This window comes from Sphaerisporangium melleum, assembly GCF_014646695.1.
GTDB classification, from domain to species: Bacteria; Actinomycetota; Actinomycetes; order Streptosporangiales; family Streptosporangiaceae; genus Sphaerisporangium; species Sphaerisporangium melleum.
The window spans coordinates 91,500-141,427 of sequence record NZ_BMNT01000020.1 but is presented as its reverse complement, the minus strand read 5'-3'; the positions used below and the strand labels follow the sequence as shown (position 1 = coordinate 141,427).

The 49,928-nt window shown below is 71.8% G+C and carries 45 protein-coding genes, 3 tRNA genes, 2 pseudogenes and 1 riboswitch; of the genes and pseudogenes, 22 read left to right on the top strand and 28 right to left on the bottom strand.

Annotated features, from left to right (window positions below; all coding sequences use genetic code 11):
• From IEY93_RS38290 to IEY93_RS19065, 6 genes are all read right to left on the bottom strand, one after another.
• On the bottom strand, positions 1-602 hold a 602-nt coding region (locus tag IEY93_RS38290), incomplete at its 3' end, for a serine/threonine-protein kinase (protein WP_229691262.1).
• Positions 599-2,053: a peptidoglycan D,D-transpeptidase FtsI family protein gene (locus IEY93_RS19085; protein ID WP_189164435.1), complete on the bottom strand. Its 1,455-nt coding sequence runs from the start codon at positions 2,051-2,053 to the stop codon at positions 599-601. The genes IEY93_RS19085 and IEY93_RS38290, both read right to left, overlap by 4 nt.
• Entirely contained in the window at positions 2,050-3,396 is a 1,347-nt protein-coding gene (locus tag IEY93_RS19080) for an FtsW/RodA/SpoVE family cell cycle protein (RefSeq protein WP_189164471.1), read from the bottom strand. The genes IEY93_RS19085 and IEY93_RS19080 overlap by 4 nt, the downstream gene beginning before the upstream one ends.
• A gap of 33 nt (positions 3,397-3,429) precedes the next feature.
• Positions 3,430-4,731, bottom strand: coding sequence for a Stp1/IreP family PP2C-type Ser/Thr phosphatase (locus IEY93_RS19075; protein ID WP_189164434.1), 1,302 nt, complete (start codon positions 4,729-4,731; stop codon positions 3,430-3,432).
• Positions 4,728-5,195, bottom strand: coding sequence for an FHA domain-containing protein FhaB/FipA (locus IEY93_RS19070; RefSeq protein WP_189164433.1), 468 nt, complete (start codon positions 5,193-5,195; stop codon positions 4,728-4,730). Before IEY93_RS19070 ends, IEY93_RS19075 begins: the two co-directional genes overlap by 4 nt.
• 17 nt (positions 5,196-5,212) lie before the next feature.
• Complete coding sequence (locus IEY93_RS19065; protein WP_189164432.1) at positions 5,213-5,953, bottom strand: FHA domain-containing protein; 741 nt, start codon at positions 5,951-5,953, stop codon at positions 5,213-5,215.
• Between the two features lie 92 nt (positions 5,954-6,045).
• Between IEY93_RS19065 and IEY93_RS19060 the strand changes: the two genes are divergently transcribed.
• Positions 6,046-6,128 (top strand) — tRNA-Leu (locus IEY93_RS19060).
• Positions 6,129-6,747: 619 nt separating this feature from the next.
• Here the strand turns inward: IEY93_RS19060 and IEY93_RS19055 are convergent.
• Together IEY93_RS19055 and IEY93_RS19050 are read right to left on the bottom strand one after the other, a co-directional pair.
• Positions 6,748-7,818, bottom strand: coding sequence for a hemolysin family protein (locus tag IEY93_RS19055; protein WP_189164431.1), 1,071 nt, complete (start codon positions 7,816-7,818; stop codon positions 6,748-6,750).
• Complete coding sequence (locus tag IEY93_RS19050; protein WP_307837599.1) at positions 7,815-9,182, bottom strand: hemolysin family protein; 1,368 nt, start codon at positions 9,180-9,182, stop codon at positions 7,815-7,817. Before IEY93_RS19050 ends, IEY93_RS19055 begins: the two co-directional genes overlap by 4 nt.
• Positions 9,183-9,703: 521 nt before the next feature.
• On the opposite strand from IEY93_RS19050, the gene IEY93_RS19045 reads away from it, so the two are divergent.
• From IEY93_RS19045 to IEY93_RS19030, 4 genes are all read left to right on the top strand, one after another.
• Entirely contained in the window at positions 9,704-10,870 is a 1,167-nt protein-coding gene (locus IEY93_RS19045) for an LCP family protein (RefSeq protein WP_229691261.1), read from the top strand.
• Positions 10,871-10,939: 69 nt separating this feature from the next.
• Positions 10,940-11,818, top strand: a complete 879-nt coding sequence (locus IEY93_RS19040; RefSeq protein WP_189164429.1) for an Fpg/Nei family DNA glycosylase — start codon at positions 10,940-10,942, stop codon at positions 11,816-11,818.
• A 48-nt stretch (positions 11,819-11,866) separates the two neighbouring features.
• Positions 11,867-12,199 (top strand): rhodanese-like domain-containing protein, encoded by a 333-nt coding sequence (locus IEY93_RS19035; RefSeq protein ID WP_189164428.1) that lies wholly within the window; start codon positions 11,867-11,869, stop codon positions 12,197-12,199.
• A 221-nt stretch (positions 12,200-12,420) separates the two neighbouring features.
• Positions 12,421-12,531: riboswitch (TPP riboswitch) on the top strand.
• Positions 12,522-13,874 (top strand): purine-cytosine permease family protein, encoded by a 1,353-nt coding sequence (locus IEY93_RS19030; RefSeq protein ID WP_189164427.1) that lies wholly within the window; start codon positions 12,522-12,524, stop codon positions 13,872-13,874. (Overlaps the previous riboswitch by 10 nt.)
• Here the strand turns inward: IEY93_RS19030 and IEY93_RS19025 are convergent.
• Positions 13,871-14,452: a methylated-DNA--[protein]-cysteine S-methyltransferase gene (locus IEY93_RS19025; protein WP_189164426.1), complete on the bottom strand. Its 582-nt coding sequence runs from the start codon at positions 14,450-14,452 to the stop codon at positions 13,871-13,873. The genes IEY93_RS19030 and IEY93_RS19025 overlap by 4 nt on opposite strands.
• Before the next feature lie 159 nt (positions 14,453-14,611).
• Here IEY93_RS19025 and IEY93_RS19020 point away from each other — a divergent pair, with 159 nt between their 5' ends.
• Together IEY93_RS19020 and IEY93_RS19015 are read left to right on the top strand one after the other, a co-directional pair.
• Positions 14,612-16,498, top strand: a complete 1,887-nt coding sequence (locus tag IEY93_RS19020) for a PAS domain-containing sensor histidine kinase (RefSeq protein ID WP_189164425.1) — start codon at positions 14,612-14,614, stop codon at positions 16,496-16,498.
• A gap of 14 nt (positions 16,499-16,512) precedes the next feature.
• Positions 16,513-17,085, top strand: coding sequence for an ATP-binding protein (locus tag IEY93_RS19015; RefSeq protein WP_229691260.1), 573 nt, complete (start codon positions 16,513-16,515; stop codon positions 17,083-17,085).
• On the opposite strand, the gene IEY93_RS19010 is transcribed toward IEY93_RS19015, so the two are convergent.
• Together IEY93_RS19010 and IEY93_RS19005 are read right to left on the bottom strand one after the other, a co-directional pair.
• Complete coding sequence (locus IEY93_RS19010) at positions 17,068-18,267, bottom strand: arginine deiminase (protein WP_189164424.1); 1,200 nt, start codon at positions 18,265-18,267, stop codon at positions 17,068-17,070. The two genes, IEY93_RS19015 and IEY93_RS19010, sit on opposite strands and share 18 nt — an antisense overlap.
• 265 nt (positions 18,268-18,532) lie before the next feature.
• Entirely contained in the window at positions 18,533-18,700 is a 168-nt protein-coding gene (locus tag IEY93_RS19005; protein ID WP_189164423.1) for a hypothetical protein, read from the bottom strand.
• A gap of 295 nt (positions 18,701-18,995) precedes the next feature.
• Here IEY93_RS19005 and IEY93_RS19000 point away from each other — a divergent pair, with 295 nt between their 5' ends.
• Both IEY93_RS19000 and IEY93_RS18995 read left to right on the top strand, forming a co-directional pair.
• Complete coding sequence (locus IEY93_RS19000) at positions 18,996-19,724, top strand: response regulator transcription factor (protein ID WP_189164422.1); 729 nt, start codon at positions 18,996-18,998, stop codon at positions 19,722-19,724.
• A 25-nt stretch (positions 19,725-19,749) separates the two neighbouring features.
• Complete coding sequence (locus IEY93_RS18995) at positions 19,750-20,871, top strand: sensor histidine kinase (protein WP_189164421.1); 1,122 nt, start codon at positions 19,750-19,752, stop codon at positions 20,869-20,871.
• On the opposite strand, the gene IEY93_RS38285 is transcribed toward IEY93_RS18995, so the two are convergent.
• Positions 20,846-21,658: a hypothetical protein gene (locus tag IEY93_RS38285; RefSeq protein ID WP_229691259.1), complete on the bottom strand. Its 813-nt coding sequence runs from the start codon at positions 21,656-21,658 to the stop codon at positions 20,846-20,848. The two genes, IEY93_RS18995 and IEY93_RS38285, sit on opposite strands and share 26 nt — an antisense overlap.
• Positions 21,659-21,888: 230 nt before the next feature.
• On the opposite strand from IEY93_RS38285, the gene IEY93_RS18985 reads away from it, so the two are divergent.
• The 3 genes and pseudogenes from IEY93_RS18985 to mptB form a co-directional block, all read left to right on the top strand.
• The gene (locus tag IEY93_RS18985) at positions 21,889-22,239 is read left to right on the top strand and encodes an STAS domain-containing protein (RefSeq protein ID WP_189164420.1); all 351 of its coding nucleotides are present in this window, start codon (positions 21,889-21,891) and stop codon (positions 22,237-22,239) included.
• Positions 22,240-22,472: 233 nt separating this feature from the next.
• Positions 22,473-23,216, top strand: a complete 744-nt coding sequence (locus IEY93_RS18980; RefSeq protein WP_189164419.1) for a glycosyltransferase family 2 protein — start codon at positions 22,473-22,475, stop codon at positions 23,214-23,216.
• Positions 23,216-24,388: pseudogene (gene mptB / locus IEY93_RS38280) on the top strand (polyprenol phosphomannose-dependent alpha 1,6 mannosyltransferase MptB); the annotation flags it as partial. The gene IEY93_RS18980 and the pseudogene mptB, both read left to right, overlap by 1 nt.
• Positions 24,389-24,596: 208 nt before the next feature.
• On the opposite strand, the gene IEY93_RS38275 reads toward mptB, so the two are convergent.
• Positions 24,597-27,014, bottom strand: coding sequence for a hypothetical protein (locus IEY93_RS38275; protein ID WP_229691258.1), 2,418 nt, complete (start codon positions 27,012-27,014; stop codon positions 24,597-24,599).
• Between the two features lie 420 nt (positions 27,015-27,434).
• Here IEY93_RS38275 and IEY93_RS18965 point away from each other — a divergent pair, with 420 nt between their 5' ends.
• The 4 genes from IEY93_RS18965 to serS are packed head-to-tail and all read left to right on the top strand — an operon-like array spanning position 27,435 to position 31,519.
• Positions 27,435-28,763: a glycosyltransferase 87 family protein gene (locus tag IEY93_RS18965; protein WP_189164417.1), complete on the top strand. Its 1,329-nt coding sequence runs from the start codon at positions 27,435-27,437 to the stop codon at positions 28,761-28,763.
• Between the two features lie 22 nt (positions 28,764-28,785).
• Entirely contained in the window at positions 28,786-29,229 is a 444-nt protein-coding gene (locus tag IEY93_RS18960) for a DUF4446 family protein (RefSeq protein ID WP_189164416.1), read from the top strand.
• 55 nt (positions 29,230-29,284) lie between these two features.
• The gene (gene pheA, locus IEY93_RS18955; protein WP_189164415.1) at positions 29,285-30,205 is read left to right on the top strand and encodes a prephenate dehydratase; all 921 of its coding nucleotides are present in this window, start codon (positions 29,285-29,287) and stop codon (positions 30,203-30,205) included.
• Positions 30,206-30,259: 54 nt separating this feature from the next.
• Positions 30,260-31,519: a serine--tRNA ligase gene (gene serS, locus IEY93_RS18950; protein ID WP_189164414.1), complete on the top strand. Its 1,260-nt coding sequence runs from the start codon at positions 30,260-30,262 to the stop codon at positions 31,517-31,519.
• A gap of 172 nt (positions 31,520-31,691) precedes the next feature.
• On the opposite strand, the gene IEY93_RS18945 is transcribed toward serS, so the two are convergent.
• Positions 31,692-31,895, bottom strand: coding sequence for a cold-shock protein (locus IEY93_RS18945; protein WP_189164413.1), 204 nt, complete (start codon positions 31,893-31,895; stop codon positions 31,692-31,694).
• Positions 31,896-32,132: 237 nt separating this feature from the next.
• Here IEY93_RS18945 and IEY93_RS18940 point away from each other — a divergent pair, with 237 nt between their 5' ends.
• Positions 32,133-32,930 carry an HAD family hydrolase gene (locus tag IEY93_RS18940; RefSeq protein ID WP_189164412.1) on the top strand — a complete coding sequence of 266 codons (798 nt, stop codon included), beginning with the start codon at positions 32,133-32,135 and terminating at the stop codon, positions 32,928-32,930.
• A 99-nt stretch (positions 32,931-33,029) separates the two neighbouring features.
• On the opposite strand, the gene IEY93_RS18935 is transcribed toward IEY93_RS18940, so the two are convergent.
• Both IEY93_RS18935 and IEY93_RS18930 read right to left on the bottom strand, forming a co-directional pair.
• Positions 33,030-33,554, bottom strand: a complete 525-nt coding sequence (locus tag IEY93_RS18935) for a bacterial proteasome activator family protein (RefSeq protein WP_189164411.1) — start codon at positions 33,552-33,554, stop codon at positions 33,030-33,032.
• Positions 33,555-33,569: 15 nt separating this feature from the next.
• Positions 33,570-34,526, bottom strand: a complete 957-nt coding sequence (locus IEY93_RS18930) for an NAD(P)H-quinone oxidoreductase (RefSeq protein ID WP_189164410.1) — start codon at positions 34,524-34,526, stop codon at positions 33,570-33,572.
• Positions 34,527-34,640: 114 nt separating this feature from the next.
• Here IEY93_RS18930 and IEY93_RS18925 point away from each other — a divergent pair, with 114 nt between their 5' ends.
• Positions 34,641-37,118 (top strand): nucleotide-binding protein, encoded by a 2,478-nt coding sequence (locus IEY93_RS18925; RefSeq protein ID WP_229691257.1) that lies wholly within the window; start codon positions 34,641-34,643, stop codon positions 37,116-37,118.
• 30 nt (positions 37,119-37,148) lie between these two features.
• On the opposite strand, the gene IEY93_RS18920 is transcribed toward IEY93_RS18925, so the two are convergent.
• From IEY93_RS18920 to IEY93_RS18900, 5 genes are all read right to left on the bottom strand, one after another.
• Positions 37,149-37,238: transfer RNA gene (locus tag IEY93_RS18920), tRNA-Ser, on the bottom strand.
• Positions 37,239-37,309: 71 nt separating this feature from the next.
• Positions 37,310-38,062, bottom strand: coding sequence for a TIGR03943 family putative permease subunit (locus IEY93_RS18915; RefSeq protein ID WP_189164409.1), 753 nt, complete (start codon positions 38,060-38,062; stop codon positions 37,310-37,312).
• A gap of 5 nt (positions 38,063-38,067) precedes the next feature.
• Positions 38,068-39,096: a permease gene (locus IEY93_RS18910; protein WP_189164408.1), complete on the bottom strand. Its 1,029-nt coding sequence runs from the start codon at positions 39,094-39,096 to the stop codon at positions 38,068-38,070.
• Between the two features lie 255 nt (positions 39,097-39,351).
• The gene (locus tag IEY93_RS18905; RefSeq protein ID WP_189164407.1) at positions 39,352-40,230 is read right to left on the bottom strand and encodes an NUDIX hydrolase; all 879 of its coding nucleotides are present in this window, start codon (positions 40,228-40,230) and stop codon (positions 39,352-39,354) included.
• A gap of 306 nt (positions 40,231-40,536) precedes the next feature.
• Positions 40,537-41,334 (bottom strand): M15 family metallopeptidase, encoded by a 798-nt coding sequence (locus IEY93_RS18900; RefSeq protein ID WP_189164406.1) that lies wholly within the window; start codon positions 41,332-41,334, stop codon positions 40,537-40,539.
• A gap of 336 nt (positions 41,335-41,670) precedes the next feature.
• Between IEY93_RS18900 and IEY93_RS18895 the strand changes: the two genes are divergently transcribed.
• Positions 41,671-42,852 carry an ATP-binding protein gene (locus IEY93_RS18895; RefSeq protein WP_189164405.1) on the top strand — a complete coding sequence of 394 codons (1,182 nt, stop codon included), beginning with the start codon at positions 41,671-41,673 and terminating at the stop codon, positions 42,850-42,852.
• 184 nt (positions 42,853-43,036) lie between these two features.
• On the opposite strand, the gene IEY93_RS18890 is transcribed toward IEY93_RS18895, so the two are convergent.
• Complete coding sequence (locus IEY93_RS18890; RefSeq protein ID WP_189164404.1) at positions 43,037-44,029, bottom strand: MauE/DoxX family redox-associated membrane protein; 993 nt, start codon at positions 44,027-44,029, stop codon at positions 43,037-43,039.
• 10 nt (positions 44,030-44,039) lie between these two features.
• Positions 44,040-44,981, bottom strand: coding sequence for a hypothetical protein (locus tag IEY93_RS18885; protein WP_189164403.1), 942 nt, complete (start codon positions 44,979-44,981; stop codon positions 44,040-44,042).
• 286 nt (positions 44,982-45,267) lie between these two features.
• Between IEY93_RS18885 and IEY93_RS18880 the strand changes: the two genes are divergently transcribed.
• The gene (locus tag IEY93_RS18880; protein ID WP_189164402.1) at positions 45,268-45,786 is read left to right on the top strand and encodes a SigE family RNA polymerase sigma factor; all 519 of its coding nucleotides are present in this window, start codon (positions 45,268-45,270) and stop codon (positions 45,784-45,786) included.
• Between the two features lie 239 nt (positions 45,787-46,025).
• Here the strand turns inward: IEY93_RS18880 and IEY93_RS18875 are convergent, their stop codons facing one another.
• Positions 46,026-46,520 (bottom strand): MarR family winged helix-turn-helix transcriptional regulator, encoded by a 495-nt coding sequence (locus IEY93_RS18875; RefSeq protein WP_229691256.1) that lies wholly within the window; start codon positions 46,518-46,520, stop codon positions 46,026-46,028.
• Positions 46,521-46,631: 111 nt separating this feature from the next.
• Here IEY93_RS18875 and IEY93_RS18870 point away from each other — a divergent pair, with 111 nt between their 5' ends.
• Together IEY93_RS18870 and IEY93_RS18865 are read left to right on the top strand one after the other, a co-directional pair.
• Positions 46,632-47,195, top strand: a complete 564-nt coding sequence (locus IEY93_RS18870) for a YceI family protein (protein WP_189164401.1) — start codon at positions 46,632-46,634, stop codon at positions 47,193-47,195.
• Between the two features lie 388 nt (positions 47,196-47,583).
• Positions 47,584-47,673 (top strand) — tRNA-Ser (locus IEY93_RS18865).
• 73 nt (positions 47,674-47,746) lie between these two features.
• Here the strand turns inward: IEY93_RS18865 and IEY93_RS39370 are convergent.
• The 4 genes and pseudogenes from IEY93_RS39370 to IEY93_RS18850 all read right to left on the bottom strand — a co-directional run bounded on the left by IEY93_RS39370 (position 47,747) and on the right by IEY93_RS18850 (position 49,784).
• On the bottom strand, positions 47,747-47,893 hold the full coding sequence (locus IEY93_RS39370) for a tyrosine-type recombinase/integrase (RefSeq protein WP_268241569.1): 147 nt from the start codon (positions 47,891-47,893) through the stop codon (positions 47,747-47,749).
• Between the two features lie 16 nt (positions 47,894-47,909).
• Positions 47,910-48,164, bottom strand: a pseudogene (locus tag IEY93_RS39760) (tyrosine-type recombinase/integrase); the annotation flags it as partial.
• Between the two features lie 825 nt (positions 48,165-48,989).
• Positions 48,990-49,412: a hypothetical protein gene (locus IEY93_RS18855; protein ID WP_189164399.1), complete on the bottom strand. Its 423-nt coding sequence runs from the start codon at positions 49,410-49,412 to the stop codon at positions 48,990-48,992.
• A 36-nt stretch (positions 49,413-49,448) separates the two neighbouring features.
• On the bottom strand, positions 49,449-49,784 hold the full coding sequence (locus tag IEY93_RS18850; protein WP_189164398.1) for a carboxymuconolactone decarboxylase family protein: 336 nt from the start codon (positions 49,782-49,784) through the stop codon (positions 49,449-49,451).
• Positions 49,785-49,928 lie beyond the last annotated feature (144 nt).

Genomic DNA, 49,928 nt, shown 5'->3' with positions numbered 1-49,928 from the left:
GCCACCACACCCAGGGAGTACAGGTCGGTGGCGGGCGTGAGCGTGCTGCCGGACGCCTGCTCGGGGCTGACGTACTGCGCGGTGCCGAGCACGGTGCCGGTCATCGTCATGCGGGCGCCCTCCAGGGCGCGGGCGATGCCGAAGTCGGTGACCTTGATCTGACCGGCCTCGGTGACCAGCAGGTTGCCCGGCTTGACGTCCCGGTGGATGATGCCGGCCCGGTGGGCGGTGTGCAGGGCCAGCGCGGTCTGGCCGATCACGTCGAGGGTCACCTCGGCGCTGAGCGTCCCGTTGCGGCCGATGATCGCCGACAGCGGCTCGCCGGTCACCAGCTCCATCACCAGAAAGGCCAGGTCGTCCTGCTCGCCGTAGTCGAAGACCTGGGCGATGCGGGGGTCGGCCAGGGCCGCGGTGAAGCGCGCCTCGTTGCGGAAGCGCTCGCGGAACTCCGGGTCGGCGGCCACGTGCCGGCGCAGCAGCTTGACCGCGACGTCCCGGCCGAGCAGCCGGTCGGTGGCACGCCAGACCTCTCCCATGCCGCCGGCGGCGATGCGCCCGGTCAGCCGGTAGCGGTCGTTGAGCACCCGGTCGGCGAAACTCACTTCCCGAGCACCGCCTGCATCACGTCGTGCGCGATCGGCGCGGCCACGGCGCCGCCGGTGGCGTCGTTGCCCGCGCTGCCCGACTCGACGAACACCGCCACGGCGACCTTGGGATCCTCGGCCGGGGCGAAGGAGATGAACCACGCGTGCGAGGCGGCGCCCTTGGCGGTCTCGGCGGTGCCGGTCTTGCCGGCCACGGTGATGCCCGGGAGCTGGGCCGCCGTGCCGGTGCCGTTCTGCACCACGCTGACCATCATCTGCCGCAACTTGTCGGCGACGTCCGGGGTCACCGCCTCGTCGAGCTCCTCGGGGCGGGCGGTCTCGATCTCGTCGCCGTCCGGGGTGACGATCTTGTTGACGAGGTAGGGCTTCATGACCTTGCCCTCGTTGCCCACCGCGGCGGCCACCATCGCCATCTGCAGCGGGGTCATCTGGTTGCTGCGCTGCCCGATGGCGGTCTGCGTCAGCGCGGCCTTGCCCTCGTCCTTGCCGATGTCGCTCTTGACGACGCCCAGCGGGATGCTGAGCTCCTGGCCGACGCCGAACTTCGCCGCCTGCTCCTGGAGCTTGTCGTAGCCCATCTCCAGGGCCATGGTGCCGAACGCGGTGTTGCACGAGATCGTCAGCGCGTCGATGAGGGTGGCCCGGCCGCCGCAGGACTCGCCGTGATAGTTGCGCAGGACGATCGTGGTGCCCGGCAGCGGCAGGACGTCCGGCGCGTCCACGGTGGTGTTGACGTCGCGCGATCCGTCCTCGCTGAGATAGGCCGCGGAGGTGACCACCTTGAACGTCGAGCCGGGGGCGTAGGTCTTCTGCGTGGCCCGGTTGATCAGCGGCTCGTTGTCGTCGGCGTCCAGCTTGTTGTACGCCCGGGCGGCCTTGGCGCGGTCCGGCACGGCGATCGGGTTGGGGTCGAAGCTCGGCACCGACACCATGGTCAGCACCGCTCCGGTCTTGGGGTCGAGCGCCACCACGGCGCCGCGCTTACCGCTGCGCTGCATGTCCTGGTAGGCGACCTTCTGCGCCTTGGGCACCAGGGTCAGGTCGACCGACGCGCCGCGCAGCGGCTTGCTGGTGACCATGTCCACGGTGCGGCGGACGAACAGATCGGGGTGGGTGCCGTTGAGGTACTGGTTCTCGGTGCCCTCGATGCCGCGCTCGCTCTCGGGGGCGAAGAACCCGATGACCGGCGCGTACACCGGGCCGTCGGTGTACTTGCGCTGGAAGCGGAAGGTCTTCTCCCTGCCGGTGTCGACCGACTTGACCAGCGTCTCGCCGCCCGCGGTGATCAGGCCGCGCTCGCTCTCGTAGCGCGCGAAGAAGCTGCGCTGGTTACGGCTGTCGGTACGCAGCTCGTCCGCCTTGACGGCCTGGACGTAGTTGATGTTGATCATCAACAGGCCGAACATCAGCAGACAGGCGATCGCGGCCTTCTTGAGCGTGCCGTTCATCGTTGGAACACCTGTGTCAGTCCTTCGTCCTGGATCGCCTGCGGCGGCGGCCGGCGCGCCGCGTCCGACATGCGCACCAGCAGTGCGATCAGGATCCAGTTGGCCAGGACGGCCGAGCCGCCCTGGGACATGAACGGCGTGACCAGGCCGGTCAGCGGGATCAGGTTGGTCACGCCCCCGACGATGATGAAGACCTGCCACGCGAGGATGAACGACAGGCCGCCCGCCAGCAGCTTGCTGAACGGGTCGCGGGCCGCGATGGAGGTGCGCAGCCCCCGCTCGACGATCAGCGCGTAGACCATGAGCAGGGCCATCAGCCCGGTCAGGCCCAGCTCCTCGCCGGTCGCGGCGAAGATGAAGTCCGAGAACGACAGCGGGATCTCCCGCGGGTGGCCCTGGCCGAGGCCGGTGCCGAGGATGCCGCCCGAGCCGAACGCGAACAGCCCCTGCAGGAGCTGGAAGCTGCCGCCGATCTTGTCGTACAGCGCCGGATCGCTCGGGTCGAGGAACACCTGGAAGCGGTTCTGCACGTGGTCGAAGACCTGTCCGGCGGCCAGCGCGCCGCCGACGAACAGCAGGATGCCGATCAGCACCCACGAGGTGCGCTGCGTGGCGATGTAGAGCATCGCGATGAACGCGCCGAACAGCAGCAGCGAGGTGCCGAGGTCCTTCTCGAAGACCAGGACACCGACGCTGACCCCCCAGGTGATGAGCACCGGGCCGAGGTCGCGGGCGCGGGGAAGGTCGATGAACAGCAGGCGGCGCCCGGCAAGGGCCAGCACGTCCCGCTTGGCGACCAGGTAGCCGGCGAAGAACACGACCAGGGCCAGCTTGGCGAACTCGCCCGGCTGGATGGAGAAACCGCCGATGCCGACCCAGATGCGCGCACCGTTGATCTCGCGGCCCAGGAAGGGCACCAGAGGCAGGATGAGCAGAGCGAGCCCCACGAACCCCGCGGTGTAGGTCATGCGCTGCAGGGCGCGATGGTCGCGCAGCACGATCAGCGTGGCGGAGAACATGACGACACCGACCGCGGTCCAGAAGAGCTGGTTGCCGGCGGACGCTCCGGGCTGACCGGACAGCTCGATGCGGTAGATCATCACCAGGCCGATGCCGTTGACCAGCGTCACCAGCGGCAGGATCAGCGGGTCGGCCCACGGGGCGAACCTGGCGAGCACGAAGTAGGCCGCCAGCATGAGCCCGCCGAGCCCGAGACCGTAGGCCAGCATGCCCGCCGGGACCTGGCCGTTGATCCCCAGCCCGACGTTGGCGTAGGCGACCATGACGATGGCGACGGCGAAGGCGAGCATGACCAGCTGAGCCCCGCGCCGCTTGGCGGTCATGGGGACGGCCGCGACGTCTACGGCATTACTCACTTACGAGGACTCCGTGGCGCTAGGGGAAGCGGAAGGCTGCGAGGTCGGCTGGTCCTTCTGGTCGCCGCCCGACTTGGCCTTCAAGTCGTTGATCTTCGTCTGTCCGGCCTTGAGGTCGGCCACCGGAATGCCCCGCTTCACCTGGTCGCGCTCCGGTTCGGGGATGGAGGAGACCAGCAGGCCGGTGCTCTGCGCGACGGAATTCAGTTGGATCGGTCCGAGGCTGGTGTCGACCCCACGGAACAAGACTAGCTCGTCGCCCTTGGCGCCGACGTAGTACTGATCCTGAGTCCAGCGGTACCCGAAGTAGCCGCCGCCACCCACGACCACCACCAGAAGCCCGACGACCCCCACGGCCATCGGCCACGCCCGGCGGCGCCTGATACGCCGCGGGGCGGCCGCGGCGCTCGCCGCCGGGCCGCCCGCGGGCTCGTCGTCCAGGTCGTCGTCCACGATCACGGGCTGGGGAGCGGTGATCGTGGACGCGCGTCCCGCCGGCGTGTCGGGAGGCTGGGAACGCAGGCGGTTCGACCCGGCCGCGCCCACGACCGCGGCGTCGCCCGCCACGACCTGGCCCTCTTCGATCTCGACGACGTCGGCGACGATGCAGGTGATGTTGTCGGGGCCACCGCCACGGTTGGCCAGGTCGATGAGCTGCCTGACCACCGCGTCAGGCTCCTCGACCGTGGTCAGGGTGTGGTGCAGGGTCTCGGCGCTGACCACGCTGGACAGGCCGTCGGAACACAGCAGGTAGCGGTCGTTGACCTGCGCCTCGCGCAGCGACAGGTCGGGGTCGACCTCGCCGCTGCCGTCGAGCGCGCGCAGCAGGATCGAACGCTGCGGATGGCTCGCGGCCTCCTCCTGAGTGATCCGCCCGTCGTCGACCAGCGACTGCACGAGAGTGTGATCGTGCGTGATCTGGTAGAGCTCACCGTTGCGGAGCAGATAGGCGCGGGAGTCGCCGACATGGACGAGGGCGACGCGGGTGCCCGACCACAGCATGGCCGTGAGAGTGGTGCCCATGCCTTTGAGGCTGGGATCACGGCCGACCATCTCGTGCAGCTTGCGATTGGCATCGCGCACCGCGGCCTCGATGGCGCTGAGCAGGTCCCCCCCGGAGGCGTCCCTGTCGAGGGACGACATGGCGGTGATGGCGACCGAACTGGCCACCTCACCGTGAGCGTGCCCACCCATGCCGTCTGCGACGGCGAGCAGGCGCGGGCTCGCGTACGCCGAGTCCTCGTTTCCTTCGCGGAGGAGGCCGACGTCCGAGCGGGCGGCGTAGCGGAGTGCGATTGTCATTTGCGCAATTCGATGACGGTTTTACCGATGCGGATCGGCTGGCCGAGATGCACCGGAGTCGGGCGGGTCACTTTGGAGCGGTCGAGATAGGTGCCGTTGGTCGAGCCGAGGTCTTCCACGATCCACTGACCGTCCTGGGGGAACAGCCGGGCGTGCCGGCTGGAAGCGTAATCGTCGCTGAGAACGAGCGTGGCGTCATTCGCCCGGCCGATAGTGATTGGCGTCTCCGTGAGGTTGATGATGGTTCCTTGGAGGGGACCACCCGTAACGACCAGTTGTTTCGGCTCCCCCTTCTTCGGCTTGGCAGGCTGACGTGCGGGTTTGGCAGGCTTGCGTGCGGCCGCCGGGGCGGGAGAGTTCGATCCGAACAAGTCTGTCCGGATCACTCCCACCGCGGCAATCACAAAGAACCACAGCACCGCGAGGAACGCGAGCCGGATCAGCAGCAGAGTGAGCTCGGACATGGACCGTCTGTCTACCCTCAATCGCGCCGGAACACCAGGGTCGTGCGCCCGAGGGTCACCCGGGTGCCGTCCTGGAGCTCGATCCGGCGAACCGGCTGGCCGTTGACGAAAGTGCCGTTGGTGGAGCCGAGGTCGACCAGGGCGACCGTCGGCCCCTCGACCCTGAGCTCGGCGTGGTGCCGCGAGACGCCCGGATCGACGAGGCGGAGATCGCAATCGGTGCCCCGCCCGAGGAGCGTCACCGGGGTCGTCAGCTCGAAGGAGCGCTGACCCTGCGGATCGTCCTGGGTGGACACCAGCAGACGCGGACGACCGGCGAACGCGCTCGGCTTGCTCGGCGGCAGATCGCTGACGGGCTGGCGGATCTCGTCCTGCTCGACCGTCGCGCCCCTGATCACCCCCGAGCGGATGCGGAACAGGCCCACGGCGAGGTCATCGGCGGTCTCGAAGCGCACCCGGACAGGTCCCACGAAGGAGTACCCCTGTTCCTTGGCGTACTCCCTGGCGAGGTTGGCGAGCTCGTGACCGATGCTGTCGGCGTACACCTCGAGCCGCTCGCTGTCGGTCGTGGACAGCTCCACCACGAAGTCGTTCGGCACGAGCGTGCGGCCCTGAGCCACGATCGCGGCGCGCTCGTCCATCTCGCGCTGCACTGCGCTGGCGACCTCGACCGGCTGAAGGTCAGATTTGAACGCCCGCGCAAAGGCCCCCTCAACCAAGCCTTCGAGCCTCCGCTCGAAGCGCTGAAGGACTCCCACCGGGTACCTCCCTTCCTCCATCGTCTAGGAGGATCGTATCCGGGTTCGGTGGCATGCACGGATCCGTGCTAGCCTTTGAGCGCACTCAGCAAGGGCGAGTGGCGGAACGGCAGACGCGCACGGTTCAGGTCCGTGTGTCCGAAAGGATGTGAGGGTTCAAATCCCTCCTCGCCCACTTTGATCCTCTCTGGTCGGAGCGGAGCTCCCTCCCGGGAGATCTTCTTATTAATCCAGGGGGACACCCTCTGGAACTCCCGGGCCTCTCTCGGTCGGAGCAAAGCTCCTTCCGTGGAGGCCTTCTTATCGTTCCAGGAGGACACTCCCTGGAACCCCAGGATCTCCTGTGGCCGGAGCAGGACTCCTTCGCTGGAGATCTTCTTATTGGTCCGGGAAGACGTCCCCCGCACCTCGTACGGCCGGAGCCGGGCTTCTTCCTTGACGGTCTTCGGGTTCCTCCCGAGGGGGGAACCCGGGAATCTCATCGCTCCGGCAGGACACGGTAAAAAATCTTCCCGCCGGATATTCGCGTCGGCACCGCCTGATGCGGTCATATGTGGTCCCTTCGGGCGTCTGTGGTGCTGGGAGCCCGCCCCGGGAACCCCGAAGGTTCGCGGTCTGGTGGTGCCTCCCGAGGGGCGTTACCCCGCAGGAGGCACAAGACACCCGCGCGTCGCGAGGAATCCGATCAACAGGTTCGCCGGCGCCCGGACGGAACGCGAGTCCCGCCGGGCGCCGGCGAACCTGTGTGACGTCCGTTGTGGCCGGCCCACCTGATGTTCTAGCCGCGCAGGCTTTCAGACGGCTTTCTGCGGGCTTGCACGCCGGGTCTGGCCGGTCGCCCCTGCCGCGCGGGTGTTCAGCAGCTCGCCGACGAGATCGCTGAGGCTCACCATGCCGGTGACCCCTCCGTCCCGCTCGGTGACCAGCCCCAGATGGGCGTGAGCCTCCTGGAGCCGCGTCACGGCCTCAGGGATGGTGGTGGACGCCGGGATGCGCGGAGCGGGCGTCATGAGGTCCTCCGGACGCTTCGCCGGGGACAGGACGGCGTCGCGGACGTGCAGGACGCCGAGCACGTTCCCGGCGGAGCCGTCGTTCACCAGCAGGCGCAGGTGCCCGGTCGCCGCCGCGGTGCGGCGCACCGCCTCGTGGGGCGCGCTGGCCGGCACGGCCGTGGCCCGCTCGATCGGCACCATCAGTCGCTCCACCGGCTGCGACTGGACCCGCAGCGCGCTGGTGAGCAGGTCGTGCTCATCCCGGTCGAGCAGGCCCATGCGGGCCGACTCGCCGACCAGCATGGCGAGCTGCATCGGCGTCCGGGCGGTGGCGAGCTCGTCGCGCGGCCGCACGCCGAAGGCGCGCAGCAGGCCGTTGGAAAGCCCGTTCAGTACGGCGAGGACCGGCCGCACGATCCAGGTGAAACCGCGGAACGGCAGGGCCAGGCTCATCGCGGCCCGCTCGGGGTGGGTCAGCGCCCAGGACTTGGGTGCCATCTCGCCCGCCACCATGTGCAGGAACGTGATGACCGCCAGGGCGATGACGTACGAGAGGCCGACGCGGACGGATTCCGGAAGACCGGTGAGTCCGAACACCGGTTCCAGCAGGTGCTCGATCGCGGGCTCGGTGACCATGGCCAGGCCGAGCGAGCACAGCGTGATGCCGAGTTGCGCGCCGGCCAGCATGAGCGACAGCTCGCGGCCGTTGCGCAGCGCGGCGCGACCGGCGGCCCTGGCCAGCCGGCCGCCGCCCACGGCGGCCTCCTCCAGCCGGTGCCGGCCGGCCGAGACCACGGCGAACTCCGCCGCGACGAACAGTCCGTTGCCGAGGAGCAGCACGACACCGAGCAGAAGGGCGGTCAGGGTGCTCATCGGCTCTCACCGCTCATGGCCGGCGCCCCGGCGGTCAGCGGAGCCAGCCGCACCCGGCCGGGGACCCTGCGCTGGACGTCCAGCACGGTGACCAGCACCGCCCGGTCGTCGGGCTCGTCGTCCTCCAGCAGGCCGGGCTCGTCCACCAGGGGCACGCTGACCTGGTCGCCCGGCTCGGCGAGCCGGCCGAGGCGTGCCATGACCAGGCCGGCCACGGTGTCGTAGTCCTCGCTCTCGGGCAGGCGCAGACCCGTCGCGCGCTCCACCTCGTCCAGCCGCAGGGTGCCGGGCACGTCCCAGGCGCCGTCCTCCAGGGCGACCGCGGCGGCCGGCGCGGGGTCGTTCTCGTCGATCAGCTCACCGACCAGCTCTTCCGCGAGGTCCTCCATGGACACGATGCCCGCCAGGCCGCCGTACTCGTCGATGACGCACGCGAGCTCGGCCCCGGACACGCGCATCCGCTCGCGCAGGACGGGCAGCGGAAGCGTGGTCGGCACGAGCAGGGGCGCGATGGTGATGCGCTCGACCGGCACCTCGCTCGCTCCCGCTCCCGCGCGCAGCAGTTCACGCAGGCCGGTCACGCCGACGACGTCACCGTCGTCGGCGCCGAGGACGGGGTAGCGGGAGTGGCCGGAGGAGCGCATGGCCGCCAGCAGGTCGGACGCGGGCCGTCCGGCGCGCAGCGAGACCACGCGCGGCCGGGGCACCATGACGTCCTCCGCCGTGCGGTCGCCGAACTCCAGCGCGCGCTCCAGCAGGTCCGACAGGCTGCCGGACAGCTCGCCCGCGGCCTCGGACTCGGCGATGATGCGCGACAGCTCTTCTGGAGTGGCGCCGTGCTCGATCTCCTCCACCGGTTCGACGCCGGCCAGGCGCAGCAGCCGTGCGGCGGCGGTGTCGAAGAGCCGGATGACGGGGCCCGCCACGGTCATGTACGCGAGTGTGGGGCGGGACAACCACTTCGCCACCGGCTCGGGCCGGGCGATGCCGAAGTTCTTCGGGACCAGCTCGCCGAGGACCATCTGGACGATCGTGGCGAGGATCAGCCCGAGCGTCACCGCGATGCCCGGGACGGCGGCCTGCGGCACGCCCACGGCTGCCAGGCCGGGGCGGATCAGCGGTGTGAGGACGGGCTCGGTGATGAAGCCGACGAGCAGTGTGGTGATGGTGATGCCGAGCTGGGCGCCCGACAACATGAACGAGAGTCTGCCGGTGACCTTCAGGGCCCGCTCGGCGGCGGAGTCGCCGTCGGCGGCCTGCTGGCGGAGCGTCGCGCGGTCGGAGGCGACGAACGCGAACTCCTGGGCGACGAAGAAGCCGGTCGCCAGGGTGAGAAGAAGGATGGCGGCCAGACCTGGAACCATGCTCACTGGTCTGCCGTCTCCGTATGGATCGGGCCCGTGCCGTGGCACGGGCAGGTACTCCACGGGTCCGGAGCGGACACGACTGTCCTTTCGTTAGACGTTCGTCGATAACGCTAACGGTCGGGGCTGCGGCAATGTTTCCCGGGGATCAACATTGGTGACTTACTGTGACTCTGCGTACTTTTACCGGAGAAAACCTTGGTGACGGAGCTTCCGCGTTGCCCTGGACGGCGTAACTTCGAGGCAGAAGGCTCTCGGCACAGGACGGGGACGGACAAGTGGGAGATCGGCCGGGAAACGGGTCGGGGGGATCCGATGAGACCCGGGAGGGACCGACCAGGGCGCTCCGGCGCCCTGCGGCGGCAGGCGCCGAAGGCGGGTACGCCGGGCCGCCGGCCGCGGGAGGCGCCTACGGCGCGCGGGGCGCGGACCCGGCGGGCGGCGCGTACTCCGCGGGTTCGCCCGCGCACCGCTTCCCCGGGGGGCCGCGGGGCGGGAGCGGCGACGGCGGCTCCGGCGGAGTGGACGACGAGGCGACCGTGCTCGGCTCCTTCGGCGCGGCCTCCGCGGCCCCGGCGTCCACCGATGACGCCGGCCGTGGTCGCGGCCGGGTGTACGGCAAGCCGCGCTCGGGGAACGCGCCGGTCCGCCCCCTCTCGGGGGGTGCGGGCTCGGGAGGCTCCGGCGGTTCGCGGGGCTCTGGCGGCGACGGCGGGCCGCAGGCGCCGCGGCGTCCCCGGCGCACCGGACGGCTGATCGCCCGCATTCTGGCCGGGCTGCTGGTGCTGCTGATCGTGCTCGGCGTCGGCGGGTACCTGTGGGTCGACTCCCGCATCAAGACGGTCGAGGCGCTGACCGACTACGACGGCCGCCCGGCGGCCACGCCGGGTGAGGACTGGCTGCTGGTCGGCTCCGACAGCCGCGCCGGCCTGACCCGTGCCCAGCGCAAGAAGCTCGCCACCGGCCGGGCCGTCGGCAAGCGCACCGACACGATGATGCTCCTGCACGTGCCGAGCGGCGACGGCCGGCCGACCCTGGTCAGCCTTCCCCGCGACTCCTACGTGCCCATCGACGGGCACGGCAGCGACAAATTGAACGCCGCCTACGCCTTCGGCGGGCCCAAGCTGCTCGCCAAGACCGTGGAGAAGGTCACCGGCATCCGCCTCGACCACTACATGGAGGTCGGATTCGGCGGTTTCGTCGGCATCGTGGACGCCGTCGGCGGGGTGAACATCTGTGTCAAGCAGAACATCAAGGACCCCAAGGCCGGCATCGACCTGAAGAAGGGCTGCCAGGACATGGACGGCGGCACCGCCCTCGGTTACGTCCGCACCCGCGCGACCGGCGCGCTGCCCGACTTCGACCGCACCCAGCGTCAGCGCCAGTTCTTCTCGGCCGTGGTCAAGAAGGCCGCGAGCCCGGCCGTTCTGCTCAACCCCTTCAGCTCCCTCCCGCTCGCCGCGAGCGCCACCGACGCGGTCGCGGTGGACGACGGGACGGGAGTGTACGACCTGCTGTCGCTCGGGCTGGCGATGGGCGGAGACCCGATCACCACGGCCGTCCCCGTGGGGTCGCTGCCGACGATCAACGGCGCCGCCGTCGTGAAGTGGGACACCCAGAAGGCGCTGCGGCTGTTCACCTCCCTGGCCGAGGACAAGCCGGTCCCCAAGGACGTCCTCACCAAGTAGTTTCCGGTGCTCCGTCGCCGCCGTTCCGGCCATTTGGTTGGCGCGGCGGCGATGGGGCACTGTGAGGGCATGCCCGAGCTTCCCGAGGTGGAGTCGCTCGCCGAGTTCCTGCGCGAGCACGCCGTCGGCCAGGTGGTCGCCGGCGTGGACGTGGTGGCCTTCCAGGCGCTGAAGACCGTGCGGCCGCCGGTCACCGCGCTCGGCGGCCTGTCGGTCACCGGGGTGGCCCGGCACGGCAAGTTCCTGGACCTCGACTGCGACGGGCTGCACTTCGTCACCCACCTGGCGCGCGGTGGCTGGCTGCGCTGGCGGGACGACCTGTCGGGCGCCCGGCCGGTGCGTCCCGGCAAGGGGCCGCTGGCCGTTCGCCTCCGGTTCGCGCCCGGCGACGACGGCCGGGCGCCGGGGTTCGAGCTCACCGAGGCCGGCACCCAGAAGCGCCTGGCGGTCTACGTCGTCGCCGACCCGGCCGAGGTGCCGGGCATCGCGAGCCTGGGGCCCGATCCGCTGTCGGCGGAGTTCACCCCCGAGGTGCTCAGGGGCATCGTGACCGGCAGCCGTACCCAGATCAAGGGCCTGCTGCGCGACCAGAAGGTCATCGCCGGCATCGGCAACGCCTACTCCGACGAGGTGCTGCACGCCGCCAAGATGTCCCCGTTCAAGATCGCCGGCTCGCTGAGCGACGCGGCGGTCGCCGACCTGCACGAGGCGATCGTCACCACCCTGCGCGAGGCCGTCGAGCGGTCACGCGGTCTTGCCGCCAAGGACCTGAAGTCCGAGAAGAAGTCCGGCCTGCGCGTCCACGGACGCACCGGGGAGCAGTGCGAGGTCTGCGGGGACACGATCAGAGAGGTCTCGTTCGCCGACTCCTCGCTGCAGTACTGCCCGACCTGCCAGACCGGCGGCAAGCCGCTCGCCGACCGCCGGCTCTCCCGCCTGCTCAAGTGACCCCTCCGCGCGCACGGACGGCGCGGGAACGGCGCCGGAGCGGCGACAATGGACGGCATGAACGTCCCAGAGATCGATGCCGCCGCCGTGCCCGACGATGTCTACCTGCTCGACGTGCGCGAGCCCGACGAGTGGCAGGCGGGCCACGCCCCGGCGGCCGTCCACATCCCGCTCGGCACGCTGCAGCAGCGGGTGGACGAGCTCCCCGCCGGGGTCCCCGTCTACGTCGTGTGCCGGGTCGGCGGCAGGTCCGCCCAGGCCACCGCGTGGCTCAACCACATCGGCCGCGAGGCGGTCAACGTCGGCGGCGGCATGCAGTCCTGGGCCGCCGCAGGCCGCCCCATGGTCGCCGAGAACGGCGACTCCCCCTACGTCGCCTGACCCCCGACGGCCTAGCAGCTCACGGGACCACCGGCGTCCCCGCAGGACCGTGGTCTCAGCACCGCGACCTGTTCCGCCGCAAAGAGCCACGTGAGCGGCGGTCTACTTCGTCGTCCGGTTCGCCGGGCCGTACACGGTAAGAGAGGTGTGAGACGACCGTCACTGGTTCGCCCTGTGGCCAGAAGCGTTCCGGTGCGGCAAGATGAGGGCGCGAAAATCGCGAAATCTGACGCGGGAGCTCGGGGTACCGGGCTGAGAGGGTAGCTAGGCCGCTGCCGACCGCCTGAACCTGTCCGGGTAATGCCGGCGTAGGGAGCGTGTGATGGCGTCTGTCGTCGATGAAGCCCCGCTGACCCTCGACCAGGCCCCGCCGAAGACCCTTGGGGCCTTCGACCAGGGTGCCTTCTGGGCCAACCTCGGGGTGAGCCTCCTCGGCTTCTCCGGGGCTCTCTACCTCGTCAATCCGCTGGGCGACGCCCCGCTGGGCCTTGGTGCCGCGGTGCTCGCCGCCGTGGTCGGCAGTCTGATCGGCACCGTCATGGTGGGCCTCGCGGCCGTGCCGGGGGCTCGTACGGGCGCGCCGGCCATGGTGCTGCTGCGTGGTCTGTTCGGCGCGCGGCTGTCCTACGTGCCAACCGTGCTGAACATCGTCCAGATGCTCGGCTGGGGGGCGTTCGAGCTGTGGGTGATCGCCAAGGGTGCGGAGGCGATCTTCGGCAAGACGGTGCCGTACGCGGCGTGGGTGATCGGTGCGGGCGCGCTGACGGTGGCGCTGACCATCCGGCCGCTCGGGGCGATCCGCCTGCTGCGCCGGTTCGTGACGGCCGGCGTGGTGGTCGCGATGGTGTGGCTGGCCGTCGCGCTGGTGCGCGAGGCGCCGCCGCTCGGCGGCGGGAGCTGGACCGCCTTCGCGCCGGCCGTGGACTACGTGATCGCGCTGTCGGTCTCGTGGGTGCCGGTGGCGGCCGACTACGCGCGGCACTCCCGGTCGGGCCGGGCGGCCTTCGGCGGGGTCGTCACCGGGTACACGATCGCGCAGGTGGCCTGCCTGTCGCTCGGTGTGGTCGCGCTGGCCCTGGTCGGCAATGATCCCGACAAGGTGTGGAACGCCTTCGTCGCGGTGCCGCTGGGGGCGTTGTTCTTCGGCATCCTGGTGCTGCGCGAGGCCGACCAGTCGTTCGCCAACGTGTACTCCACGGCGATGTCGCTGCAGAACCTGCTGCCCCGGGTGGACCGGCGGGTCTTCTCGGTGGGCGTCGGCGTGCTGACGACCGGCATCGCGCTGGTGGTGGACGTGAACAGCTACGGCGCCTTCCTCGGCGTGATCGGCGCGGTGTTCGTCCCGATGTTCGCCGTGCTCGCCGTCGACTACTTCCTGCTGGGCGGGTCGGCCCGGTGGGACACCTCGCAGGACGCGCCGTCCCGCTGGAGCATGCTCGTGCCCTGGGTGCTCGGGTTCGCGGCGTACTGGCTGGTCAGCACGACGCCCACGATCGAGTGGTGGGACGGGCGCTGGACGGCGCTGCGCGAGGTGATCGGCTTCGAGCGGCAGCCGTGGATGAACGCCGCGCTGGCGGCGTTCATCGTGTCGGCGCTGGTGACGCTGCTGGTCGCCCTGCCGCGCCGCCGCGTCCGCGACCGTGCGGTCACTCCCACGGACGCGCCGGTCGCCTAGACGTTCCGGGGGCGCCCGTACTCGGCCTCTTCCAGGCGGAGCAGGTGCTCTTTCGCGGCGGGCCCGCCGGCGTACCCTCCGGGGCGGCCGGGAGCCTCGACGGCCCGGTGGCACGGGACGATCACGCACACCGGGTTGGCCGTCAGAGCGTTGCCGACGGCGCGCAGCGCCTGCGGCCGGCCGATGCGATCGGCGATCTCCTGGTGCGTGGTGACGCTGCCGTACGGGATCGCCATCGTCATCTGCAGCACGGTGCGCGCGAACGGCGTGGCCAGCCGCAGGTCCACCAGGACGCTGAACGCCCGCAGCCGCCCGGCGAAGTAGGCGTCCAGCTCCCGGCGCACGGGGTCGAGCCGGCGCGGGTCGGGGCCGATGAACGACCCGATCTCGCGCGAGACGCGGGCGAAGACGACGTGCTCGTTCTCGTAGCTGCACGCCGCGACACCGCGCGCGGTGACGGCGAGCGCCAGCGGGCCCACCGGGCTGTCGGTCGTGCCGAAGGCCACGTCGGGTGGGGTCTCGCCCACATAGCCGGGAGCGGTCACCCGCACCAGGGCCTCGAGATCCCCTGTCGTCATGGCCTACCCCTCTCGCCTATCGGCAGCGTACTGGAGGGAGCCCGGCCATCGGCCGTGGTGGCGGCCGTGGCGGGCATGTCCCCGGCGGGTGGGCCGAATGCGACGATTCGCACATCGAAAGTGCCGAGACGCGGTGCCGAAAACAGGCACGATGGGGGCATGAGTGACGACTGGGGAGACAACCCCGATGACGGTCTCGCCCGCGCCGTCATCGCGAGCTCGCCCAATGCCGTCGTGGTCCTCGATCGTGATCTTACCGTACTGGCGTGGAACCCCGCCGCGGAGCGCCTGTTCGGCCATCGGGCGGCCGACATGGTGGGACGCCGGGCGCCGCTGGTCCCCGAGGAGCTCGTGGCCGAGCTCAACGCCGTGCTGGAACGGGTGCGCACCGGCGGGCCGGTCTCCCTGCGGACCCGCCGCCTGCACAGCGACGGTTCGGCGCTGGAGGTCGGCGTGGACATCAGCGCGCTGCGGTCGGAGGCGGGCGCGCTGCTCGGGTACGTGACCGTCCACCACCCCACGCGGGGGGACGTGGCCGCCCGGGAACGGGCCGCCCGCAGGACGATGCTGGTGCGGCGGCTCACCGATGTCGTCGCCGGCATCAACGCCGAGCTGGAGCTGGAGCCGGTCCTCGACCGCATCGCGGCGAGCCTCACCGAGCTGACCGGCGCCGACGCGGGCGGCTTCGTGCTGATCGAGGACGAGCGGCTGCGGCTGGTGAGCACGCACGGTCTGCCCGGCGGGCTCAAGGGGGCGACCGCCGACCTGCGCACCAGCCTGGTCGGCAAGCTGCTGCGCACCGGCAAGACCGTGCTGCTGGAGACCGGCGACCACGCGATGCTGGACGAGCTGATCTGGTCGAAGCTGCCGGGCCTGCACACCATCGCCCTCGGCGTCGCCGCTGTGGGCGGCCGGCCGTACGGGGCGCTGTACGCGCTGTTCGCCGAGCACACGGCCGGGCACGTCGAGCTGGAGCTGCTGGAGCTACTGGCCGGCCACGCGGGCATCGCCCTGGCCAACGCGATGGCCTACCAGGACGTGGTGCGGCAGCGGGCGCACGAGCGCGCCGTCGTGGACGCCAGCGCGGACGGCATCGCGGTGCTGGACCGGGCCGGGCTGGTCACCCAGTGGAACCCGGCGGCCGAGGAGCTCACCGGCGTTCCCGCGGCGCGGGTGATCGGCGGGCGGCCGCCGTTCCCGCTGCCCGCTCCCGGCGAGAAGCTCACCACGCAGCTCCCGTCGGGGCGCTGGCTGGACGTGGTGAGCGCCGAGATCGGCGAGACCGGCGAGGTCGTGGTGGACTTCCGTGACGTCACCCGGGCCAAGGAACTGGAGGAGGCCAAGGACCTGTTCCTCGCCACCACCAGCCACGAGCTGCGTACCCCGATCACGGTGGTGCAGGGATTCGCGGGCACGCTGGACGCGCGCTGGGACAAGCTGACCGACGCCGAGCGGCGCGCCGCCGTGCGCACCATCGCCGAGCGGTCGCGGGCCCTCGGGCAGCTCATGGACCACCTGTTGCTCGGGGCACGGGCCGGCGCGGAGAAGTTCAAGATCCGGCTGGAGAGTTTCGACCTCGGCGAGCGCCTGCGCGCGGCGACGCTGGGGCTGCCCGTGCTGTCCGACCGCCACCAGGTGGAGGTGGACATCCCGGGCGACCTGCCGCCGGTGGACGGTGACGCGCTGGCCACCGACATCCTGCTCGGCCAGCTTCTGGAGAACGCCTTCAAGTACTCGCCGGACGGCGGCCTGATCAGGGTGCACGCGCGACGGGAGGACGGCCGGGTCGTGGTCGCGGTCGAGGACGAGGGGGTGGGCATCGCGCCGGAGGATCGCGAGCGGGTCTTCGAGAGGTTCGTCCAGGCCGACAGCGGTGACCGGCGGCGGTTCGGCGGTGTGGGGCTCGGCCTCTACATCGCCCGCAGCCTGGCCCGCGCCCAGGGGGGCGAGCTCACCGCGCATTCCCGGCCGGGCGGTGGCACCCGCATGCGGTTCGTCCTGGACGCGGCCGGAGCCTATATCGGATCCGACACACCGAAGCGGTAACGAGGCGGTCACGGATGACCGCACCTATTGTCGTTTCTGCACAAGCAATGATCGCCGCACGGTTTCCAGAACCATCGATCGGGGCATTTCGGTCGTACTGGGATGTGTTTTCCTCAGGGGGAAATGCAGGAGAACGGGGAAGTGAGGGCGTCGTGCTGTTGCCGTATGCGCCGACCAGCGTCGCCGTCGCACGCCGGCGTCTCAGCGCCGATCTCACGGCATACGGGGTGTTCGCGAACGCGATCGAGGACGCCGTCCTCGTGGTGAGCGAGCTGCTGAGCAATGCGTTGCGTCACGCGCACCCGCTTCCATCGGGCCAGATCATGGCCGGATGGGAGTGGGCGGAGGACCACCTCGAAGTGACCGTGAGTGACGGAGGAGCCGCAACCGAGCCCCGCGCGGGCCGGCCGGCTCTTTCGTCGCTGGGTGGGCGGGGGCTCGGGATCGTGGAATTCCTCGCCGAGCGCTGGGGCGTGCGCCATGACGGTGAGATGACCACGGTGTGGGCGGTCATCCACGCCCCGGCTGATGTCCTTAATTCGGAAGTTCGCACGCCCGAAATAGGAGCTCTACGCGAGTGCGGCTAGCCGTTCCCTGCGTACCGGGCAGGACATGCAGCGTGGGCCGCCGCGTCCGCTGCCGAGCTCGCTGCCCGCTATTCGGATGACCTTCACCCCGGCGGCCTCCAGCCGGGCGTTGGTCTCCACGTTGCGCTCGTACGCCACCGCCACGCGCGGAGCGAGGGCGAGGGTGTTGTTGCCGTCGTCCCACTGCTCGCGCTCGGCGGTGACCGGATCGAGCCCGGTGTCGATGACCTTCACCCGCTCGACGCCCATCGCCTGGGCCGCGGCCTCCAGGAAGGGGCGGGGCTCGCGGATCCGCAGCTCGCCGTCCTCCTCCGCCGTCACGGTGTACGCCTGCAGCGAGCCGGCCACCGGCGGGTACATGACCACGGTGTCCTGGTCGACCATCGTGCAGATGGTGTCCAGGTGCATGGTGGCCCGCTGCTGGGCGATCGGCACCGCGAGCACGGTGTGCGCCAGGCCCGCCGCGAAGACCCGCCGGCACAGCCGCTCCACGCCCGCCGGAGTGGTGCGCTCGCCGGTGCCGACGGCGATGACCCCCGGAGCCATCAGCAGCACGTCGCCGCCCTCGACGTGCTCCAGCCACGGCTCGTACAGGTGCTCGGTGCCCACGAAGAGCGGGTGATAGGTGTAGATCAGGCGGGTGAGCAGGCTCTCGCGGGTGCGGGCCGGCATGGCGAGGCTGGTCACCGCGACCCGGTCACCGATCCACACGCTGGAATCCCTGGTGAACAGCAGGTTGGGCAGCGGGTCGATGACGAAGTCGTGCCGGTCCATCAGCCCGTAGACCAGGCCGCGGCCGGTCTTGAGCTCCTCCCTGGCCAGGCCGGCGATCAGCCGCTGGGTGAGGTTCTCCGGGTGCAGGTCCTCAAGGTGGGCGCGCACCTGGCCGGCCAGCCGGTCGCCGAGCTGCCGCTCCCGGAGCACGGCTTCGATGATCTCCTGCCGCGCGTCGTCGTATTCCAGGGCGTCGTCCAGCAACTCGGCCATGTAGAGCACCTCGACGCCGTGGTCGCGCAGTGCCTGGGCGAAGGCGTCGTGCTCCTCCTGCGCCCTGCCGACCCAGGGGATGCCGTCGAAGAGCAGTTTGTCGCTGTTGCGGGGGGTGAGCCGCTTCAGCTCGGCCCCTGGCCGGTGCAGCAGCACCGTCTCCAGCCGTCCGACCTCGCTGTCGGCACCGTTCATCGTCGCGACCTCCAAGATCGGCACACCGTCCGGTTCGGGGGGAACCGTTCCGGCATCCCACGTTAACGGCCCGCCTCCGACCGGGCGATGCGCAGGCCGGTCGCCGGCCGCTGCCGCTCCGGCCGGGCCGGACGACGAAGCGCCCGCCCGGCGTGCTGCCGGACGGGCGCGGAAAGGGGGCACACGAGGGTGTCCGGGAGAGGAACCGGAGCCTCGTCGGGCGGCGACCGCGCGGCGGGCGCGGACGAGCCCGGTCAGGCGGGAGTCACCGGGAGAGCTTGCCGATCACGGTGACCGCGGCCACCGCGACCACGCCGATGACGGCGACGATCAGGAAGAGCTTCAGGATGCCGGTGATCAGCGGGATCAGGAGCCCGAACACGACGTACAGTGCGAGGAGGACTCCGAGAATGGTGAGCACGATGCGGGCCATGTCTTGAAAGTACGTCCCCGCGCGCGCCGTCCGCGAGCGATCTTTCGGTCATTTCCTGGATCGTGACCTTCCGGCCGCGTGCCAGGGTCAGGCCGGCCGGATGCTTCTTACGAAGTGGTGACGGGGGTCGTGCGGGCGCCCCGTACGGCTCTACCGTGGAGTTTCCTTGGGGAGGGTCCTGCGCGTCCGGTGCCGGTGGCGCCGGGGTGGTCTTGCCGAGCGCAGCGGATCCAGGGGAGCCGTCCAGGCCGCCCATGGCCGGAGAACGTGACAGATCGTACGAGGTGGGGAGTCCATGACGAGCGCCACTTCCCCTCCCCGCATCCTGGTCGTGGACGACGACCCGATGGTGGCCGAGGTCGTCGTCAAATACCTGGAGCGCGACGGTCACCGCGTCGACAGCGTCGGCAACGGGGCCGAGGCCCTGCGCCGCGCCCTCTCCGACCCGCCCGACCTGGTCGTCCTCGACCTGATGCTCCCCGGCATGGACGGGTTGCAGGTCTGCAAGAAGCTCAGGGAACGCTGGCCGGTCCCGGTCATCATGCTGACCGCCCTCGGCGAGGAGATCGACCGCGTGGTGGGCCTGGAGACCGGCGCCGACGACTACGTCACCAAGCCGTTCAGTCCCCGCGAGCTGGCCCTGCGCGTCCAGTCCGTCCTGCGCCGGGCCCGTGGCGCGCTGGTCACCTCCGGCACGGGCGTGCTGCGTGACGGCGACCTGACCGTCGACGTCGGCGCGCACGAGGTGCACCTCGGCGGACGCGAGATCACCCTCACCGCCCGCGAGTTCGACCTGCTCGCCTACCTCATGCGCAACCCGCGCCAGGCGTTCAGCCGGTCCGCCCTGCTCGACCAGGTGTGGGGCTGGTCGTTCGGCGACACCTCGACCGTCACCGTCCACGTCCGCCGGCTCCGCGAGAAGATCGAGCCCGACCCGGCCGCGCCGCGCCGCATCGTCACCGTGTGGGGCGTCGGATACCGGTACGAGCCGGTGGACGGCGACCCGGCGGCGGAACGCCCATGACGGCGCGCGGCCGGAGGGTGCACCGATGATCCTGCAGATCGTCGCGGTCACCGGCGGCCTGGGGCTGCTGATCGCCGCCTGCGGGCTGGCGGTCCTGCGACGGCTGCGCGGCCGGTCCATCGGCGTCATGCTGGCCGTGGTCGCGGCGGTGACCGTGGCCGCCACACTGGCGGGGGTGGTGGCGATCACCATCGAGATGATCATCGACGGGTACCCGAAGAACGTCGTGCTCACCGTCGTGTCGGTCGGCGGGATCGTCGGGTTCGGCGTCGCGCTCGTGGTGGCCCGGCAGGTGGTCGCGGCCAGCAGGCGCCTGGTCGCCGCGGTGGAGGCCGTCAGCCCGTCCAGCGACTTCGTCCCGCCCGCGGGCCCGCTGCCGGCCGAGCTGACCACCATCGCGGAAGCCCTCGCCCAGGCGTACGAGCGGCTGCGGGAGGGGCACGAGCGCGAGAGGGCCCTGGAGGGGGCGCGGCGCGAGCTGGTCGCCTGGGTCAGCCACGACCTGCGTACGCCGCTCGCGGGCATGCGCGCCATGGTCGAGGCGCTCGAGGACGGCGTGGTGGCCGAGGAGGCCGCCGTGCGCCGCTACCACAACCAGATCAGGATCGAGGTCGACCGGCTGTCGCACATGGTGGACGACCTGTTCGAACTCTCGCGCATCCACGCCGGCGCGCTGCGGCTCTCACCCAGCCGCGTCGGTCTCGGCGACCTGGTGGCCGACGCCCTCGCGGGCGTCGAGGCGCTGGCCATGGCCAAGGGGGTGCGCCTGACCGGCGAGGCCCGCACGGTGCCGCCCGTCTACGCCGACCCGGCCGAGCTCGGGCGCGCCCTGCGCAACCTGGTGGTGAACGCGATCCGGCACACCCCCGAGGACGGCACCGTGGTGGTGCGGGCCGAAGCCCGCGAGGGCGGCGTGCGGCTGTCGGTGGCCGACGCCTGCGGCGGCATCCCCGAGGAGGACCTGCCGAGGGTCTTCGACGTGGCCTTCCGCGGCGAGGCCGCCCGCACTCCGGGGCCTGATGGCGGGGCGGGGCTCGGGCTGGCCATCGCCCGCGGCATCGTCGAGGCGCACCAGGGAGCGATCGCCGTCGTCAACGAGGGCCCCGGCTGCCGCTTCGAGATCAGCCTGCCCGCCTCGGCTCCCTGATCGCGGCCGGAGTCAGGCGCTCCGGCGCCCGGCCGGAGCGGGCCATGAGGCCCGGGAGGCCGGTGGGACGGGAGGCCGGTGGGACGCCCGCTCGCCCGGCCCTGCCCGCCTGGCCACCGGCCACGTCCGGCGAGCCGCTGGCGCCTCTCTCCCGGGTGCCGCCCCCCGCGGCGGTGGCGGGGCGCTGCGCGGTCGTGGCCCCCTGGGCGGCGGGAACCGGTCGCTCGGGGGCCGGTCGGGCGACGCTCGGCCCTGTGGTGGCGGAGCGCCGTGGCAGGGCGGGGCCCTCGGGCACGACGGCGCCCGGCGGCAGCACCAGGGTGTCCGCGGGGCCGGGGCCATCGTCCCCGGAATCGGCGGAGGCGGTCGAGGCCGTCGCGGGGGCCGTGCCTCCGCTGCCGGGGACCGCCGGCGGCAGGGCCTCCAGGGCGCCGGACATGGCGCGGAACGTCGGGCAGGGCCAGCGCCACATGCAGCTCCGGCACCGCAGGATCGGGTGGGTGGCGTCGCTCGTGATGCCGCCCGCGTCGCGTGGCTGGTGCAGGTCGAGCAAGCGCAGGCCGAGCTCGGAGAAGCAGAGCAGCTCCTCGCGGGCCGCCATCAGCAGGTCGAGGTCGTCGAGCGTGAGCTTCGTCTTGATCGGGACGTAGCCGTCCCGGTTGACCAGCGATTGCAGTGGAAGAGCCGCCGCCCCCCAGGCGCGTGCCCTCTCGGTGCGGGCGAGGATGCCCTCCAGCCGCTCGCGCATGAGCCGTCGCTGAGGATCATCGGAGATGTCACTGTTCATCGGCGCTGTCGGGCCCGCCGGACTCCACGCCCGCCCCTCCCTCTCGAGGTGACGACCGGACGCGAAGGCCCCGGGCCTCCCCCCTTTCCGGCCGGGCCGGTGTCGCATAGCGTCAAGCTTCGCGCACGCAGCGTTTCCATGTGGCCGAAACGGGGAACAAAGGGCGGACGACTCTTCGGTTATCGCGGTAGAGCGTGACCCGGGGGCGGTACGGCGCTAGTGTGCCCGCTGTGGAGCTCAAGGTCTCGACTCGATCACATGCCGGCCACGCCATCTTGACGGTTGTCGGCGAAATCGACCTATATACCGCGCCTCGTCTCCAGGCGGAGTTCACCCGCCTGCTGGAGACGGGGCCCGACCGGGTCGTCATAGACATGTCCGGAGTGGAGTTCTGCGACTCCACCGGCATGAACGTCCTGCTGTCCGCGCTCAAGAGGATGCGAGAACGCGGCGGCGTGCTGGAGGTGGCCTCGCCACGCCCGGCCGTCCGCAAGATCCTCCAGGTGACCGGCCTGGACTCGGTGTTCACCGTGCACGACACCATTCCGGCCGAACTCCTCACCGCCGAGCATCCCGGCTGAGACACCGCTTCGGTGCTTCCGGCCGGCCGGCGCGTGCCCGTACGCCGCCGGCCGCCCCGCCGCGCTTCGCCGCGCACGCCACCAGGCGGCGCCGGAGCCGGCGCCACGCGTGCACCTCCGGCGTGCCCGGCGCCGGAGCCGAACCGGGGGTGCCGCGATGGCGGCACCGCGCGGGGCGGGATGGGTGCTAGCGTCGGTCGGTCGTCAGATGACAGCGAACCGGGCGAGGAACGATGACCGATCCATCCGCACAGCCTGACACCGCGGTGATCATCCCGGCCAAGGACGAGGCCGACCGCATCGACGCCACGGTGAAGGCCGCGCTGGCCATTCCGGGGGTCGATCTGGTCGTGGTCGTGGACGACGGTTCGGTCGACGCCACGGGCCGGGTGGCCAAGGCGGCGGGCGCGCGCGTCGTTCGCCACAGCCGCAACCGCGGCAAGGCCGCCGCCATGGAGAGCGGGGCCGAAGCGGTACGCCTCCTCGACGACCGGGAGCCCAGGCACCTGCTCTTCCTGGACGCCGACCTCGCCGAGACCGCCGGGCGCGCCGCGCCGCTGATCGAGCCGATCCGGGCCGGTGCGGCCGACATGACCATCGCCAGGTTCGTCACCCGGGTGAAGCTCGGCGGGCACGGTTTCGTCGTACGGCTCGCCCGCGACGGCATCAGACGGCTCTGCGGCTGGCGGGCCACCCAGCCGCTCAACGGCCAGCGCTGCCTCACCAGGGCGGCGTTCGAGGCGGCGCGCCCGCTGGCCCACGGGTTCGGGGTCGAGACGGGGCTGACGATCGACCTGGTGCGCAAGGGCTTCCGGGTCACCGAGGTCGAGGTGGAGATGTCCCACCGCGCCACCGGCACCGACTGGCGTGCCCAGCTCCACCGCGCCCGCCAGTTCAGGGACGTCGCCCTCGCCCTTGCGGCCCGCGAGCAGGTCGTCGCCGACGTCAAGGGCGCGTTCCGCACCACCTTCCGCTGATGAGAGCCTCGGGGCCGGTCGCCCATCGGGCGTGGGCGGCGACGGCGGTCGTGGCGGCCGGGCTCAGCGTCGCGGTCACCCTCGCCATCGGAGTCCTCGGCCCCTCGGCCGTCGTCCCCCCGCTGCCCGGCCCGGCGTGGCAGCCTCCGTACTCCCTGGACGCCGGGCCCGCCGCCCTCGTGGTCATCGCCATGGAGGCCGCCGCCGTCATCCTGGGCGCCGTCGCCCTGGCGGCCGGGCTGGTCGCCGCCCGGCGCGGCTGGGTACCCGACCCGAGGCGGCTGCTGCTGGCCGGATGCCTGGCCGCGGCGGCGCTGGCGTTCCTGCCGCCGTCCGGCTCGGCCGACCACCTGAACTACGCTGCCTACGGCCGGATGGCCGTGCTGGGTCACGACCCCTACGCCACGGGCGCGGACGCGCTTCCCGGAGATCCGGTGGCGGACGCCGTGGAGGCTCCCTGGCGTGAGGAGCCGAGCGTCTACGGCCCGGTCGCCACGGCGGTCCAGGCGCTGGCCGCCCTCGCCGGCGGCGGCTCGGTGCGGCTGACCATCTTCGTGCTCGCCGCCGTCAACGCCGCGGCGTTCGTGGTGACGGCGCTGCTGCTGCACCGGCTGGCCCGGGGCGACCGGGCCCGGCAGGCCCGGGCGGCACTGCTGTGGGCCGCCAACCCTCTCGTGATCTACCAACTGGTCGCCGGCATGCATGTCGACACCGTGGCCATCGCGTTCGTCGTCGCGGCGCTGGCCGCCACGGCCGCCGGTGCGGCGCGAGGTGGGACGGGATGGCGTCGCTGGGCGGCCGGGCCGCTGCTCGGCCTCGGCATCGCGGTGAAGGCGAACGTCGGCCTGGTGGCGCTCGGCCCGGCATGGGCCCTGCGGCGCCGGCCGGGAGCCCTGGCCGTGGTGGCCGGCGCGGCGACGGCGACCGTCCTGGCGGCGTACGCCCTGGCCGGACCGCACGCGCTCGACCAGGTGTTGCACGCCAGCAAGTCGATCTCGCTGGCCACCCCGTGGCAGCTGATCAAGACCGGACTCCAGGCGGTCTTCGGCGATGGCGGCTACCGCACGTGGATCCAGGCCGGTTCCCTGATCCTCCTCGTGCTGCTCGCCGCGTCCCTCCTGCGCGCCCTGCGCGGTCCGTACGACCTCGCCGGTGTGTCTCGAACCCAGGCGGCAGGCGTGGCAGTGATCTTCGTGACGGCCTGGCTGTTCGCCACTCCCTATGCCCTGCCGTGGTACGACGGGCTGGCGTTCGCGCTGCTCGCGGCCGTCCCGTCGAGCGCACTGGACGGTTTCGCGGTCGCTCGCCTGGCCGTGCTGTCGATGGGCTACCTGCCCGCCCGCGTGAACGAGGTGCCTCGCGAGCTGTTCGATCCGCTGGTCAACGTGCTGCGCGCCCAGGTGGTGCCGTGGATCCTGCTGGCGCTGACGATCGCCCTGATGTGGTGGGCGCTGACCGCTGGAGCGCGCGGATCGACGCGGCGAGGGTCAGCGGCACCGCGACCGTGAGCGCCATGGCCGGGATCGCGATGCCCGAGTCGTTCACCAGGAACCCCGCCAACGCCGTGGTGAGCACGCCGAACAGCCCCGCGCGCAGCGCCGGGGCCTGCGCGTAGGCCAGCCCGAGCGCCGAGGCGCCCCACCGCGTCGGCCGGGCCAGCACCAGGAAGAGGAACGCCAGGGCGGCGAGCGAGAGCGCGGTGAGCTGCCAGTTCCCGAGCGTCCCCAGCATCGCGCCGATCTTGCGGCCGACCACCGGCAGGGCCTGGCCGTCGGCCACCTGCTGGACGAAGGCCCCCAGATGGGTGCGCTGGTCGCTCGGGCGCAGCCAGTCGGCCACCGCGATCAGGCCGACCAGCACGGCGCCGCCGGCGGCGACGAGGGCCAGCCTGCCCAGGGTGACCCGCCGGCCGGCGAGCAGCAGCACGAAGACGGCGAACCCCAGCACGAAGGCCGGCACACCGCCGAAGTCGGCGCCCCACCCGGGCCACCCGTCCGCGAAGATCGCCAGCAGCCCGTACGCGAGGCAGACGCACAGGCCGAGCACGCGCCGGCCCCGTTCGGCCAGCGCCTGGGCCACCCCCGCCAGGGCGAGGATCGTCCCGGTCGCGTAGACGGCGAAGGCGATGTTGCCGAACCCGTAGAACCGGCCGCCGGTCACCGGTTCGTACCCGGTGACCGCGTTGACCTGGAGCCGCGAACCGGTCATCACGTCGGCCAGCAGTGCGAGCGAGGTGATCCCTGCCACCACCGTGAGCGGGCCGAGCGGGTGCGCGCGCCAGGGCCCGGCGAAGGCCAGCGCCGCGAGCAGGGCGGCGAAGCCCACGATCGTCGCGATCAGCGCGGCCATCGGGTGGCCGAGGCTCCACCACGGTACGAGTTGCGCGAGGAACGTCGACACCGCGATCGCGCCGCTGACGACGGCCAGCACCTGCGTGGCCACCGGCACCCACCAGCCGCCCGTGCCGTCGTCCGGCCCCTTGCCGGCAGAGCCCGGATCGACCCGGTCCACATCGGCTTGGTGCGGAGCGGCCGCGGGCCGATTCGCCGGGCCGGGCGGAGGTGCTCCCAGGTCGGCCGGACGGCGCTTCGCCGCTCCGGGGGGGCGGCGGCGCATGGCCAGGGCGGCCAGCCCGTAGAAGAGCAACTGGACGGCGACGAAGACGGCGAAGAACGGCGCGCGGACCTCGACGAGGACCCGGCTGGCGAGATCGGCGTCCGCCAGCTCGGTCACCGTGGCCGAGGTGGACGTCGGAGCGGGCCCGCCCTGTACCCAGGGACGGCCCACCGCGCCTTCAGGGGCCGGGACGTCCAGCAGGCGCAGGACGGTGGTGGTGACGTCGGTGACGGCCACCAAGGCGTCCTGCCTGGTCGAGGACGCGGTCAGGTGCCCATGGCGGTACGGCTCCCGGCCTTGCGGCCCTCCTCCTGTCGCGTCGGCGCCGAGCGGGGCCCTGCTCGGCGTGCCTGTGCCGGACGAAGGAGCGTCTGTGGACGGGCCCGGCGCACCTGTGCCGGACGGAGGTGCGTCCGCGCTGCCTTCGCCCGGCGGGGAAGCGCCGGGCGCGGCGGTAGCGGAGGGAGAAACGCCGGGGGTGTCGGCCGTGCCGGTGGCGATGGCCACGTGGAGGTGGGCGGCGGCCGAGGTGTCGGACAGGCCGGCGACCAGGACGGTGGCGCCGGGCGGGAGCAGCGGCAGGATCTCGCCCACCTTGCGGTCGGCTGCGGCGGCGGCCTGTGCCCGGGCCGCGGGGGTCAGGTCGGGGCCGGGTGCGCTCGCGGAGGCCGGCGTTCCGCCGATCCACGCTCGCGCCAGGTCGTCCACGTCGGCGACGACCAGGCTGTACCGCTGTAGCTCGCCCAGCGCAGCCACCGAGTCGGCGTATCGCTGGATATTTCCGGACTTGTCGGCGGCGGCCAGTGCCGCCCCCGGCCCGGCGGCGGCCACGCTGCCTCCGGCGTCGCGCACGGCCTGGCCCAGCGACCCGATCACGGCCTGGTAGGAGGTCGCGGCGTTGAAGGCGGACAGCTCGGCCCAGCCCGGCACGCCGGCCGAACCATCGGCCCTCGCCTGCGGCGCCTGCGGCAGGGCGCACTCCTGCGCCGCCGACCCGGCCCGCCGGCCCGCCGAGACCGTCAGCCACCCCGCCACCGGGCAGGTGCTCGCGCGATCGGGCCGCGGGTAGGCGCGGGTCGACATGGACGCCGACGCGCCCCGCCCGGTCAGCGCCCACAGGTTGGGGGTGCCGTCCTGGCTGAGGTCCGACCACTGCAACCCGGGCACCCCGACGAGCACCACCGGCCCACCGGCGAACGCTACGGCGGCACCGGCCCGGAGGTGTGCTGCGTCCGGACGTGCGGTGGCGGCGGCGGGCCATGCGCACAGCGCGGTGAGCGACACGGCACAGATCACGGCGAACGACCGGCGGAGCCACGGACGCACCGACGCGGCCCGCCGCCCCGTTCCGGGCGCGCGAGCTCCATCAACGGCCCCTCGCCTGTCCATGGGACCCCCGCCTTCCTTTCCCGCGGCCGCGACCTCCTCGCCCTGGCAACCCTAGTCAGCCCCCGAACCAGGACACGCCCACGTCCCGGCGCCGGTCTGGGCGCGGTGCGGTGGCCCCAGGGCGGGATCGGTACGTCCACTGGCGAGGCCAGGGCCGAGCGACCGCGTGCTCACGTTTCGATCGGGGCTCAGGGGACGGTAGCCTGCCAGGTCGTGACGAGTGGTTCGGGTGGCGCGGCGCGGCGATGGTGGGCGTGGCCGCTCGCCCTGCTGATCATCGGGGTGGCCGCGGCGCCGCTGGTGCGCTACTGGCTGACCAACCCCGCCGACCAGCGCCTGGTCGATCTGGACGTCTACCGCACGGGCGGGGAGAGCCTGCTGCGCGGGTTGCCGCTGTACGACGCGTTCACCCCGGCCCCGCAGCTCCTTCCGTTCACCTATCCGCCGGTCGCCGGGCTGCTGGCCGTTCCGCTGGCGATGATGTCGTGGCCGGCGGCCCAGTGGGTGTGGACGGCGGGCGTGCTGGCCTGCCTGGCCGTGACCATCTGGCTCGGCTTCCGGGAGCCGCTCTCGCGCCTGCGGCCCGCCTGGGCCGCGCCGGTGGGGTTCGGCCTGCTGACGGCCGCCTGCCTGTACCTGATGCCGGTGCGCGACCAGGTCAGGTTCGGCCAGGTGGACATCCTGCTCGTGATGCTGTGCCTGGCCGACTGCGTCGCGCGGCGGCCGTGGTGGCCGCGCGGCCTGCTGGTGGGGCTGGCCACGGCGGTGAAACTGACGCCCGGCGTCTTCCTGGTGTACTTCCTGATCACCGGTTTCGGCCGGGACGGGGTCCCCGAGCAGCGCAGGGCGTTCTTCCTGGCGGCCTTCACGGCGGGGCTGCTGACCGTGCTGCCCTTCCTGGTGATCCCGCAGGACGCCACCGCGTTCTGGTTCTCGGCCCTGCTGGACTCCGGACGGGTCGGGGCCAACAACGCCACCACGAACCAGTCGATCCGCGGCATGCTGCTGCGTCTCTACCTGCCCGACTGGCTCACTTCGCTGATCTGGCTGGCGCTCGTCGCCGCCGTGGCCTGGTACGGCTTCCGCGAGGCCCGCCGGGCGCTGCTGCGCGGTGACCGGATGACCGGGGCGGCGCTGACCGGCCTCCTGGCCGTGCTGGTCTCGCCGGTGTCGTGGATCCACCACCTGGCCTGGCTGGTCATCGCCCTGGCCGCGCTGGCCGGCCAGGCGCCGCCGCCCGGCGCCGTCGGGCTCGGTGGCGCGGGCGGGTCCCGGTGGAGCCGTCCGGTGGTGCGCCTGGTGGCGCCGGTGGCGGTCTGGGCGTACTTCGTGCTGCCCATCCCGTGGTGGGGGGTCTCGTTGCGCGCCGCCGAGATCCCCGTGCTGAGCCCGGTCGCCGGCCGGGTCGTCCAGGACGCCTTCGGGCTCGGCGCCGCCGTCCTGGTGTGGCTGCTCGCCCGATCTTCGCGCGACGCCGGTTCCGGGCAGGCCGAAACCGGGACGGACGATGGGCCGCGCTTGAGATCCCCTGCGATCGGGTGACCGAACGATTACTCTCGGTCATGTGCTGGGTACTGTTGTGTCGCTGATCGGCGGCGTCGCCGGAGTGACCGGGGTGGCGATCGGCCTGCTGGCCTTGCGCGGCGCCCGGCGCGCCGTCGAAGACTGCATCGGCGTGCTCGGCCGGCGCGGCGCGCTCGACGGCGTGGTGGACGTCAGGGCGATCCGCGATGTCGCGGTGTTCCGTTACGACGCGCTGGCCGAGATGACGGGTCGGCTGTCGTTCTCCGTGGCGTTGATCAATGGCCTGGGCGACGGCATCGTGCTCACGTCGATCAACGGGCGCACCGAGACCCGCACGTACGTCCGGCCCGTGCGCGGCGGCCGCGGCGTCCAGCCGCTGTCCCCCGAGGAGGAGCACGCCGTACGGGCCGCCCGCCTCGGCATCGGCCCCGACGTCGCCGCCGACCAGGGCGGACGCCTCATTCCCGGCCGGGCGGCGCGGTGAGGGAAGCGATGGATACGCGCGGTGCCGGGCGAGGGCGGGCGGTAGCCTGACTGGTATGCCGAAACTCGCCTACCTGGGCCCGCAGGGCACGTTCTGCGAAGCCGCCCTGCGGATCCTCGTGCCGGGCGGCGAGCGTCTGCCCTGCGCCAACGTCACGGCGGCGCTGGACGCGGCCCGGTCGGGTGAGGCCGACGGCGCCGTCGTCCCCCTGGAGAACTCCGTCGAAGGCGCGATCACCGTCACGCTCGACGAGCTGGCCTGGGGTGAGCCGCTGCTGATCACCGCCGAGCTGCTGCTGCCCGTCGAGTTCTCGCTGCTGGTGCGGCCGGGCACCGAGATGGCGCACATCAAGCGGGTCTACACCCACCCGGCCGCGATCACGCAGTGCCGCAACTTCCTGGCCCGTGAGCTGCCCGACGCCGTGGTGGTCGCCGCGCCGTCCACGGCGGCGGCCGCCCAGGAGGTCTCCATGGAGGACTCCCCGTACGACGCGGCCATCGGCCCGGCGATCGCGGGCGAGCACTACGGCCTGCACGAGCTGGCCTCCAGCATGGGCGACCGCGACGACACCGTCACGAGGTTCGTCCGGGTGTCGCGTCCCGGGGTGCTGCCCGAGCCCACCGGGGCCGACCGCACGTCCCTGGTGGCCTTCCTGCGCGACGACCACCCGGGCGCGCTGCTCGAAATGCTGAGCGAGTTCTCGGTGCGCGGGGTCAACCTGACGCGCATCGAGTCACGCCCGACCGGCGACGGCATCGGTCACTACTTCTTCCACTTCGACGCCGAGGGGCACGTCGCCGAGGCCCGGGTCGGCGAGGCGCTGTCCGGCCTGCACCGGTTGAGCGCCGACGTGCGCTTCCTGGGCAGCTACCCGCGGGCCGACCGTGTCTCGCCCCAGCTCAGGAGCGGCACCACCGACCCCGACTTCTCCGAGGCCGCCGACTGGATCGCGCGGATCCGCTCCGGCCGGGTCTGAAGCCGGGGCCGATAGGCGCGCGAGCGCGGCTCGGACATCGGTAGCCTTTGTTACGTGATTGACCTGCGTACCCTTCGTGAGGACCCCGACCGGCTACGGGCGTCGCAGCGTGCCCGCGGGGAGGACGACTCCGTCGTCGCCACGCTGCTCGACCTTGACGAGCGCCGTCGTGGCGCGCTGACCGCCTACGAGTCACTGCGCGCCGAGCAGAAGAGCGTCGGCAAGTCGGTCTCCACGTCCTCCGGCGACGAGCGGGCCGTGCTGCTGGCGCGCGCCAAGGAGCTCGCCGCCGCGGTGAAGGGCGCCGAGGCCGAGGCCGAGAAGCTCGCCAAGCGGCTCGACGAGCTGGTGATGTCCGTGCCGAACATCATCGAGGACGCCCCGCCCGGCGGTGAGGACGACTACGTCGTGCTGGAGGAGGTCGGCGAGAAGCCCTCCTTCGACTTCACCCCGCGCGACCATCTGGAGCTGGGCGAGCTGCTCGGCGCGATCGACACCGAGCGCGGCGCCAAGGTGTCGGGCGCGCGGTTCTTCTTCCTGACCGGGGTGGGCGCCCGGCTGCAGCTCGGCCTGCTCAACATGGCGATGCAGCAGGCCATCGAGGTCGGCTTCACCCCGATGATCACTCCGGTGCTGCTGAAGCCCGAGGCGATGGCCGGCACCGGCTTCCTCGGCTCGCACGCCTCCGAGGTGTACCGCCTGGAGGCCGACGACCTCTACCTCGTCGGCACCTCCGAGGCGCCCATGGCGGCCTACCACTGGAACGAGATCCTCGACGGCGGGTCGCTGCCGCGGCGCTACGCGGGCTGGTCGTCCTGCTTCCGGCGCGAGGCCGGTTCGTACGGCAAGGACACCCGGGGCATCATCCGGGTCCACCAGTTCGACAAGGTGGAGATGTTCTCCTACTGCCGTCCCGAGGACGCCGCGGAGGAGCACCAGCGGCTGCTCGCCTGGGAGAAGGAGATGCTGGCCAAGGTCGAGCTGCCGTACCGCGTGATCGACACGGCGGCGGGCGACCTCGGGTCGAGCGCGGCGCGCAAGTTCGACTGCGAGGCGTGGCTGCCGACGCAGAGCCGCTACCTGGAGCTGACCTCGACGTCGAACTGCACGGAGTTCCAGGCCAGGCGGCTGGCCGTGCGCTATCGGGACGGTGAGGAGAAGCCGCGGACCGTCGCGACGCTCAACGGCACGCTCGCGACCACCCGGTGGATCGTCGCCATCCTGGAGAACCACCAGCAGGCCGACGGCTCGGTGGTGGTGCCCAAGGCACTGCGGCCGTATGTCGGACTGGACGTCCTAGAGCCGGTCAAGTAGGCATTCTCTGCAAGTAAGCCGCTTATCGCCCTGATAGCGATAAGCGGCTTACTCTTAGACTTCTGTGACGTATGTCCGCTTTGTCAGAGCAGGTGAAGTTTTCCCATTGTCCGGCACATGACACGGAGGCGGGGTTCGCTCTGCGCGAACCCCGCCTCCGGTGTGTCGGCGGTCAGACTGCGCGGACCTGCGAGGCCTGCGGGCCCTTCTGCCCCTGCGTGACCTCGAACTCGACGCGCTGGCCGTCTTCGAGGCTGCGGTAGCCGTTCCCGACGATCTCGGAGAAGTGCACGAACACGTCCGGAGCGTCACCGTCCGGAGCGATGAAGCCGTAGCCCTTCTCGGCGTTGAACCACTTGACGGTTCCCTGAGCCATTAAAGCTCTCCCTGCAATTGATCTTGGGGTTCACACCTCGCGAACCCCGGGTTGTGTCGCACAGCTTCCCGGGGCCGTTCAGACAGTCAAGCTGGTTCTGCACATCGGGTTCAGCTAATACAACGCCATCACATCTAACACCATCAGAGCGCCTTTGTTCCCCCCTCCCGGCCAGAAACTTTTACTCCCAGGGCTGACGCAGGGCTCCGGCTAACACAGGGCAAACTAGAGGTTGTTATGGTCAGCACCAGACTCATCGCCACCGACCTGGACGGCACCGCCCTGCGCTCCGACGGCAGCGTCTCCCCGCGCACCGCCGCCGCCTTCTCGCTCGTCGAACGCGCGGGCGCGACGCTCGTGTTCGTCACCGGCAGGCCGCCTCGATGGATGGGCAACGTCGCCGGCGCGGTGCGCCACCGCGGGCTCGCCATCTGCGCCAACGGCGCGCTGGTGTACGACCTGCACACCGAGCGCATCGTCGAGTCCCATCTCATCGAGCCCGGCGTGCTCTCCGAGGCCGTCGGCCGGCTCAGAGACCGCATCCCGGAGCTGAGCTTCTCCGTGGAGTACGAAGGGGGCTTCGCCCACGAAAGCGGCTTCCGGCTCGACAGCTGGGACAGCAGAGAGCTCTCAGGGATCCGCGTGGAGATGTCCGCGCTGACCGCGCGGCCCGGCGCCAAGCTCCTGGCCTTCCACCGCGACATGGACCCCGACATCCTGCACGCGCTGGTGGACGACACGGTGGGCGACCTGCTGACCGCGACGCACTCCAGCGGCCGGGCGCTGATCGAGATGAGCGCGCAGGGGGTCACCAAGGCCAGTGCGCTCGCGACCCTGGCCGAGCGGCACCTCGTCGTCGCCGAGGAGGTGGTGGCGTTCGGGGACATGCCGAACGACCTGCCGATGCTGAGCTGGGCGGGCACGTCCTACGCCGTCGCCAACGCCCACCCCCACGTGCTGGCCGCCGTCACGCACGTGACGGCGGCCAATGACGAGGACGGCGTGGCGATCATCCTGGAGAAGATCTTCGGCTGACCCGCGGGCCACGGCGGCCGTGTCGCCCGTCGCAGGACGGGACGGCGCCGCCCGCGGGCCCGCACCGGGGCCCGCGAGGCGATCGTCAGGTGAGGACCGTCACAGGTAGGGGCCGGAGCCGCGGGGCGGCTGGTGGTCCTCCTGGGCGGAGAGGCCGCCGGGCAGCGCGCGGCGCATCTGCTCGAGCTGGGCCCGCGCGGCCATCTGCTGGGCGAACAGCGTGGTCTGGATCCCGTGGAACAGACCCTCCAGCCAGCCGACGAGCTGCGCGTGCGCCACCCGCAGTTCCGCGTCACTCGGGGTGCCGCTGTCATCGCTGAACGGCAGGGTCAGCCGTTCGAGCTCGTCCACCAGCTCGGGGGCCAGGCCCTCCTCGAGCTCCTTGATCGAGCTCTGGTGGATCTCTTTCAGCCGCTTGCGGCTGGCTTCGTCCAGGGGCGCGGCCCGGACCTCCTCCAGCAACTGGCGGATCATGCTGCCGATGCGCATGACCTTGGCAGGCTGCTCGACCAGCTCGGCCACGGAGCGCTCCTGCTGCTGCTCACCGCCGTCGGCGTCGCCCTCGACCGAGAGGCCGCTCGGGCCGACGACCACGATGTGCGGGCTGCTTCCCTCAGCGTTCATGTCATTCAACCTAGCTCACCTGGCCAACAGGACTTTGCCGATGTGCTCCCCGGATTCGAGCGTCCGATGGGCCCGCGCCGCCTCGGCCATGGGAACGACCGCGTGGACGACCGGCCGGACCGCCCCGGAGCTCACCAGGGGCCACACATTTTCCCGCACACCGCGCACGATCACTCCCTTCTCCGCGACCGGCCGGCCGCGCAGCGTGGTGCCGTACACCGAGGCGCGCTTCGCCAGCAGCGCGCCGAGGTCGAGCTCGCCCTTGGTGCCGCCCTGCAGGCCGATCACCACGAGCCTGCCGCCGATGGCGAGCGCCGCGATGTTCCCGGGGAGGTACTTCGCGCCGATGATGTCGAGGATGACGTCCGCCTGGACCTTCGCGGCGAAGTCCTCCTCCCGGTAGTTGATCGCCTCGTCCGCGCCGAGCTCCAGGCAGCGCGCGGCCTTCTCGGCCGAGCCGGCCGTGACGACGACGCGCGAGCCGAACGCCTTGGCGAGCTGGAGGGCGAACGTGCCGATGCCGCTGGCGCCGCCGTGGACCAGCAGCGTCTCACCGCGCCGCAGCCGGCCCACCATGAAGACGTTCGACCACACCGTGCAGGCGACCTCGGGCAGTGCCGCGGCCTCCACCAGCGACACCCCGTCAGGCACGGGCAGCACCTGCTCCCAGGGGACGGCGACCTTCTCGGCGTAGCCTCCGCCGGCCAGCAGCGCGCAGACCTCGTCGCCGGGGGAGAAGCCCTCGACGTCCGCACCGACCTCGGTGACCACCCCGGAGCATTCCATCCCCAGCACGTCGGACGCGCCGGGCGGGGGCGGGTAGAACCCCTGGCGCTGCAACAGGTCGGCGCGGTTCAGGCCCGCGGCGGCGACCTCGATCAGCACTTCGCCTGGTGCGGGGCGAGGATCGGGGACCTCACGCCACTCCAGCACCTCTGGCCCACCGGCCCGGGATATCGCGATCGCGTGCATGTGCCCAAACTATCCGGGTAGCCAACTCGGCGGTTGGCCGCGTTGGCCGTGATAGCGGGCGGTAATCTTCATTCTATTTGCTGCCCCTTTAGCCCAGTCCCGAGGGGGAACACGGTGGCAAGACACGATCGTGAAGATCCGCATTCCCTCGAAGAGCAGCTGGCCTGGCTGGACGCGATCAAGGAGAACGAGGATCCACCCGTCCCGGTGACCGCCACCGCGGACGACACCGTCGTCTCGCCGTACCCCAAGGACCCCTGGTCCATGGTGCCGCCGGAGCCGCCCGCCCCGGCGTCGCCGCTGTTCCGGGCCGCGGGCGACCCGGCGAACGGCGCCGGACGCGTCGACGAGGGGCCGGCGCTCCGTTCCGACGGTGACACGCGCGAGGTGCGCCCGCCGGCGGGCGGCGGGCTCGGCACCGGCCCGTGGACGCCGCCGGCGCTTCCCGGCACCCCCCCGTCCGCGTCGCCCGCCGGCCTTGCGGACAAGCCCGCCTTCGCCGCGCCCATCACCGCGCCGTCCGAGCCGCTGGCGCGCGCCGACACCGCCGTCTCCGGCACGGGCGCGTTCGAGCACCCGGCCACCGGCGACACGGCCGCGTTCGGTGAGCGTCCCGCTTCCCCGAGCGCCGGCGCGTTCGGGGAACGTTCCGGCCTCTCCTCCGGCACGGGGGCCTTCGGGGAGCATCCTGCTTCCTCGCCGGGTACGGGCGCGTTCGGGGAGCGTCCTGCCTCCGCTTCAGGGACGGGCGCGTTCGGCGAGCCCTCGGGTTCCGCGCCGGGTATCGGCGCCTCCGGATCCTCCCCCGGCACGGGCACGTTCGGCGAACGCCCTGCTTCCCCGTCGGGTACGGGCACGTTCGGCGAGCTTCCTGCTTCTTCGTCGGGAACGGGCGCGTTCGGCGAGCGGGCCGCGAAGCCGGGCAAGGAGGCCGTCGGCGACGACACCGACAGCTTCACCTTCGGCCCGCTCACCGGCAAGCCGGGGGCCGCTCCGTCGGCCGGCTGGCTCTCCCCGGAGCCCCTCGCCGCCAAGCCGGAGCCGGCCGCCCCGCGCGAGGAGGCCGCCCCGGAGGCGACCGGCGAGCAGCAGCCGGTGCGCGGCTGGCTGGAGGCCGCGGTCCCGGCCGCCGAGCCCACCGAGAGCGGGCCGCAGGAGCGGTTCGGCGCCTTCGCCACCGGGTCCGCCCCCTCGGGCACCGACACCGAGGACGTCGTCGTGCCCCGCGCAGAGCAGGGGCCGTACGAGCAGGTGACCGAGAAGGTCACCCCGCCCGCCGGCCGCGAGGTGGCGTCCGCCGCCGGGCCGATCACCGCGGAGCCCCCGTCGGCACCCGATTCCGCCGCGACTCCTGGGTCCGCCGAGGCGCCGCCCGGTGCCACGGCTCCCGGGTCCGGCGGTGACGCCGCGGTGTCCGGGCCGCCCGCTGCGGGGCAGCAGGTGTCCGGCATCACCGCGCACCGGCCGCCGTCCCCGGCCGCCGAGTCCCTGGTGCCCGAGCAGGCCCCCGAGGAGCGCGAGCCGTACCGTGCGCGCCGCAGGCAGACCGGTGCGCCCACGCACCCCGCGCCGTCCTCGCAGCCGGACTTCGGCGCCCCGGCGCGTCCGGCGGGCGGCAAGGCGGCGCTCGCCCAGGCCGCGACCGGTGCCCGGCAGACCGCCGACAGCCTCGACCCGGTCTCGCTGCTGCGCGGACGCAGGAACGCGCCGGTGAGCGGCTGGCGCAAGATCGTCTTCAAGGCGTCCGCCGGGCTGATCAAGCCGGGCGAGTCGCCGGAGGTCCGCCGCCGCCGCGAGCTGGTGGGCCGGGCCCGCACTCCGGTGGCCACCGGTCACCACCGGGTGGCCGTCCTCAGCCTCAAGGGCGGCGTCGGCAAGACCACGACGACCGTCGGGCTGGGCGCCACGCTGGCCTCCGTCCGCGGCGACCGGGTCATCGCCGTCGACGCCAACCCCGACCGTGGCACCCTGTCGGACAAGCTCGAGCTGGAGACCTCGGCGACCGTCCGCGACCTGCTCAACGAGCGGCAGCAGATCAAGCGCTATGTGGACATCCGCGCCTTCACCTCACAGGCCCCGTCGCGGCTGGAGATCCTCGCCTCCGACCGCGACCCCTCGGTGTCGGAGGCGTTCAGCGCGGCCGACTACCAGGCGGTCGCCCAGGTGCTGGAGAACTTCTACTCCATCTGCCTGACCGACTGCGGCACCGGCCTGCTGCACTCGGCGATGTCGGGTGTCCTCGGGCTGGCCGACCAGCTCGTTCTGGTCAGCTCGCCCTCGGTGGACGGCGCGCGGGCCGCGTCCGCGACCCTCGACTGGCTGGAGGCCCACCACTACGGCGACCTGGTGAAGGCCGCGACGGTGGTGCTGTGCAGCGTGCGCCCCCGCTCGAAGTCCAAGGTGGACCTCGACCGGCTGGAGGCGCACTTCGCGGCACGCTGCCGGGCGGTCATCAGGGTGCCCTACGACCCGCACCTGGAGGAGGGCGCCGAGATCGATCTCGACCGTCTGCAGCCCGCCACCCGTGAGGCGTACCTGCTGCTGGCGGCCTCGGTGGGTGACGGCTTCGGCGTGCAGAGCAACGGCATCTGAGCGCCCGAGGGCGGCCTCGGGGGAGGCCGGTGGCGGAGGGTGTGGGATTCGAACCCACGAGGCCGTCGCCGACCTGGCCGCTTTCAAGGCGGCTGCACTCGTCCACTATGCGAACCCTCCAGTGCGACACCAACGATAGCGGTGCCCGGCGGCCGTCCGCTCGCGAGTGGCCGCCCTCGCGGGGGCCCCGCCTACTCGTACGGCTCGGCCGGGCGGGTGACCTTGGTCAGCGCGGTGGCCGTCAGCGCCGGGGCGACCGTCCCCTTGGGCAGCTCTTCGTACGGGGTGGCGACCCAGGTGCCGGTCACCTCCACCCAGGTGTCCGGACGCGGCGCGGGCGCACCGACCACGGCGACCTTCAATGGGAAGGCGTCGGCGGCGCAGCACCGCAGTTGCATCCGGGTGAGGTACCACTGGTCCTTCTTCTCGGCCGGCACCGCGAACCCGGTGAGCCTGACCCGCCGGCCGGCGAGTGAGCGTCCTCTGTTGCTCCAGGCCCGGCCGATGAACTCCCCGATCGGCATGGCCGTGGCCCGGTCCGCGGCGAGCGCGGCGTACCCGGTGGAGGCCGCGGGCGGGCGGGGGACCGGCGCGGCCTCCTGCCGGGCCGCGGCGAACGACCCGAGGGCCGGCGGGCTGATCAGGAAGATCGCCACGACCGGGAGGCAGAGCAGCCAGGCCACCCGCGGCCCGCGCGCGTGCCCGTGACTCCCCGCAGGGTCCTCCCCGTCCAAGGAATCGTGGCCGTCCTTGCCGGGGGGCGCGTGGTACGGCCTGCGCCACTCCTCGGCCAGCCCGAGGAGGCCGAGCACGAGCAGGACCGCCCCGGCCAGGACGAGTGGCACCCGGAACCCGGGCTTGACGTAGTTCAGGTACAGGTCGGAGAAGGCCGAGACGCGCAGCAGCGCCCCGCCGAGCAGGGTGAGCACGAGGCTCTGGGCCATACGGTTCACAGCAGCACCCATCCCACCAGCACGCTGACCGCGATGGCGAGCGTGAACGTCAGCGGGACGAACCGGGCCGCGAAGGCCCGTCCGAACGTCCCCGCCTGCAGGGCGATCAGCTTCAGGTCGACCATCGGACCGACCACCATGAAGGCCAGCCTGGCGGTCGGGGAGAAGCCCGTGAGCGAGGCGGCGACGAAGGCGTCCGCCTCCGAGCAGATCGAGAGCACGACGGCGAGCGCCGCCAGGACCAGCACCGACAGCCAGGGGTTGTCGGCGACCGCGGCCAGCCAGGACCGCGGGACCACCACGTTGAGCGTCGCCGCGGTGAGCCCGCCGACCACCAGGAAGCCGCCCGCGTGCAGGAAGTCGTGCCGCATCGCCGACAGGAACGCCGCCCGCCGCGAGGAGCCGCCGGTGGTGGCGGCGTCGGGGACGCGCAGCAGCCCGGGCCGGCCGAGCAGTTGCCAGGCCCAGCCGGCCAGCACGGCGACGGCGAGCGAGGCGGCGAAGCGGGCGAGCACGATGAGCGGCTCGCCGGGGAACGCCACGGCCGTCGCCACGAGCACGACCGGGTTGATCGCCGGGGAGGCCAGCAGGAAGGCCAGCGCCGCCGACGGGGTGACCCCGCGGGACATCAGGGAGGACGCCACGGGCACGGAGGCGCACTCGCACCCGGGCAGCACCAGCCCGGCCGCGCCGGCGACGGGCACGGCCGCGTACGGGTGGCCCGGCAGCGCCCGGCGGAAGAAGGACGGCGGGACGAAGGCCGTGATCGCCGCGGACAGCGTGACGCCGAGCACCAGGAACGGGATCGCCTGTACGCAGATCGCCACGAAGATCGTCGACCAGGTGCTGAGCGCCGGCGCGGTCAGGTGCGGCGACAGCAGCAGGTTTCCGATCAGCAGGAAGCCGCCCAGTGCGGCGAACACCCAGGGCAGCACCTGCGCTTCGGGCGCGCGTCGTCCCCACGTCGGAGGAGGCACCGGACCGTCCGGCTCCGCGGCCCAGTCGAGGGTGGTTCGATCACTCATCAGTAATTGAGGCTATTTCCGGATGTGGGGGATATGAGGGAAAAGTGCGTCGAGATTCGCTTCGAAGCCTTGACGCTACCTGAATGCGGGCCGGTGCTCCGGCGTTCCCGCCGGGGGTGAAGGCCCGCGCGGGAGTGCCCGCCGGGCGGGCGGACAGGTTGAACGCCCGTGGAGACCGGGTAAGACCACCGCTCGCGGTGGCACAGGCCGACGAACAGGCTGAACCCCCGGCCTTCACATCAGGCCGGGAGCACGTCAAACCGCTGAGAGTTGCCGCAGGAGCCATCCGGGCCCGGCGACCTCGGCCCCGAACTCGGCGACCCGCCGGCGCAGCTCGCGGTCGGCGGTGACGACCAGCACCGGAACCCACGGCCGGCCCTCGCGACTCTCGCGGACCGCCGCGACGATCGCGTCGTCCCCACTGCCCGGCGCGTCGAGCACGGTCACCGCGCCCTCCGGCGCGAGGCCCCTGGCCGCCCCCTCGACGATCATCATGACCCGGGGGAACCACATCTCGGGCGCCGGGAAACCCTCAGGGGGACGCAGGCCACGCTCCACCAGCCGTTCGACGTCCGCCAGCAGCCGCCGCGCCGCGCCGGCCCGGTCGCGCCACCACCCGTGCTCGGCGCGCGCCCCCACGATGTTGGCGGCGTCCAGCACCACCACCGACGGCGGCAGCGCCGGCCTGATCGCCGGCCAGGTCTCGGCGAAGCCCGGGTGCAGCTCCTCGTCGCGGATCGCGTCGGCGGGCAGCCACCGCAGGTCGGTGCTCTCGTCGTTCGCCGGGGCGGCCGGCAGCAGCGCGTCCGCCTCGGCGATCACGGTCTGGAACGACCAGCCGCCGTGGTCGTCGACGTAGACGCCGAGCACGCGCAGGCTCGCGCCGTCCAGTGTGGCCTCCTCCGAGGCCTCGCGCAGGGCGCCGGTCACGGCGTCCTCGTGGCTGTCCAGCGCTCCGCCGGGCAGGCCCCACGTCCCGCCGTGATGGCTCCACCACACGCGCTTCTGCATGAGGACGTGCGGTGTGCCGCCCGCGTCGTAGTGCACGGCGAGCAGCCCTGAGGCCCCGTGCAGCCCCCAGTGCCGGTGACCGCGCCCGCACAGCGCCCACCCGTCGCCGTCCCGTGCCGCCATGTCTCCATCCTGCCCGAGCCGCGCCCCTCCCGCCGCCGTACGACACCACGCCGGGGCTCGGGCCGCGGCCACCCGGGGCCCTGCCTCGGGTGCCACCCCGCATGGCGCCGGCGGTTACTCCGAGTGCGCCCCGACGTCGCGCCGCCGGCCTGTCCGGATCGCCGTTCGCCGGGCTCAGGACCGCCGGCCTCCAACGGCGATGGACGTAATCTCCCCGGTCCGGCCGCCCTATGACACCCTTCGTCTCGCGGGGCGGCCGCTCCCTGCGAGCTCGCACGGACGCTGTCCGCCGCACCGGTCCGGCGGTCAGCCGCCGCCCTTGCTGAAGTGCTGGTAGTCCTTGGCGCCGTTGAAGTAGCCACCCCACTCCCAGCCGTACCGCTCGAACAGCCGCACCACCCGGTCACCGGGGTTGATCACGCCCGGCCTGTCCAGCGGCCGGTCGGCGAAGCGCCGGGCGTTGTCGTGCGCGACCGACCCGTCCGGCTCCACCCACGGGTTCTCCCTGGGGTTCAGGTCGATGGCCTTGCCGTAGGAGTGCTTGGACCAACTGCTGGACCCGGCCACCTTGCGGCAGTTGAACGCCGAGGTGTTGGCCGCCTCGATGGAGTCGAAGTCGCTGCCCTTGTAGACGTCCACCGGCTCCATGCGCGCGATGGGGTAGCGCCAGCGGTAGAGCTGCCGGAACACCGCCACCACGTCATCGGTGACCTCGCGGTTGACGATCAGTTCGCCAGTGTGCGCCTTCTTGTCGAAGCCCCAGTACGTCATGGTGACCTTCCGCAGGCCGCTCACCGGCACCGGGCAGCCGGGCCGCCACGAGTGGTCAAGTTGCCCGGCGGTCACCGCCGAGACCTTGGCGGTGAAGGCCGGTGGTCCGGCCGGCGACGGACTGGGCGAGGGACTCGGCGACGGCGGCGCAGGGCTCTCGGAGGTCTCCGGGCTCTCCGGAGCCGGCGGCGTGCTCCCGTCGGGAGAACCGATGGCAGAGGGCGGATCTTCGGCCGCGCCGGAGCCGGTGGCGCCCCCGCACGCGGCCACGGTGGCCGACGCGCAGGCCAGCAGCAACAGGCTCAGGCGACGGCGGTTCGCTGTCTGAGGCATACGTCAGGGTAAGGGCACCGGGCGGCCGCTCGTGACGCAATTGTGATGTGGGTCGGCCATGGCGGGGCCGGTGGACCGGACGACACTCGCGCCGCGTGTTCCCTGCCGAAAACCTCGCGCACATGTTCGAGGAGACGCTACAGTACTCGGCATCGGATCGAACACGGGTTCGGTCCGGCGGGCTCGGGCGAAGGGTGGTGTGCCATGGCGTTGCTCTCTCCGCCCGTCCGGCAGACGTCCGCGCGGCCCGCTGCCCGCCCGCATGCCGCGACACGCCGTAGGTCTTTCTACGGAAATCTAGGACGGCCGCTATATCCGGTCATACAGTCCGAGAGCGTGGACCCCGTGCGCAATCCCTACGCCCCCGGTGCGGGGCAGCGCCCTCCGGAGCTCGCCGGGCGTGATCGTGAGCTGCAACAGTTCGAGGTCGTGCTGGAGCGGGTGGCCCGTGGCCGTCCCGAGCGCAGCATGGTCCTCACGGGGCTGCGCGGTGTCGGCAAGACCGTGCTGCTCAACACCTTCAAGTCCATGGCCATGCAGCGTCTCTGGGGCACCGGCAAGATCGAGGCCCGCCCCGAGCAGTCCATCCGCCGTCCGGTCGCCGCCGCGTTGCACATGGCGATCCGCGAGCTGGCCCCCCGCCACCGTGCCCCTGAGCGCATCGAGGAGTTCCTCGGCGTGCTCAAGGCGTTCGCGATGCGCGACCCCAGCGCGGCGAAGGGCACCTCGCACTGGTCGCCCGCCATCGACGTGCCCGCCGGCCGCGGCCGGGCCGACTCCGGTGATCTTGAGATCGACCTGACCGAGCTGTTCGTGGACGCCGCCTCCGTGGCCACCGACCTCGGCGTAGGGGTGGCCCTGTTCATCGACGAGATGCAGGACATCCAGGCGTCCGACATCTCGGCCCTGTGCGCGGCCTGTCACGAGCTGTCACAAAGCGGCGGCCCGCTGATCGTCGTCGGGGCCGGCCTGCCCCATCTGCCGAGCGTGCTCAGCGCCAGCAAGAGCTATTCCGAGCGCCTGTTCCGCTACGCCCGCATCGACCGGCTCGATCGTGCGGCCGCCGACCTCGCGCTCATCGCCCCCGCCGCGCGCGAGGAGGTCGAGTTCACCCCCGAGGCGCTCGACGCCCTCTACGAGGCGGCCGACGGCTATCCGTACTTCGTCCAGGCGTACGGCAAGGTCGCCTGGGACCTCGCGCCCAAGACCCCCATCACGGCCGACGACATCAGGGTCGCGGCGCCCGAGGCCGAGGAGGAGCTCGCCGTCGGCTTCTTCGGCAGCAGGTACGAACGCGCCACCCCCGCCGAGCGCGACTACATGCACGCGATGGCCTCGGTCGGGGACGAGCCGGTGCCCACCTCCGAGGTCGCCGAGCTGCTGGGCCGCAAGCCGTCCAGCCTCTCCCCGGCCCGCGACAGCCTCATCAAGAAAGGGCTCATCTTCAGCGCCGAGCGCGGCCTGATCGCCTTCACGGTGCCGCACTTCGGCAGGTTCCTCCGGGCGCAGCCGTTGTAGCCGCTGCCGGACCCCAGACCGGGCGCGGCGTCGCCGCCGTGCTCCATCGATCTCTCTACGGCTTTCTAGAGGGGAAGCTAGAGAGTCGTAGAGAGTTGAATCGGCACCGTGGTGGCCGGCCCGGCCGGGCCGGCCACCACGGCGGCCGTTGCCTCGCGGTGTGCATGGGAAGATCTAGGGCTTTCTAGTGTCTGCCCGATACGCCGATAGATTCCTGGAGACGGCCGTCCCCGGGGCTGCCGGACCCCTCCGCCGCCCCCGTCGTACCTGCCGCCCGCGCCCCCTCGGCAGGCCCGGACGCGTGGGCGGTGCCCGGCGTGCCGCCCGTGCCGATCGTCCCGGCCGTGCTCGTCGCGCCGTCCGCGCCCACCACCGCCACCCGCACCGGTGGCCGCCGTCCGCTGAGGTAGACCGCGAAGACCACCTCCGCCCCCGCTGTCGCCTTGATCCGGTAGACGAAGAACCGCCAGCACAGCTCGCGCCAGGTGTCCACCGGCTGGTCGGACTCCAGCATCGGCAGGTGCGACCGCCACTCGGCGCTCGCCCGAAGGCGGGAGACGGTCCGCGCCACCGGCACGGCCCGCTGCTCGCACGGCGCGCGATAGCGCACGCGGGCGATCGTCTCGCTCACCTCGGGCGACAGCACCACCAGCAGGGCGAGGCCGGCGCCGAACGCGACGGCCAGTTCCAGCGAGGCCCGCGCCGCCAGGTCAGCGCCGGACACCGGGACGAGCGTGACGAGCACCGCCATGCCGGCCAGCGCGGTGGCCCGGCCGATGGACCGCAGCCCCACCGGGGTGCCGCTCGCCTCGCCGAAGCACCCGCACCCCACGTCCGGCCGCCGCCTGCGCAGTTCCCACAGCACGTAGGTGGCCACCGAGAAGAACGCGACCGTCCCCCACCGGGGCAGCGGGTGGCGGGTGAACAGCAAGCCCGCGGCCAGCACGCACTCTCCGCCGGCGCAGAACATCAAGAAGGGCTTGCGCCAGCGCTCGGGCATCAGCGCGCCAGGCCCGAGGCGGGCCAGCCCGCCCGGCTCGGCGTCGCTTCCGGCGGTCGCCATCTTGGCCGCGCCGCCGAGCACCAGGAGCAGGACGAGCAGTGCCAGCGCCGCGGTGGCGAAGGCCGGTACTTGCGGTAGCGCTGCCAGAACGGTGAGGTCTGTCATGTCTGCCATGTCTGCGCGGTCATCCCAATCCGACCCGGGCGTTGAAGCATCCGTTGGTGAGTTCGCCCCCGAGCTCGACAAAAGACAGTGGTGACAACTCGGCGATCCGCCCCCGTGGCGAGGTGCCGCACTCCACACACCGATCGCAGAACCGTCCCGCCATGCACCCGCACGCCACGATCGGCAGCACCGCGCCACGGCTCTCGCACACGTTCCCCACGTACAGCATCGAACCGAGTGCAAGGTACGGCAGGCCGGTGCACGACACGCCCGCGTCCTCGCACTCGGAATCGGCACGTTCCAGCATCGGGTACGCCACTCCGGCCTCGCCGTCGTCGAAGGCGTCCGACCAGGCGGCCGTCCCGGAGATCCTCGACTGGACCGCCCGGTAGGCCGGCGGCGGGGACGGCACGGAGGCGGCCCGGTAGGTGGGCTGCGAGGTCGCCGGCAGCGCCACCCGGGTCACGCCGTCCCGTCTGGTGCCGATGGCGTCGAAGAGGAAGCCCGGCTCGAACTGAGGATGCCGTACCCGGATGCGGCCGGAGGCGCCGTAGGGAACGACGACGTTCCGCGTGCCCCGGTGCGGGCCGCAGTCGAGCACGACCGTCAGGTCTCTGCCGTCCCGGCCCAGGGCGAGGATGACGCCGGTGACCCGGGTGATGTCGCCCCACAGACGCTCGGCCACCCGGCCCGACTGGCGGGCGCGGATCATGACCCGGGTCCCGGCGGGCAACTCGGCGGGTGCCGTGGGACGGCCGTGCCAGGCCGTGGCCCACGGCGCGATGACCAGGCGCTCCTCCTCGCCGTCCGGGTTCTCCAGGATGACCAGGTGCGGGCTGATGTCGATGATCTGTCCGGCGATGCCGGTCAACGCCGCCTGCCCGGGACTCTCCTCCGGCGACGTGGTGGTGGTACGACCGAGTGCGGCGGACGCCAGCGCATGGCGACGCTCAACTCCCATCGACCCCTCCGCCGTGAGTCCCCTCGTCCGTCCACCAGCGTCACACGAATTCCCGCCACCGCCGCTCGTGGCAGGGCGAGGAATTCCCCCCGGGGTGATCTGCGTAGCAAATTACCCACTCCCGGATGAAGTAGTCGACGCCTCAGCATGCCACGAGCCTGTGGCGATCTTTGCCGTCGCCGGGACGAAACCTGGGTGACGGATCAGCCGTATCAGGGCGTCCGGCTGCGATTCTGACGACGAGATCCGTTCCTTCATGGTCCTTCGTCAGGGCACCGGTGATCGCATGAGCGGTAAGGACGAGGAGTTCCGCGAGTACGTCGTCGCCCGCGGTCCGGCGCTGCTCCGCATGGCCTACCAGCTCACCGGCCAGCCCGCCGACGCCGAGGACCTCCTGCAGGCGGCCCTGGCGAAGACCTACCTGGCCTGGGAGCGCATCAACGACCGCGCGGCGCTCGACGGGTACGTGCGGCGGGCCATGGTGAACATCAACATCTCCTGGTGGCGGCGCAGGAAGCTCGAGGAGTACCCCTCGGAGGAACTGCCCGAGACCCCGGTGGGGGACGGCCCGACCCCGGGGCAGGTCCACGAACTGCTGGAGGACGCGATCAACCGCCTGCCGGCCCGCCAGCGCGCGGCGATCATGCTGCGGTACTACGAGGACATGACCGAGCCGGAGATCGCCCAGGCGCTGGGCGTCAGCATCGGTACCGTGAAGAGCACGGTGTCGCGGGCGATGGCGAAGCTGCGGGGCGATCTGGTCATCGCCGAGCCCGTTCGCGCGGAGGTCCAACCGCAGGTGTGACCCCCCGGGACCCACAGGCGCCCTCCCCTGCGCCCCTGTGGTCCTGGAGGCCCGAGCGCTGCGATCCGCAGGGCTCGGCGGGGGGAGCGTTTCGCCGGTGAACCGCGCGAACGCCGGTCGCGACGATCGCCGGGAGACGTCAGAACGTAGGCCGGTGGAGGAACCGGGCGAACGCCGCAGAAGCCCCAGAATAAACGTCGGGCGGAACGATTCGCTGGAGCCCGACAAACATGGAGAATTCAGTCGTGGGCCGCTCCTATCTCGTTCTGCGCCGTCGCGCCGGCCGTGGCGCACGGCCGTACGACGTCACGGATCACGCGCAGGGTGTCGAGCAGCTCGGTCAGCCGGTCGGGCGGCAGCAGACCGGTGAACCAGCGCTCGATGTCGTCCACGTGCCGGGGAAGGACGGCTTCGAGCCGGTCGACGCCCGCGTCTGTGAGCGTCGCGTAGGAGGCGCGGCGGTCGCTGGCACAGGCCACCCGCTCGACGAGACCCTCGCGCTCCAGGCGGTCGACCACGCGGGTCACTCCGCTGGTGGACAGCGAGGTCTGCGCCGCGAGGTCGCTCATGCGCAGCCGGCGGTTGGGGGACCGGTACAGCCGGATGAGCGTCTCGAAGTCGATGTCGGACATGTTGGCTTCGGTGAAGGCGGTGCGCATCTTGGCCATCAGGCCCGTGTACACCTCGGTGATGAGGCCCATCGCGGTGAGCCGGGGGTCGTCTTCAGGGATCACGCTCACAAGTCTAGACGACGATGGTTGACGGGAGGAATATTCCTCGTGTAGAAATCTGTTGCAGCAAACATCGCAGTCAGGCAAACCCCTAGTCCACGGAGGACGGCAAGTATGAGCATTCGCGAGTGGGAAGGCCTCTCCATCCCCACCCCCGGCACCTTCGACCTCGACGTGGCTCACACGCGGGTCGGCTTCGTCGCCAAGCACATGATGGTCAGCAAGGTCCGCGGCCGGTTCGGTGACTTCTCCGGCACCGTCACCATCGCCGAGAACCCCCTGGACTCGTCCGCCGAGCTCACCATCAAGACCGCCAGCATCGACACCGGCTCCGCCGACCGCGACGGCCACCTGCGCAGCGACGACTTCCTCGCGGTGGAGAAGTTCCCCGAGCTGACCTTCCGCAGCACCCGCGTGGCGAGCCACTCCGGCAACGAGCTCGTCGTCGTCGGCGACCTCACCATCCGTGAGGTCACCAAGGAGGTCACGCTCAAGGTCGAGTACGGCGGCGCCGGCGTCAACCCGTGGGGCGCCGAGCTCTTCGGCTTCGAGATCGAGACCGAGATCGAGCGCGAGGAGTTCGGTCTGACCTGGAACGTCGCCCTGGAGACCGGCGGCGTCCTGGTCGGCAAGAAGATCAAGATCGAGATCGAGGGCGAGGCTCAGCGCCGCGCCTGAGCAGGTGATCCACACCCTATGTCCACAACCTGTGGACAGAATGTGTGGGTAACCGCCTCCGCCTCCATGGACCCCAGGGCCGGCCCTGCACCGGCCCTGGCCCAGGGCGGGAGAGTGTGGCCGCCCCTACATGGGCGGTGACCGCGAACTCGCCGGGCGCTCGGCATCGACCGGCCGCGCGGGGGGAGCCGTACTCGTGGGCAGGACCCCCGCCCACAGCGCCGCAGACCGCCCAAAAGGCGACGGACGCGGCGCCCGCTCCGGGCGGACGAACCCGTCCTCGCGCGACATGTTCCACCGCTGAGCCGATTCCACTTTGCCGCCCAGCATCAAGGCCGGTACTCTGTGCTGAGCCAGTCGGGCCTCCCATAGCCCGCCTCGGCAACCAGGAGGCTTCGCCTAGTCAGGTCTATGGCGCCGCACTGCTAATGCGGTTTGGGTCTACAGCCCATCCGGGGTTCAAATCCCCGAGCCTCCGCAGGTCAGAGGCCCTCTCCCGAGATACGGGGAGAGGGCCTTTTTGATCTCTGAACCCTGTCGGGTTGCAGTTCTCACCCGTCACCCCAGAGGGCAGCTCCTATCCGGGTGCTCGCGTCTTGCATCAAGGTGCCGGCAACGTGGGTGTAGCGCTGAGTGGTGGTCACCCGCGCGTGACCGAGGATCTCCTGTACGACGCGGATATGGACACCCTGTTCCACAAGGAGTCCCGGCCGTGTGGCGAGCGTCGTGAAGTCGCGCGTCACGGACACCCGCTCGCTTCAGAAGCGCCTTCCACGCCTTGTAGTCCTCGCTCCGTTCCATCGGCTTGCCGTGCCGGGTGGCGAACACGAGATCGTGCTCTTCCCGCAGATCCCCCGCCTTCTCCCGCTCGGCCGCCTGCACATCGCGATGAGCCCGCAGGAGAGGCAGCAGTTCGGGAGGACATTGACGGGTGAGCTTGCTCCGCCCCTTGCGCTGCCGGAAGATCATGCCGCCGCCCGTGCGCTTGGAGCATCGGTCCGCATGACCGGTGCATCCCTTCGGGCATGTGCGCTTCGGGCAGACGTGACCGTGCCGCTTGCACACCTTGGGGCAGTCTCTCAACGACGGCTCAATCCGGGCTCTGGCACTGATTCCGTTTGCGCCGTGAGGTGCTGTTGATTCGAGTGGAGGTGGGAGATCTTCGCCGCCTGCTCTGTCGTAGCAGGGGGGTGGAGCTGGGGGCACCTGATCCGGGTGGTGCCGGGGAGGGTGGGAGCAGCCCTGACAAAGCCGGGACGTGCCAGCACTGCCAGATGGTGCGGGTTCGGCGAGCGGGATGGAGAGGAGTACGCGAGGAACCGGCGTTTACGTCTCTCAAAGAGACACCGGCTCGAACCTGGCGGATCAGGGCCGGAGGCGGCGCGCACCCATCGTCGTGACGGTGGTGGGGGACTCCCGGGGCGGTATACGGAAGCCGCTCAGGAGGCCATGGGGAAGGACTACGGCGTACCCATGGCGATGCCGCAGGGACACAGTCGGGCTCCTCCTTCATCGAGCGAATCACAGTGAACACGGGAACCGTGCCGGTTCTGCCCGCTGCTTGCGTCTCCAGCGCCAGGGTGCGGGCCGGGTGCATCGACCGCCGATCGGGCCGGGACGGGGCGGAGCCGCCGTAGTACTCCGAGGTCAGGAGAGCTGGCCACATGCCCGCGTTCCGCGTAATTCAGCGGCCTGGAGGTCCGAATCTGGGGTGTGAGCTGGGCTGACATGGGTGCGGCCGCCTGGAGGGCGTTTGTTAGGTGCCCGGGTGCGGTGACGATTTGCTGCCGAGGATCAGAGGTTTCCGCCTCTGTTGAGCCAGGCACCGGCTGCGGTCGTCGTCGGGCAGATGGTCACCGAGATGCTCATCATCGAGCGGCGCATCGTCGGCGTTGCCGAGCAATGATCGCCCTCGCCCCACGACGCCTCGATCGCGTCGGCCGCCGCACCATGCCCATCAAGATCAACGGTGGTTGCGTCGAGGCGCGGCGTGTGGTCGTCGGTCGGGGTGATTCGCCGTCCCGGCACCGGTGCGGCACGCGTTGGCGCACACGTCCACCGCGGAGCCGACCGGGCTGGAATCGGCGCCGCGACGGTGGCCGGAATCGGGGCGGACCGGCGTCCGAGAGTGCCGGCGAAAGCCAGTGCGGCGAGCAGCACCACTGCTGTGCCGTACTCGTAGGCGGCCCTCGCCACGCCGCCGCATACGACGACCACGCCGGCGACGATCGTCGGCAGACCGAAGCCGAGGAATCAGTCCAGGAGCGTGCGGGCCGCGATGGCCGAGGCGCTGATGGCGGCCGGGAAGCCCGCGTAGAACGCGATGTGCGTGATGATCGCCCCGAGCTCGGCCTGCGTCACACCGTTGTCGACGGCCCGCCGCAGCTGCGCAGGCAGCTCATCGGGGCGGTAGAGCGCCACGACCGCGGCGACGGTGGCGATACTGCGGTCCCGGGGACTCAGAGCAGGATCTGCCCACACCTCGTTGTACAGGGGGTTCTCCACCAGCTCGGTGAGGGCCGGAGTGAAGGCACGGGCCATTTCACGGGGCGACGGAGGTGTGGAAATCGGGTCGGGCTGCGTGGTCATCGTGAGCTCCGTGCCAGGGCGTGGCGCGCGATGCTCGCGGCGAACAGCGGTGTTTCCCGCCGATTGTGATCACCGGAGGCGGCCTGCCGTGCGGCCGCCGCCTCCTCGAAGGTGCCACCGTTCTTCTCGTTGAACTCCATGAAC

Bases quoted from the DNA above. Each gene is read 5' to 3' on its own strand.
- IEY93_RS19085 (WP_189164435.1), bottom strand. From the start codon at position 2,053: ATGAACGGCACGCTCAAGAAGGCCGCGATCGCCTGTCTGCTGATGTTC.
- IEY93_RS19080 (WP_189164471.1), bottom strand. From the start codon at position 3,396: ATGACCGCCAAGCGGCGCGGGGCTCAGCTGGTCATGCTCGCCTTCGCC.
- IEY93_RS19075 (WP_189164434.1), bottom strand. From the start codon at position 4,731: ATGACAATCGCACTCCGCTACGCCGCCCGCTCGGACGTCGGCCTCCTC.
- IEY93_RS19070 (WP_189164433.1), bottom strand. From the start codon at position 5,195: ATGTCCGAGCTCACTCTGCTGCTGATCCGGCTCGCGTTCCTCGCGGTG.
- IEY93_RS19055 (WP_189164431.1), bottom strand. From the start codon at position 7,818: ATGAGCACCCTGACCGCCCTTCTGCTCGGTGTCGTGCTGCTCCTCGGC.
- IEY93_RS19050 (WP_307837599.1), bottom strand. From the start codon at position 9,182: ATGGTTCCAGGTCTGGCCGCCATCCTTCTTCTCACCCTGGCGACCGGC.
- IEY93_RS19040 (WP_189164429.1), top strand. From the start codon at position 10,940: ATGCCCGAGCTTCCCGAGGTGGAGTCGCTCGCCGAGTTCCTGCGCGAG.
- IEY93_RS19035 (WP_189164428.1), top strand. From the start codon at position 11,867: ATGGACGGCATGAACGTCCCAGAGATCGATGCCGCCGCCGTGCCCGAC.
- IEY93_RS19030 (WP_189164427.1), top strand. From the start codon at position 12,522: ATGGCGTCTGTCGTCGATGAAGCCCCGCTGACCCTCGACCAGGCCCCG.
- IEY93_RS19025 (WP_189164426.1), bottom strand. From the start codon at position 14,452: ATGACGACAGGGGATCTCGAGGCCCTGGTGCGGGTGACCGCTCCCGGC.
- IEY93_RS19020 (WP_189164425.1), top strand. From the start codon at position 14,612: ATGAGTGACGACTGGGGAGACAACCCCGATGACGGTCTCGCCCGCGCC.
- IEY93_RS19015 (WP_229691260.1), top strand. From the start codon at position 16,513: ATGACCGCACCTATTGTCGTTTCTGCACAAGCAATGATCGCCGCACGG.
- IEY93_RS19010 (WP_189164424.1), bottom strand. From the start codon at position 18,267: ATGAACGGTGCCGACAGCGAGGTCGGACGGCTGGAGACGGTGCTGCTG.
- IEY93_RS19005 (WP_189164423.1), bottom strand. From the start codon at position 18,700: ATGGCCCGCATCGTGCTCACCATTCTCGGAGTCCTCCTCGCACTGTAC.
- IEY93_RS19000 (WP_189164422.1), top strand. From the start codon at position 18,996: ATGACGAGCGCCACTTCCCCTCCCCGCATCCTGGTCGTGGACGACGAC.
- IEY93_RS18995 (WP_189164421.1), top strand. From the start codon at position 19,750: ATGATCCTGCAGATCGTCGCGGTCACCGGCGGCCTGGGGCTGCTGATC.
- IEY93_RS38285 (WP_229691259.1), bottom strand. From the start codon at position 21,658: ATGAACAGTGACATCTCCGATGATCCTCAGCGACGGCTCATGCGCGAG.
- IEY93_RS18980 (WP_189164419.1), top strand. From the start codon at position 22,473: ATGACCGATCCATCCGCACAGCCTGACACCGCGGTGATCATCCCGGCC.
- pheA (WP_189164415.1), top strand. From the start codon at position 29,285: ATGCCGAAACTCGCCTACCTGGGCCCGCAGGGCACGTTCTGCGAAGCC.
- IEY93_RS18945 (WP_189164413.1), bottom strand. From the start codon at position 31,895: ATGGCTCAGGGAACCGTCAAGTGGTTCAACGCCGAGAAGGGCTACGGC.
- IEY93_RS18940 (WP_189164412.1), top strand. From the start codon at position 32,133: ATGGTCAGCACCAGACTCATCGCCACCGACCTGGACGGCACCGCCCTG.
- IEY93_RS18935 (WP_189164411.1), bottom strand. From the start codon at position 33,554: ATGAACGCTGAGGGAAGCAGCCCGCACATCGTGGTCGTCGGCCCGAGC.
- IEY93_RS18930 (WP_189164410.1), bottom strand. From the start codon at position 34,526: ATGCACGCGATCGCGATATCCCGGGCCGGTGGGCCAGAGGTGCTGGAG.
- IEY93_RS18915 (WP_189164409.1), bottom strand. From the start codon at position 38,062: ATGGCCCAGAGCCTCGTGCTCACCCTGCTCGGCGGGGCGCTGCTGCGC.
- IEY93_RS18910 (WP_189164408.1), bottom strand. From the start codon at position 39,096: ATGAGTGATCGAACCACCCTCGACTGGGCCGCGGAGCCGGACGGTCCG.
- IEY93_RS18905 (WP_189164407.1), bottom strand. From the start codon at position 40,230: ATGGCGGCACGGGACGGCGACGGGTGGGCGCTGTGCGGGCGCGGTCAC.
- IEY93_RS18900 (WP_189164406.1), bottom strand. From the start codon at position 41,334: ATGCCTCAGACAGCGAACCGCCGTCGCCTGAGCCTGTTGCTGCTGGCC.
- IEY93_RS18890 (WP_189164404.1), bottom strand. From the start codon at position 44,029: ATGGCAGACATGACAGACCTCACCGTTCTGGCAGCGCTACCGCAAGTA.
- IEY93_RS18885 (WP_189164403.1), bottom strand. From the start codon at position 44,981: ATGGGAGTTGAGCGTCGCCATGCGCTGGCGTCCGCCGCACTCGGTCGT.
- IEY93_RS18880 (WP_189164402.1), top strand. From the start codon at position 45,268: ATGAGCGGTAAGGACGAGGAGTTCCGCGAGTACGTCGTCGCCCGCGGT.
- IEY93_RS18870 (WP_189164401.1), top strand. From the start codon at position 46,632: ATGAGCATTCGCGAGTGGGAAGGCCTCTCCATCCCCACCCCCGGCACC.
- IEY93_RS18850 (WP_189164398.1), bottom strand. From the start codon at position 49,784: ATGACCACGCAGCCCGACCCGATTTCCACACCTCCGTCGCCCCGTGAA.